This window comes from Flavobacteriaceae bacterium GSB9 (assembly GCA_022749295.1).
Taxonomy (GTDB): Bacteria; Bacteroidota; Bacteroidia; order Flavobacteriales; family Flavobacteriaceae; genus Flavisericum.
The window spans coordinates 2,537,546-2,595,216 of sequence record CP062007.1 but is presented as its reverse complement, the minus strand read 5'-3'; the positions used below and the strand labels follow the sequence as shown (position 1 = coordinate 2,595,216).

The 57,671-nt window shown below is 36.9% G+C and carries 54 protein-coding genes and 1 pseudogene (2 of these 55 running past the window's edge); 24 read left to right on the top strand and 31 right to left on the bottom strand.

The window, feature by feature from the left end; all coding sequences use genetic code 11:
• The 10 genes from GSB9_02283 to GSB9_02274 form a co-directional block, all read right to left on the bottom strand.
• Positions 1–95: the 5' portion of a hypothetical protein gene (locus GSB9_02283; protein ID UKM65712.1), read on the bottom strand. The gene continues 208 nt to the left of window position 1, outside the view; 95 of the gene's 303 nt are visible here — the first part of the coding sequence; its start codon is at positions 93–95; its stop codon lies beyond the left edge, outside the window.
• Between the two features lie 48 nt (positions 96–143).
• Positions 144–902 (bottom strand): tetratricopeptide repeat protein, encoded by a 759-nt coding sequence (locus GSB9_02282; protein UKM65711.1) that lies wholly within the window; start codon positions 900–902, stop codon positions 144–146.
• Position 903: 1 nt separating this feature from the next.
• The gene (locus tag GSB9_02281; protein ID UKM65710.1) at positions 904–2,673 is read right to left on the bottom strand and encodes a BatD family protein; all 1,770 of its coding nucleotides are present in this window, start codon (positions 2,671–2,673) and stop codon (positions 904–906) included.
• 16 nt (positions 2,674–2,689) lie between these two features.
• Positions 2,690–3,553: a tetratricopeptide repeat protein gene (locus GSB9_02280; GenBank protein ID UKM65709.1), complete on the bottom strand. Its 864-nt coding sequence runs from the start codon at positions 3,551–3,553 to the stop codon at positions 2,690–2,692.
• Between the two features lie 76 nt (positions 3,554–3,629).
• Positions 3,630–4,667 carry a VWA domain-containing protein gene (locus GSB9_02279; protein UKM65708.1) on the bottom strand — a complete coding sequence of 346 codons (1,038 nt, stop codon included), beginning with the start codon at positions 4,665–4,667 and terminating at the stop codon, positions 3,630–3,632.
• Positions 4,668–4,764: 97 nt separating this feature from the next.
• A complete protein-coding gene (locus tag GSB9_02278) occupies positions 4,765–5,769 on the bottom strand; it encodes a VWA domain-containing protein (protein UKM65707.1) in 1,005 nt (334 codons plus the stop codon).
• Positions 5,769–7,436, bottom strand: coding sequence for a BatD family protein (locus tag GSB9_02277; protein UKM65706.2), 1,668 nt, complete (start codon positions 7,434–7,436; stop codon positions 5,769–5,771). The genes GSB9_02278 and GSB9_02277 overlap by 1 nt, the downstream gene beginning before the upstream one ends.
• Before the next feature lie 43 nt (positions 7,437–7,479).
• The gene (locus tag GSB9_02276; protein UKM65705.1) at positions 7,480–8,346 is read right to left on the bottom strand and encodes a DUF58 domain-containing protein; all 867 of its coding nucleotides are present in this window, start codon (positions 8,344–8,346) and stop codon (positions 7,480–7,482) included.
• Between the two features lie 119 nt (positions 8,347–8,465).
• On the bottom strand, positions 8,466–9,467 hold the full coding sequence (locus tag GSB9_02275; protein UKM65704.2) for a MoxR family ATPase: 1,002 nt from the start codon (positions 9,465–9,467) through the stop codon (positions 8,466–8,468).
• Positions 9,468–9,650: 183 nt separating this feature from the next.
• The gene (locus tag GSB9_02274) at positions 9,651–10,760 is read right to left on the bottom strand and encodes a DUF4382 domain-containing protein (GenBank protein UKM65703.1); all 1,110 of its coding nucleotides are present in this window, start codon (positions 10,758–10,760) and stop codon (positions 9,651–9,653) included.
• 190 nt (positions 10,761–10,950) lie between these two features.
• Here GSB9_02274 and GSB9_02273 point away from each other — a divergent pair, with 190 nt between their 5' ends.
• On the top strand, positions 10,951–12,084 hold the full coding sequence (locus tag GSB9_02273) for an ATP-binding protein (GenBank protein UKM65702.1): 1,134 nt from the start codon (positions 10,951–10,953) through the stop codon (positions 12,082–12,084).
• A 187-nt stretch (positions 12,085–12,271) separates the two neighbouring features.
• Here GSB9_02273 and GSB9_02272 read toward each other — a convergent pair whose 3' ends face one another.
• Positions 12,272–13,825 (bottom strand): aldehyde dehydrogenase family protein, encoded by a 1,554-nt coding sequence (locus GSB9_02272; GenBank protein ID UKM65701.1) that lies wholly within the window; start codon positions 13,823–13,825, stop codon positions 12,272–12,274.
• Between the two features lie 119 nt (positions 13,826–13,944).
• Here GSB9_02272 and GSB9_02270 point away from each other — a divergent pair.
• Positions 13,945–14,977: pseudogene (locus tag GSB9_02270) on the top strand (isoaspartyl peptidase/L-asparaginase).
• A 20-nt stretch (positions 14,978–14,997) separates the two neighbouring features.
• Here the strand turns inward: GSB9_02270 and GSB9_02269 are convergent.
• From GSB9_02269 to GSB9_02267, 3 genes are read right to left on the bottom strand one after another with little or no spacing between them, the layout of a single operon-like run.
• On the bottom strand, positions 14,998–15,870 hold the full coding sequence (locus GSB9_02269; GenBank protein UKM65698.1) for a hypothetical protein: 873 nt from the start codon (positions 15,868–15,870) through the stop codon (positions 14,998–15,000).
• Positions 15,871–16,419, bottom strand: coding sequence for a YciI family protein (locus tag GSB9_02268; protein ID UKM65697.1), 549 nt, complete (start codon positions 16,417–16,419; stop codon positions 15,871–15,873).
• Positions 16,416–16,889, bottom strand: a complete 474-nt coding sequence (locus tag GSB9_02267; protein ID UKM65696.1) for a CYTH domain-containing protein — start codon at positions 16,887–16,889, stop codon at positions 16,416–16,418. Before GSB9_02267 ends, GSB9_02268 begins: the two co-directional genes overlap by 4 nt.
• Before the next feature lie 66 nt (positions 16,890–16,955).
• Between GSB9_02267 and dinB the strand changes: the two genes are divergently transcribed.
• Entirely contained in the window at positions 16,956–18,059 is a 1,104-nt protein-coding gene (gene dinB, locus GSB9_02266) for a DNA polymerase IV (protein UKM65695.1), read from the top strand.
• A 201-nt stretch (positions 18,060–18,260) separates the two neighbouring features.
• Positions 18,261–18,692: a TerB family tellurite resistance protein gene (locus tag GSB9_02265; GenBank protein UKM65694.1), complete on the top strand. Its 432-nt coding sequence runs from the start codon at positions 18,261–18,263 to the stop codon at positions 18,690–18,692.
• 92 nt (positions 18,693–18,784) lie between these two features.
• Here the strand turns inward: GSB9_02265 and GSB9_02264 are convergent, their stop codons facing one another.
• On the bottom strand, positions 18,785–19,000 hold the full coding sequence (locus GSB9_02264) for a hypothetical protein (protein UKM65693.2): 216 nt from the start codon (positions 18,998–19,000) through the stop codon (positions 18,785–18,787).
• A 91-nt stretch (positions 19,001–19,091) separates the two neighbouring features.
• Here GSB9_02264 and GSB9_02263 point away from each other — a divergent pair, with 91 nt between their 5' ends.
• Positions 19,092–19,517 (top strand): hypothetical protein, encoded by a 426-nt coding sequence (locus tag GSB9_02263; protein UKM65692.2) that lies wholly within the window; start codon positions 19,092–19,094, stop codon positions 19,515–19,517.
• Between the two features lie 166 nt (positions 19,518–19,683).
• The gene (locus GSB9_02262; GenBank protein UKM65691.1) at positions 19,684–21,777 is read left to right on the top strand and encodes a TonB-dependent receptor; all 2,094 of its coding nucleotides are present in this window, start codon (positions 19,684–19,686) and stop codon (positions 21,775–21,777) included.
• A 236-nt stretch (positions 21,778–22,013) separates the two neighbouring features.
• Here GSB9_02262 and GSB9_02261 read toward each other — a convergent pair whose 3' ends face one another.
• The 5 genes from GSB9_02261 to metG all read right to left on the bottom strand — a co-directional run bounded on the left by GSB9_02261 (position 22,014) and on the right by metG (position 28,612).
• On the bottom strand, positions 22,014–24,131 hold the full coding sequence (locus GSB9_02261; protein ID UKM65690.1) for an RNA-binding transcriptional accessory protein: 2,118 nt from the start codon (positions 24,129–24,131) through the stop codon (positions 22,014–22,016).
• A 353-nt stretch (positions 24,132–24,484) separates the two neighbouring features.
• A complete protein-coding gene (locus GSB9_02260) occupies positions 24,485–25,003 on the bottom strand; it encodes a ferritin (protein ID UKM65689.1) in 519 nt (172 codons plus the stop codon).
• Between the two features lie 105 nt (positions 25,004–25,108).
• A complete protein-coding gene (locus GSB9_02259) occupies positions 25,109–25,813 on the bottom strand; it encodes an OmpA family protein (GenBank protein ID UKM65688.1) in 705 nt (234 codons plus the stop codon).
• Positions 25,814–25,827: 14 nt separating this feature from the next.
• Positions 25,828–26,298 carry a lipocalin family protein gene (locus GSB9_02258; protein ID UKM65687.1) on the bottom strand — a complete coding sequence of 157 codons (471 nt, stop codon included), beginning with the start codon at positions 26,296–26,298 and terminating at the stop codon, positions 25,828–25,830.
• A 247-nt stretch (positions 26,299–26,545) separates the two neighbouring features.
• The gene (gene metG, locus GSB9_02256; protein UKM65685.1) at positions 26,546–28,612 is read right to left on the bottom strand and encodes a methionine--tRNA ligase; all 2,067 of its coding nucleotides are present in this window, start codon (positions 28,610–28,612) and stop codon (positions 26,546–26,548) included.
• A gap of 171 nt (positions 28,613–28,783) precedes the next feature.
• On the opposite strand from metG, the gene GSB9_02255 reads away from it, so the two are divergent.
• Entirely contained in the window at positions 28,784–29,803 is a 1,020-nt protein-coding gene (locus GSB9_02255; GenBank protein UKM65684.1) for an LD-carboxypeptidase, read from the top strand.
• Positions 29,804–30,160: 357 nt separating this feature from the next.
• Here the strand turns inward: GSB9_02255 and GSB9_02253 are convergent, their stop codons facing one another.
• Complete coding sequence (locus GSB9_02253) at positions 30,161–30,934, bottom strand: DnaJ domain-containing protein (protein UKM65682.1); 774 nt, start codon at positions 30,932–30,934, stop codon at positions 30,161–30,163.
• A gap of 120 nt (positions 30,935–31,054) precedes the next feature.
• Here GSB9_02253 and GSB9_02252 point away from each other — a divergent pair, with 120 nt between their 5' ends.
• From GSB9_02252 to GSB9_02248, 5 genes are all read left to right on the top strand, one after another.
• Positions 31,055–31,465 carry a BrxA/BrxB family bacilliredoxin gene (locus tag GSB9_02252; protein UKM65681.1) on the top strand — a complete coding sequence of 137 codons (411 nt, stop codon included), beginning with the start codon at positions 31,055–31,057 and terminating at the stop codon, positions 31,463–31,465.
• An 89-nt stretch (positions 31,466–31,554) separates the two neighbouring features.
• A complete protein-coding gene (locus GSB9_02251) occupies positions 31,555–32,292 on the top strand; it encodes a 1-acyl-sn-glycerol-3-phosphate acyltransferase (GenBank protein ID UKM65680.1) in 738 nt (245 codons plus the stop codon).
• A gap of 13 nt (positions 32,293–32,305) precedes the next feature.
• Positions 32,306–33,307, top strand: a complete 1,002-nt coding sequence (locus GSB9_02250) for an acyl-ACP desaturase (GenBank protein UKM65679.1) — start codon at positions 32,306–32,308, stop codon at positions 33,305–33,307.
• 103 nt (positions 33,308–33,410) lie between these two features.
• Complete coding sequence (locus GSB9_02249; GenBank protein ID UKM65678.1) at positions 33,411–33,638, top strand: hypothetical protein; 228 nt, start codon at positions 33,411–33,413, stop codon at positions 33,636–33,638.
• Between the two features lie 9 nt (positions 33,639–33,647).
• On the top strand, positions 33,648–34,337 hold the full coding sequence (locus GSB9_02248) for an HD domain-containing protein (GenBank protein ID UKM65677.1): 690 nt from the start codon (positions 33,648–33,650) through the stop codon (positions 34,335–34,337).
• A gap of 8 nt (positions 34,338–34,345) precedes the next feature.
• Here GSB9_02248 and GSB9_02247 read toward each other — a convergent pair whose 3' ends face one another.
• Positions 34,346–35,224: an AraC family transcriptional regulator gene (locus GSB9_02247; protein ID UKM65676.1), complete on the bottom strand. Its 879-nt coding sequence runs from the start codon at positions 35,222–35,224 to the stop codon at positions 34,346–34,348.
• A 686-nt stretch (positions 35,225–35,910) separates the two neighbouring features.
• On the opposite strand from GSB9_02247, the gene GSB9_02246 reads away from it, so the two are divergent.
• Together GSB9_02246 and GSB9_02245 are read left to right on the top strand one after the other, a co-directional pair.
• A complete protein-coding gene (locus tag GSB9_02246; GenBank protein UKM65675.1) occupies positions 35,911–36,510 on the top strand; it encodes a hypothetical protein in 600 nt (199 codons plus the stop codon).
• 423 nt (positions 36,511–36,933) lie between these two features.
• Positions 36,934–37,542, top strand: a complete 609-nt coding sequence (locus tag GSB9_02245) for a hypothetical protein (GenBank protein ID UKM65674.1) — start codon at positions 36,934–36,936, stop codon at positions 37,540–37,542.
• Between the two features lie 62 nt (positions 37,543–37,604).
• Here the strand turns inward: GSB9_02245 and GSB9_02244 are convergent, their stop codons facing one another.
• Complete coding sequence (locus GSB9_02244) at positions 37,605–38,678, bottom strand: PA0069 family radical SAM protein (GenBank protein ID UKM65673.1); 1,074 nt, start codon at positions 38,676–38,678, stop codon at positions 37,605–37,607.
• A gap of 311 nt (positions 38,679–38,989) precedes the next feature.
• Here GSB9_02244 and GSB9_02243 point away from each other — a divergent pair, with 311 nt between their 5' ends.
• Genes GSB9_02243 through GSB9_02241 form a run of 3 tightly spaced genes read left to right on the top strand, consistent with a single transcriptional unit; the run spans position 38,990 to position 40,471 of the window.
• A complete protein-coding gene (locus GSB9_02243) occupies positions 38,990–39,559 on the top strand; it encodes a hypothetical protein (GenBank protein UKM65672.1) in 570 nt (189 codons plus the stop codon).
• 1 nt (position 39,560) lies between these two features.
• On the top strand, positions 39,561–40,028 hold the full coding sequence (locus GSB9_02242; protein UKM65671.1) for a helix-turn-helix transcriptional regulator: 468 nt from the start codon (positions 39,561–39,563) through the stop codon (positions 40,026–40,028).
• Between the two features lie 8 nt (positions 40,029–40,036).
• Positions 40,037–40,471: a hypothetical protein gene (locus GSB9_02241; protein UKM65670.1), complete on the top strand. Its 435-nt coding sequence runs from the start codon at positions 40,037–40,039 to the stop codon at positions 40,469–40,471.
• 171 nt (positions 40,472–40,642) lie between these two features.
• Here GSB9_02241 and GSB9_02240 read toward each other — a convergent pair whose 3' ends face one another.
• From GSB9_02240 to hemH, 5 genes are all read right to left on the bottom strand, one after another.
• Positions 40,643–41,425, bottom strand: a complete 783-nt coding sequence (locus tag GSB9_02240) for an enoyl-CoA hydratase-related protein (protein ID UKM65669.1) — start codon at positions 41,423–41,425, stop codon at positions 40,643–40,645.
• 137 nt (positions 41,426–41,562) lie between these two features.
• The gene (locus GSB9_02239; GenBank protein ID UKM65668.1) at positions 41,563–43,047 is read right to left on the bottom strand and encodes an ATP-binding protein; all 1,485 of its coding nucleotides are present in this window, start codon (positions 43,045–43,047) and stop codon (positions 41,563–41,565) included.
• Positions 43,048–43,178: 131 nt separating this feature from the next.
• Positions 43,179–43,727 carry a CopD family protein gene (locus GSB9_02238; protein ID UKM65667.1) on the bottom strand — a complete coding sequence of 183 codons (549 nt, stop codon included), beginning with the start codon at positions 43,725–43,727 and terminating at the stop codon, positions 43,179–43,181.
• Between the two features lie 2 nt (positions 43,728–43,729).
• Positions 43,730–45,100, bottom strand: a complete 1,371-nt coding sequence (locus GSB9_02237; GenBank protein ID UKM65666.1) for an MATE family efflux transporter — start codon at positions 45,098–45,100, stop codon at positions 43,730–43,732.
• Positions 45,100–46,134, bottom strand: coding sequence for a ferrochelatase (hemH, locus tag GSB9_02236; GenBank protein ID UKM65665.1), 1,035 nt, complete (start codon positions 46,132–46,134; stop codon positions 45,100–45,102). The genes GSB9_02237 and hemH overlap by 1 nt, the downstream gene beginning before the upstream one ends.
• A 168-nt stretch (positions 46,135–46,302) precedes the next feature.
• Here hemH and GSB9_02235 point away from each other — a divergent pair, with 168 nt between their 5' ends.
• Positions 46,303–49,788, top strand: a complete 3,486-nt coding sequence (locus GSB9_02235; GenBank protein ID UKM65664.1) for a TraB/GumN family protein — start codon at positions 46,303–46,305, stop codon at positions 49,786–49,788.
• A 36-nt stretch (positions 49,789–49,824) separates the two neighbouring features.
• Here GSB9_02235 and GSB9_02234 read toward each other — a convergent pair whose 3' ends face one another.
• Genes GSB9_02234 through GSB9_02232 form a run of 3 tightly spaced genes read right to left on the bottom strand, consistent with a single transcriptional unit; the run spans position 49,825 to position 51,613 of the window.
• Positions 49,825–50,529, bottom strand: coding sequence for a ThuA domain-containing protein (locus tag GSB9_02234; GenBank protein ID UKM65663.1), 705 nt, complete (start codon positions 50,527–50,529; stop codon positions 49,825–49,827).
• 4 nt (positions 50,530–50,533) lie between these two features.
• Entirely contained in the window at positions 50,534–50,698 is a 165-nt protein-coding gene (locus GSB9_02233; GenBank protein ID UKM65662.1) for a hypothetical protein, read from the bottom strand.
• Positions 50,699–50,713: 15 nt separating this feature from the next.
• Positions 50,714–51,613: an AraC family transcriptional regulator gene (locus GSB9_02232; GenBank protein ID UKM65661.1), complete on the bottom strand. Its 900-nt coding sequence runs from the start codon at positions 51,611–51,613 to the stop codon at positions 50,714–50,716.
• Between the two features lie 188 nt (positions 51,614–51,801).
• On the opposite strand from GSB9_02232, the gene hemA reads away from it, so the two are divergent.
• The 6 genes from hemA to hemF all read left to right on the top strand — a co-directional run.
• Positions 51,802–53,067, top strand: coding sequence for a glutamyl-tRNA reductase (gene hemA / locus GSB9_02231; protein UKM65660.1), 1,266 nt, complete (start codon positions 51,802–51,804; stop codon positions 53,065–53,067).
• Positions 53,060–54,637: a hydroxymethylbilane synthase gene (gene hemC / locus GSB9_02230; GenBank protein UKM65659.1), complete on the top strand. Its 1,578-nt coding sequence runs from the start codon at positions 53,060–53,062 to the stop codon at positions 54,635–54,637. Before hemA ends, hemC begins: the two co-directional genes overlap by 8 nt.
• Positions 54,638–54,707: 70 nt before the next feature.
• Positions 54,708–55,733: a uroporphyrinogen decarboxylase gene (gene hemE, locus GSB9_02229; GenBank protein ID UKM65658.1), complete on the top strand. Its 1,026-nt coding sequence runs from the start codon at positions 54,708–54,710 to the stop codon at positions 55,731–55,733.
• Complete coding sequence (locus tag GSB9_02228; GenBank protein ID UKM65657.1) at positions 55,726–56,481, top strand: EI24 domain-containing protein; 756 nt, start codon at positions 55,726–55,728, stop codon at positions 56,479–56,481. Before hemE ends, GSB9_02228 begins: the two co-directional genes overlap by 8 nt.
• Positions 56,474–57,013 (top strand): GNAT family N-acetyltransferase, encoded by a 540-nt coding sequence (locus GSB9_02227; protein ID UKM65656.1) that lies wholly within the window; start codon positions 56,474–56,476, stop codon positions 57,011–57,013. The genes GSB9_02228 and GSB9_02227 overlap by 8 nt, the downstream gene beginning before the upstream one ends.
• 2 nt (positions 57,014–57,015) lie before the next feature.
• Positions 57,016–57,671, top strand: partial view of an oxygen-dependent coproporphyrinogen oxidase gene (hemF, locus tag GSB9_02226; GenBank protein ID UKM65655.1) — the 5' portion only. It continues 253 nt past the right edge of the window; only the first 656 of its 909 coding nucleotides appear in the window; its start codon is at positions 57,016–57,018; its stop codon lies beyond the right edge, outside the window.

The following is a 57,671-nucleotide window of genomic DNA, read 5'->3' as shown; positions in this document are numbered from 1 at the left end:
TCAACAGAATCGTCCAAAAAAGCAACAGCTGTTGGTGCCATTAAGAATAGCACGAACACACTTGTAAAGAATATTGAAACGATATGTTTTAACATAATTTTTTACTGAAAAAACAAATATACAATTCTAAATGTTAATTTTTACTAAAAGTAATTTAACATTTTAATGTCCTTTTCGTTTACCCAGCCTGTTTTACCGTCGGCCAGCTTTATTTTTTTCCAATTATTGTAGGTTTCTTCCACTTGCACCTTTGTGCCTTCGTGAAGCCTAAAAGCTTCCTCTCCCCTAGCATTAGGGGTGTTCTTCACCTTGCTTTCTTGAGCAAAAACAATAGCGGGGTTATCATTTTTATCTAAATTATATTTATGGAATGCAAAAGCTAAGGTTACAAAAACAAAAGCCAAACACACAAAACTCCCTATAAAAGTCAAGCGCTTTCTAATAGTAGAATAGGCAAAATAGTATATTAAAAACAACATCACGAAACAAAAAACCAAAGCCACGGCCGTTTTGGCCCAACCATCAAAAGACAGGCTATTAGTAACCTTGTTTAATAATTTTGCCAAACCTCCTTGTGGCACTGTTTCTATGGCATCAATCGTCATATTTTTGGCAAATGCCAAGTTGTTTTTAATATCAACATCGTTGGGTGCAAGTTGCAGTGCTTTTTCGTAATAATAAATACTTGGTGCTATATTATTGAGCCTGTAGTGCGCATTGGCCAAATTATAATATAACCCGGCAGAGTGTGTTCCGCTATCTAAAATAGCCTTGTAATTATCTATGGCTTCAGCATACTTACCTTCATTATACAATGTATTTGCCTTATTGAACAAGTCTTGGTTTTGTGAAAAAACCATGGTTCCAAAGAAAAACAAAAAAAAGTAAATTAAATGCTTCATTTTAACGTGCCTGTTTATCAATTAAAGAAATGGTTTTGGCAGCCCTATCGTAATCCTCTTGCATAGTAACATTGTCTATTGGTGTATATCGGGCCAATTCACAGTTTTCTATAATTCCTATAAAATCGTTCACCACAGCAGGCTCAACTTGCTTCTGTTTTAGCAAAGTTTCAATTTTATCTTTACTGAAATCACTCGTCTCAATGTGCAACTTTGCTTTTAAGTAGTTGTGTAAGGCTTTCTCTAATGCAATGTAAAACCCTTCTTTATCTCCTAACGATTTTTTAGCACTGCTTAGATACTTTCTAGCTAATTTATCGGCTTTTCTAATTTTGTTACCGTACACATCGGCGGCTCTGCTAGCTTTTTTCTTTCGTACCACGATGGCCAACGGAATAGCCAAAAAGGGCAGAAGCAGCAAACTCCAAAACAAATTGGTCTTAAAGAAATAGTTACGTTCAATGGGTTGAAAATCTGTTTTGGTTTTAATGAACGCAAATTGGTCGCTATTAAGTACCACAGCCTGCTTGTTGTTGCCTGCTGCTGTAACATTGGCGTTAGATTCGTTGTTTGCTGGTCCGCTTAAAACATTTATTACAATTTCATCGGATGTTAAACGTTTGTAACTTTCTGTTTTTAAGTCGAAGTAAGAAAACGAAATACTTGGTATGGGATACTTACCTTTATATTGTGGTACAACCGTATAACTGTCGGTAATGCTACCTTGCATTCCTGAAAGGTTTGTACGAACATTTTCTTTATGTTCAGGCTCGTAGACTTCAAGTGAGCTCGGCAACGATATTTTAGGGAGCTTAAACAACTTTAAATTACCGTTTCCATTCACCTCAACCTTCACTTGAAGCGATTCGGTAGCATCCAATTCGGTTTTTGAAGCCGTAACGCCCAAATTAAAGTCGCCAACCGCACCGGTGAAATCAACAGGTTTTCCTGATTCGGGCAATGGCTTTACATTAATCGTTTTATTTCCTGCCGAAACGGTTCTATTAGTTCGTGTCATATAAACACTACCAAAAATATCGCGACGGTTTGTTGGCACCCGTAAAGCGATATCGAGTGTTAGAGGCTCTATATTTAATTTTCCTGTTTTCTGAGGATATAACACGGTTTTCCGAAGCACTAAAAACCTGTAGTCTTCGCCATTATATTTTCCGTTTTGCACCTTTTGGCCTTGGGTATCGATATTCTGGCTCCAAAAATCGTTGTATCTGGGTGTGTCTACTTCATTCCAATTGTCTACAGCTATTTTTGGCGAAACATACAATTTGTAAACTACGGTAATAGCTTCGTTTAGATACGGATTAGTTTTAGAAACCTCAGCCACAAGGTGAATATTCTCTGAAGCTAAATATTGGGGATCATTCGGGTCTTTTGGGATATCTACCGCAGCAGTAACTTCAACCTTAATTGGTGTTGTTTTATAAATGGTACCATCAATAACAATTGTGGCCTGCGAAATAGTAAAGTTTCCTCGCTTTTGGGGTGCTAAAAAGTAACTGTATGTTTTTTTGAAAGTACGCTTACCATTAATCCAAGAATTACTAACAGATTGATTTGGCCCACCAACCACCGTAAAATTTGTAAAATCTGGTGGATTAAAGTTATCGCCGTCTTGGTTCATTTCAAAATCGATACGCAGGCGCTCGTTAACACCTAATTTATTTTTGCTCACTTTCGCGTTAAACTGTACTTGAGCAGTAGCTAAGCTTGTAGCCAATAAAAATAATATGAATATGTATTTTGTGATTTTCATAAATTAACGAAAACGATTACCAATCTTTATCAGATTGGATGATAACACCTTTTTGCTTTTCGGCGTTCATTTTTTCTTGTACTTTTTGCTCTTGATTATTCATGGCCTCTAGCAAATTTTTAATTTGTTGTGGCGATAACTGTCCAGGTTGAGGCTTAGGTTGAGGCTGTTCTTTTTTTTCGTCACCATTTTCACCTTGGTCTTTATTTTTGTCTTGGGGTTTATCTTGGTTTTCTTTTTCTTCTTCGCCTTTGTTTTCATCCTGTTTATCTTGATCCCCTTCGTCTTTTTTATCTTCGTTATTATCGCCTTCTTTATTCTTGTCGTCCTTGTTATCTTGATTTTGTTTATTCTCGTCTTGTTTTTCGTCGTTGTTGTCTTTGTCCTCTTGATTTTTATCCTGATCCTGATTTTGGTCTTGTTGCTGCTTAGCACAATCTTTAGCCAACGCTAGGTTATAACGGGTCTCATTATCGGTTGGATCATTTCTAAGGGCGTTCTTATAAGCCTCTACAGCTTCTTTACATTTTTTACCCTGCATTAATACGTTACCAATATTATGGTATGCTTTGTGCTTTTCTTTTTTTGATGTGGCCACTTTTGCAGCTGCCTCTAATCGATAAACAGCTTCATCAAGATTTCCATTTTTTATGTACGATGTACCTAAGTTATAACTACCAACAACCGAATTTGGCTGTTCTGAAATAGCTTTTCGGTACTCCATTTCTGCTGAAATAGCATTGTCTTCTTCCAGAAAATTATTGCCTTCGTAAACAAAATTATTCGCTTTTTTTAAGGCCAGCAACTGCGCTTTGTCTTCTTCTTGCGAAAAAGACAAAAACGTTGTAAACATTAATAAAATGGCCAGTAATTGTTTCATTTTTATTTCTAAATTAGAAAATATTGCGTGTTTTGTTCGTTAAAGATTTTATAAAAAATATCTTTTTTGTACTTGTTTATAAATTTTCATTGAACAGGTTCAATTTTTTAAGCCAGGCCGTTTTGCGTTCCAAAAGGAAAACATCGAGTAATAAAAAGAAAATTCCGAAACCTAAAAACCATTGAAACTGATCTTTAAAATCGGCAAATTGCTTGGCTTCAAACTCGGTTTTGTCCATAGCATTTAAAATATCCCTTATATTATCAACGACGTTATTGGTGTTTCTTCCATTTATATAAGCTCCATTGGCCTCTTCGGCTATATTTTTTAAGGTTTCTTCGTTCAGTTTGGTAATAACCGTCTCACCTTCATTATCCTTTTTATAGTTTAAAACAACCCCATCTCGCTTAATAGGGATAGGCCCTCCCTTTACATCGCCCACACCAATTGTAAAAATACGAATACCCTCTTCACTGGCCTCTTCGGCAACGGCTGCTGCTTGTTCGCTGTGGTCTTCTCCATCTGAAATAATGATGAGTACGCGGTTGGTTTGCTCTTCGTCGTCAAAATAGGTTTTAGCTAGATTAATGGCTTCGTTAATGGCCGTACCTTGCGATGACAACATATCGGTATTCATGCTTTGCAGAAACATTTTTGCTGAAGCATAATCGGTGGTTATGGGCAGCTGCGGAAAAGCCTTGCCAGCATAGGCGATAATGCCAATACGGTCGCTCGCTAAATTATTGATGATTTGCGTTACCAGTTGTTTCGATTTTTCCAAGCGGTTGGGCGCTATGTCTTCGGCAAGCATACTTTTTGATACGTCTATAGCAAACACAATATCAACACCTTCCCGTTTAACGGTTTCCAATTTTGTCCCTATTTTGGGGTTCACTAAGGCTATAGCTAAACATGCAAAAGCTAAGCAGAGTAGAATTACTTTTAAAATGCTTTTAAAAAGCGAGGTATTTGGGCTCAATTTTTTAAGCAAGATTTTATCGGCAAACTTGCGTTGTGCTCGGTATTTCCAGAGTTGAAGCACCAAAAAGAGCAGTACAATTACCGGGATAATTGCCAATGTCCAAAACCATATTTTTTCGTCTAATTGATACATGTATTCGTTTATTTGTTTTCCGTGGATTTATTTAATCTTTTACCACGAATACTACTGATATTTTATTTAATCAACGTCAATTACCATCTAAAAAAGATTAAACAAAACTTCTAAAAACGGTGAATCGCAATAACAATTCCAACAACAAAAGTAATCCTGCTAATATCACTAACAGACGGTACTTTTCGTCGTAGTTGTAAAATTTAAATTCTTCTATTTCCGTTTTTTCGAGTTTGTTTATTTCATTATAAATCTCTTCTAGTTTTTTATTGTTGGTTGCCCTAAAATATTTGCCTCCCGTTACTTGAGCTATTTCTTTTAGCAAGGCCTCATCGATTTCAACTTGAATACGACCATATTGAAAATTTCCATTAGGCAGAATAGCAACGGGCGATAACGCCATACCATTGGTACCCAAACCTATGGTATAAACCTTTATGCCAAATTCAACGGCCAATTCGCTCGCAATTTTAGGATCAATAAACCCTGAATTGTTAACACCATCAGTAAGCAGAATAATGACTTTACTTTTTGCTTTACTGTCTTTAAGTCGGTTTACCGAAGTGGCTAATCCCATACCAATAGCCGTCCCGCCTTCAATTATAGTGTTGTATTTTATACTTTTTAACGAACGCAAAACTATAGCTTTATCGCTGGTAATTGGCGTTTTAGTGTAGCTTTCGCCGGCGTATTCTACCAAACCAATGCGGTCGTTGGGGCGTCCTTTAATAAATTCTGCTGCAACATTTTTTAGAGCTTCCAAACGATTGGGTGATAAATCTTTAGCCAGCATACTAGCCGAAACGTCAATAGACATGACAATATCAATACCCCGGGTAGTTTTTGTTTTTGTAGAGACATCAACAGATTGAGGTCGAGCCAAAGCGGTAATTAGCAAAGCCAATGCCAACAGTCGCAGCACAAATAAGGCATGCCTAAACTTTGGCAACCACGAGTTAGTAATTTTAAACCCTTTCAAGCTGGACATTCTAAGCTCGGCCGTTTGTCTTTTATTTTTAAATAGATACCAAAGCACAGCCAATGGAAGCGCCAGCAGCAACCAGAAAAATTCTTTATTTGCAAATTCTATGCCTTCAAACATCAATTTTCTGCTTTTTTAAGTTCCACTGAATTTAAGATACGTTCTACCATTTGCTCTGCATAAACATCTTGCTCTTTATAAAAAAGTAGCACTTGTTGGATTACATTTTCGGCTGTAAAACCAAGAATTACATAGTTTCCTTTTTCGAGTTTGTCTGTACCCAATACAGGCGAATCCATTGAACCGAACACCTTTAAACCTTCTGCCCCGTTTGGGGTTTCAAACTTTTCGCTTTTGGTAATTATATTTTGGGCACCAGCACTTTCAAAAAGTTTCAAACTACCATCAATGGCTTTTTGTAGGTCTATTTTATTTTCACCTAAATTCCTAATTTTTGTCGTGGCCACCTGTATTTGAAATCTGTCAATTAAGCTACCATAGCTAAATTGGGTTAATTCCATTTGTTGGGCCATTTGCTCGGGCAACTGAGGAGTTGTACGCTTTAAAACTTTGGGTGTGCTTATCGTTATTGGTGGAAAACCATATTCACTTGTTATCCACTCGCCTTCCAAAAGTTCTTTACTATCGTGACCAATGATGGTATCCTTCACGTAATCGAAACCAAACTTTATCGAAAGCCCGGTTATAGTCACCAAAAGCAAAAACACGCTAATTCCAACCGTTAACCATACTTTTTTGCGTTTCTTTTTTTGCTCTTGTTCTTCGCGATATTTCTCATCCAACAACTTTTCTTCTTCTGTTGGTTCTGGCAATGCTTCTTTAACATGGTCTATTTCGACATCAATCGTATCGCGGTCAATTTTAGCCAACTCAATATCTGGAGCAGATTTAGCAAATTTCACCAAATCTGCACGTTTTAAAATCCTTTCCAAGTTTTTAATATCTTCTTGACTTAAATCAACTTGATTTCCCTCCTTTAAAAGTTTAAGCCTTGTTATAAGCTCGTCAGTTGTGCTTTCTAGCGCACGGTCGTAAACTTTTTCGTCAAGATATTTACGGATAATAAAGGTTAACTCAGAGTAGTAATCCTTAAGGTTTTCTTGTTCTAAATACTGGCTTTCATCTAACTTTTTCAAAGCTAATTTAGCTTGGTCGTAAGGAGGTAATAAGGCTATTTGTTCTTCTTCCGTTAATGGTTTTTTCCGCCAAATAAACCAATACAACAAAAAGGCTAAAACTCCTAAAATCAATAATGTGAGCAAAACATACTTCCACCAATTACTACCCTGCTTTTTTACGGCCATTATAGGTTTTATGTCGTAGAGCCCTTTGGTAGTATCAATTTCTATATTTCGAACTTCCACTTGAAGCGAATCGGTAAAAAACGTTTTGTCACCAACAATAATTTTCTGTTTTGGAATGGTATATTTTCCCGAATCGAACTGGGTGAGTCCATACTTTTTTATGAGATTAACTTTAGCCTTGTTTTTTAAGGTATCTACATCATAAGATTCAATCATCTCCAAAGGCGAAAAGGTTTGCCCCTCAGGGAATACCACCAATGTTGTTGAGTCTGTTTCAACTTGAATATGATACGTAATCTGTTCTCCAATTTTTATTGACGTGGAATCGACAGCTGATTTAACTTGGGAAAAAGAAAACAAAGAAAGCAGCATAAAGGCAGAAGACAGAAGTAATCTTTTTTTGATGCTTCTTTGTTCTTTATTCTTGTTTCTTTGTTCTTTGATGTTCAAATTATTCTTCATTTTTAAGTAGGTTTCGACTACGCTCAACCTGGCAACTTCTCGTTTATCCTCTTCTTTTAAAATACCCCAACAGCTTTTTTACGTAGCTTTCGTCAACACGACAATCTATGGCGCCAGCGCCAGATTTGGCAAAACTATTCTTGTAATAGTTTACTTTTTCGTTATGAAATTTACTGTAGTTGAGGCGTACTTTTTTTGATGACGTGTTAACTAACATCCACTCACCTGTTTCTTCATCTTGCATTTGTACCATACCCAAATTGGGGATTTCTTCTTCGCGCTTATCGTAAATTCGAATACCTGTTACATCATGTTTTCCCGAAACTATTTTCATGGTTTGGTGGTAATCGTCTGCGATAAAATCAGATAACACAAAAACAATGGCTTTTTTCTTCATGACATTTTGCATGAATTTTAAAGCCTCGACAATGTTGGTCTGCCTGCTTTCTGGTTCGAATTCAATTAATTCCCTAATAATGCGAAGCACATGCGAACGGCCCTTTTTCGGAGGAATATAAAGCTCAATTTTATCGGAAAATAAAATAAGGCCGATTTTATCGTTGTTTTGTGTTGCTGAAAATGCAAGAGTTGCTGCTATTTCAGTAACCACTTCGTTTTTAAACTGTTGCTCTGTTCCGAATAGCTCAGAACCCGAAACATCAACCATGAGCATCATGGTAAGTTCGCGTTCTTCTTCAAAAACCTTAACATAAGGCTCGTTGTAACGCGCTGTAACATTCCAATCGATATTCCTTACATCGTCTCCAAATTGATACTGGCGCACTTCACTAAAAGTCATACCGCGTCCTTTGAAGGTCGAGTGGTATTCACCTCCAAAAATATGATCAGACAACCGGCGTGTCTTGATCTCTATTTTCCGTACTTTTTTTAGTAAATCTTTAGTATCCATTGTCTCAGTGTGCAGTGTTCAGTATGCGGTAAGCAGTTCTAAATTTAGTATCCGGTTTGAGTTTTCAGCTTTACTTTTTACCTAAGACTAAAAATCAACAACCAAATACCACTAACTAATTATGGTACTTCTATTTCGTTTACTATTTTGTTGATAATATCTACCGAGGTTACGTTTTCGGCTTCGGCTTCGTAAGTAATACCTATTCTGTGCCTTAAAACATCGTAAACCACAGCACGTACGTCTTCTGGAATTACATATCCACGGCGTTTGATAAAGGCATAGCATTTTGCAGCAGCAGCCAAATTGATACTACCACGAGGCGATGCCCCAAAAGATATTAATGGTTTTAAACTGGTAAGTCTATATTTTTCTGGGTAACGCGTGGCAAAAATGATATCGAGAATGTACTTTTCTATCTTTTCGTCCATGTAAACTTCGCGCACCGCCTTTTGAGCATTTAAAATTTGATCTAAAGACACTACGGGATTTACTTTATCCCAAGCCCCGCTGAGATTAGCTCGCATAATGAGTTGCTCCTCGTTAATTTTTGGATAATCTATAACCGTTTTTAACATAAAACGGTCTACCTGCGCTTCCGGCAACGGATAGGTTCCTTCCTGCTCCACAGGGTTCTGTGTAGCCATTACCAAAAACGGTTTATCTAGCTTGAAGGTATCGTCGCCAATAGTAACTTGTTTTTCCTGCATGGCTTCGAGTAAGGCCGATTGCACTTTAGCTGGCGCTCGGTTAATCTCGTCTGCCAACACGAAATTGGCAAAGATAGGCCCCTTTTTTATGGAAAAATCGTTAACCTTCATATTATAGATTAGGGTTCCCGTAACATCTGCCGGCAACAGGTCTGGGGTAAACTGAATCCTGCTAAACGTACCATGTACCGCCTGAGACAGCGTATTAATGGCTAAAGTTTTTGCTAACCCAGGAACACCTTCAAGCAGTATGTGCCCCTGCCCCAATAATCCAATTAATAATCTTTCAACCATATGCTTTTGTCCCACGATGACTTTATTCATCTCTAACATCAGTAAATCAACAAAAGCACTTTCCTTTTCAATTTTCTCGTTAATCGACTTAATATCAATTGTACCTGTTTCTTCCATCATTTTATTTTTTTAAAAGCCCGAATATACTGCCCTTAATTGAGCAATGCAAATTGTTAAAATTTTTATTGCCTTGGTGTTAAAAATTGGTTAAAACTAAACAGGTGAAGCCGTTAATTATTGGTTAAAAAATAAAAGCAGTGTCGAATGACACTGCTTTTAATATGAAATATTTATATTCGTTTATTCCGCAACTAGTGTAATATCGTCTACTGTTTTTGTATCATTAGCAACTACGGACACATTAATTTCTTGAGACACATAACCCTCTGCGCTTACTAAAAGCGTGTAATCTCCTTCAGGAATTCCTTCAATTAGAAAAACACCGGTTTCATCGGTTTCATCGGAAACAGCTACACCTTCAACCATAACAGATGCCGTGGCAACGACCCCTTCGGGCAGTTCAAGAACAGTTCCTGTGATATTTCCTGGTTTAAGCATTAAAATAATGGGTTCGGCTATTGTTGTTGTTTCACCATTTACAACATCAACACCTGTAGCCATTCCACTAGCATAGTCAGACGCTTCATCAACTGGCGAGATGATAACATCATAAGTTCCGCCGGGAACACCCCACAAAGCAAAAGCTCCTGTTTCGTCGGTATAAGCTGAGATTACATCATCGTCTTCTGGGTTGTCGTTACCCTTATCATCAACAATAACTGACGCCATTGCAGGCACATCGCTTGGAGAAACACTTCCTTCGATAATACCAGAATTAACCTCAGTACTTAAATTAAGTACTGGTTTTAATATAATATTATCAGAGTTTCCGGCCATCACGATAGATTTTTCTACATCGAAATCTAGAATAAAATCATAGGTGTAGCCTTCTTCTATAACCGAGTTTACTTTTAATTTTAAACCCGATTGTTGGGCACTTGGGGTTTTTAAATCGTATTCAACATCTTCCTCTGCATCGTTTTCCATAACAATGGTATTGCCATCACCTAAGACCAATCGCATTTGGGATAACGTTCCCGCTGGAATGGGAAATTTATCAACAAGCACTTTACTGATACCTCCTGTAAAATCCAGAAGGTTTACGGTTTCATTTTGGGCATCTAACGACATCCATCCATTTTCATCTTCGCTATCATCATCCATTTTTATCATGACGTCAACAACTTCAACATTAACGGCCTTATAATCACCAGGGGCGTCTACAAGTCTTACACTAATGGTTGGTTGAACGCCAGTAGCGCCACCACTATTGGCCTTGTCCTCACATCCAAAAAAGGATACAAGCAACATTGATAAAAAAGTTAATTTAAGCTTTTTAATTGCATTCATAGTTATTCATTTTAAGATTTGTATTAGTATTTACGGTTACTTTGGGCATTTTGGATTATATAAAAACAAGTTGCCCTATAAACAACTGTATTCCAAATAGCTAACAATTTTATTATTTTCAATCTGTTTTAAGTACTTTTATGGTTGAACAACGTACCTATTCGACGGATTACAGATTTCCGCCCAAATTATGATTAACAAACGCCTACTTATAAAACACCTTTTGGCTCATAACGACGAAAACAGCTTTTATGATAAAAAACGAAAAGTCGATATTTCGCAAAAGGAAGGCAAGGGCAAGTTTTTAAAACACATATGTGCACTTTCCAATAGTAATCCTAAAAACAACTCTTACATTGTAATAGGTGTTGAAGATGAGGACAACAAAATAATTGGTGTCGATTTTTTTGACGACAGTAAAATTCAAAACCTTATTAATGCCTATTTAACCAATCCGCCAATTGTTCAATATGAAAATATACCTTTTCCGCATTTACCTGAAGACAAGGTTGTTGGTTTAGTTACCATACGGCCCACGGGAAAAATAACCTCATTAAGAAAAAACATCTGGAAATATTATGGCGGCTCTGTTTTTTTTAGAGACGGCAGCATGAGTATGCCCAAAGTGTTCGATATTGAAATTAAAGATGTAAACTCTAAAATTGTAGAGGCCATTGAAAAAAATGCACAAAACAACATTGAGCACACCCTTGATGGCGTATTTCATTTTATGGAGGCCAGAAAAGACTACAATCCAGAATATAAAGTGTTTAAAGAATACTTTGTTGTGTGTTGGGCCGGCCAAAAAAAGATGGTAAAAGACGAAGTATTTTATTCAAGAGTTGATATTGAACTTGTAAACGAACAGGTTCGATTATTCTTTTCTGCGCTTGATGAAGTTGCTATCAATATTAACGATTCGCTTTTTAAAATAATAGAATATGTAAATTTAGGGTTGCAAGATGCCAAAAAATATTATCCGTTAGAAGAAACGCTTATTAAGTTTGAAGATAATGCACAGTACCATATAGAAACCAAACTCTTGTTCGAACCTCCGCAATACGACAAAAAAGTACTGCACCATATTTACAACACCAACAATGTTATTTTAGATAAGCTAAAAAAAGGGATAACGCTTACCGAAAGGGAAACTATAGACCTAAGGACCCTACCTTCAACTTACCTTATTTGTTATTTAAACTTGTTTCATGAGGCCATAGATAAGCTAAACGAAGCAAAACCTTATTTAAAAGCCTACAGCGAAGACGTTTACCAACTTTACAAAGAGGCCTTACGGATACTTAGAAAGGTAAAATACAATTAACATTTGTTAATAAATTTAACCTTCGCTTAACGTTAAGCGTTGTTATGTTTAAAGAAAAGTTGTATTTTTGTTGTGCTATTAATCTTTTTAATTAAACCTTGTGCTCCAAATCAAAAATTGAGTCAAGGTTTTTTTATGCTTAAAGGGGACTGTTCCTAACCCTTTTTGATTTAAAAGTATCTGCAATCTATAAATCAAACCTTATGCCCTGTGCCAAAGGCAACTCAGTAGTATAATTTATAGTATTTGTTTGTCGGCGCATATAAATTTTCCAGGCATCACTTCCGCTCTCACGACCGCCACCTGTTTCTTTTTCGCCACCAAAAGCACCACCTATTTCTGCTCCCGAGGTACCAATATTTACATTAGCGATACCACAATCGGAACCTTGAACAGACAAGAATCGTTCAGCCTCTCGCAAATTGTTGGTCATAATAGCTGAAGACAACCCTTGTACCACATTGTTTTGAATGTCGATGGCATTTTCAACATTTCCAGAATATTTCAATACGTATAAAATTGGCGCAAAGGTTTCTTGCTGAACAACCTCAAAATCTGGCTTAGCCTCTGCAATGGCTGGTTTTACATAACAACCACTTTCAAAACCTTTACCGTTTAAAACACCGCCTTCAACTACAATCTCACCACCTTCTTGAACTACTTTTTCTAAAGCATTTTGATACATTTTAACAGCATCTTTATCTATTAATGGGCCAACATGGTTGTGCTCATCCAACGGATTACCAATACGTAATTGTTTATAAGCATCAACAACCGCACCTTTAACTTTATCGTATATGCTTTCGTGAACAATTAACCGTCGTGTTGAAGTACAGCGTTGCCCACAAGTACCAACGGCTCCAAAAACAGCACCAATAACCGTCATTTTTATATCGGCATCGGGCGTAACAATAATGGCATTGTTACCGCCAAGCTCTAAAAGACTTTTACCGAGGCGTGCAGCCACTTCTTGAGCCACAATTTTGCCCATTCGTATGGATCCAGTTGCTGAAATTAGTGGAATCCTATTGTCTTGTGTCATAAATTCACCTACCCTGTAATCTCCATTAATTAATGAAGAAATACCTTCAGGCAAATTATTTTTGGCAAAAATCTCTGCTGCAATATTTTGGCATGCAATACCACAAAGAGGCACCTTTTCGCTGGGCTTCCAAACGGTAACATCTCCACAAACCCACGCCAAGGCCGTATTCCATGACCAAACTGCTACCGGAAAATTAAACGCCGAAATTATACCAACAACACCAAGCGGATGGTACTGTTCATACATACGGTGTCCTGGGCGTTCACTGTGCATTGTAAAGCCATGAAGCTGTCGTGACAACCCTACGGCGAAATCGCAGATATCTATCATTTCCTGCACTTCGCCCAAACCTTCTTGGTAGCTCTTTCCCATTTCGTATGACACCAACTTTCCTAAGGCTTCTTTTTTTTCTCGCAACTTTTCACCAAACTGACGCACAATTTCGCCGCGTTGTGGTGCCGGCATGGTTCGCCAAACCTTGAAAGCTTCTGTCGCTGTTTGCATAACCTTTTCAAAATCTTCTTTTGTAGTCGTTTTTACTTTTGCAATAAGCTGCCCATCTACTGGCGAAACACTTTCAATTATTTCGCCGTTCGAAAAGTGATTTAAACCCGTTGATGTGCCTTCATTTACAGTTTTTATGCCTAAAGTTTCCAAAGCTTTATCGATACCAAAATCAGTTACTAACGCTTTCATGTATTATTGATTTGTCATTAATTTTTAAATTATTTACGAATATAACAATAAAAAGTTTGTTTTATTGAAATTCACAAATAAATCAATTAGTTTTATGCTTGTTAAATTTCAACTTAATAATGAAAAAAATCTTCACCCTTTTCCTGATTATATGCATTGCTATATCCTGCAAGAAGGATATAGAACAGACAGTTAAAAGAGCCGTCTGAGAAAGCCAAATTCTGTATTGTAATTCATGGTGGTGCCGGGACAATTTTAAAAGAAAATATACCTTCTGAAAAGGAAGCAGTTTACCGCAATACATTAGAAGAAGCCATAAGAATTGGGCATAACATATTAAAAAATGGCGGAAGCAGTTTAGATGCTGTTGAAAAAACCATTAATATATTAGAAAATCCCCCACTATTCAATGCTGGAAGGGGCGCTGTTTTTACTCACGACGGTTTCAATGAACATGATGCTTCCATTATGGATGGCAGGACTTTAAACGCTGGAGCCTCCACTTGCACCAAAACAGTTAAAAACCCCATTAGTTTAGCCCGTAAAGTTATGGAGCAGTCTCCCCATGTTATGCTATCTGGAAAAGGAGCTGAACAATTTGCTGAAGAAGAAGGTTTGGAAATTGTTGATTCTAACTATTTTTTTACCAAAAAGAGTTTTGATGCACTACAACGTGTAAAGAACGCCCAAAAGACAGCGTTTTACAATGCACAAATAAACGATAGTAAATTTGGAACCGTGGGTTGCGTGGCTTTAGACAAAAATGGGAATCTTGCTGCAGGAACTTCAACTGGAGGCATGACGAACAAACGCTGGGGGCGTATTGGTGATTCGCCCATAATTGGCGCGGGCACTTATGCCAATAACAAAACCTGTGCTGTGTCTTCAACAGGATGGGGAGAATATTTTATTCGAGGTATGGTAGCCTACGATATTTCGGCTTTAATGGAATACAAAAACTGGTCTTTGGAAAAAGCTGCTAAAGAAGTCATTCAAAGAAAATTACCAAGCATAGGCGATGGCCGTGGCGATGGCGGCATTATTGCCATCGATAAAAACGGTAATATGATCATGGAATTCAATACAGCGGGTATGTTTAGGGCAATGATGAATGATAGTGACCAACTTTACATCGGTATGTTCGAAGACTGAGCACGTGGTTCTGCCTGTAATTATCTAATAAAGGTTTTTATCATATTATGATCACTTTTAAAAGTATGGATTTTTTCTGTTTTGAGAATTTTTAAATCCTTTGAAACCCAGATATGGTCCAACGAAAGCAAAGGAAACACCCAAAACCAAGTTTCTTTAAAACCATTTCCTTTTTTTGAAAAGGCATGATTGAAATCTTGTTTTAAACCATCCAAATATTTAGATTCGAATGGCACGTTAAAATCACCTAAAATTACTGTATTGGGGTTATTCTCAATGCGGTTATTTACAAAACCGAATTCCCACGACCTTGGTACATCGGTACTGCCCTGAACATCTATAGCACAAAAATTAATTGACTTGCTTTTAAAAAATAATAGATGTGAATGGTATTTTGAAATGTCTTCCTTCTGAACATGAATTGGGGTTTTGGAAAACACAACCATATCGGTGGCCGATTTATAGAAGTGATATTCTGGGTAATGCGTTTTCAAAACCGTGGTGTCTAAACTTGTGGCTTCGGTCAACACCATAATATCCGGTATGCCATCGTTCAATGTAAAAGCTTCAGCAAACCCTTTATCTCTGGAGGCATTCCAAAAAACAATTTCAGTATCTGTTTCCTTTATACTTTCCGGGAAATGTAACTTAAAACTTCTTCCAAACCATAAAATTGACAAAACAACAGCTAACCCAAGATTGATTTTACTAAACCTTCCCAAAAAAATAGAGAGAAAAACGATGATAAAAATAATTATTGGCAACGGATAGCTGTAGAAAAGCAACGAACTGGCATAGCTATTTTCTTTTAAAACAAAGTGAATAGCCAGCAGTGCCAGTATAACCAATATATTGAAGAACAGATAAATGCTCTTTATTATTTTAAATAGCATTTATCGTAATGAATAGCCTTTGGCTGCCCACCATGGCCGGATTTCAATTTCCAAACGCCCCGCTTTCACCATAGGATCAGCATTAGCTAAACTGTCAGCCATTTTTAGGGTTGGCACATTATAAATGGTTATTCCCCTGATGCTACCGTTATCGCCAAACGGGCCAGAAATATCGGCATATCCCAAATCGTACATTTTCTTTAAGTGTGCTAAATGTTCCTTTTGCAAATCGGCCGTTTCCTCTTCATTCTGTCCCCTAATAGGACCTGTTTTCAAAAAAGCCATAAAGTATTGCTGCATTAAAATAGTATCATGGGTTTCTTCATCAATAAAATCAAAGGTTTTGAATCCTTTTTCGGTTAGTTCTTGCTTAATTGCGCTTATTGATTTTTCAATGGGTTCTTCCAAAGTCGTTTCAGCAAAAGCCGTAGAATCTTCATTTTTTTCGACCGTTTCTAAAATTCCATTATCCGAGGTTTCAGTTTTTGGTTGGTCTTTGCAGCTAAATATAAATGTTACAACTGTAAAAGCAATTAGTATTCTATTCATAATTTCCATTTTTTGTAGGGGTGTTTGCTAAGTTGGGCGTTATAATATTTAGGATTTCCTGTTACCTCATCTCCCAACCAATCTGGTTTTTCGAAAGTTTCGTTTTCGCTTTTCAGTTCAAGTTCGGCAATCACTAAACCTTCGTTATCTCCAAAAAACTCGTCTATCTCAAAAATATGGTTTTTAAGCTTTACTTCATAACGTATTTTATCGATAATGCCCGATTCGCAAAGATTTAACAATGCTTTAGCATCCTGCAAAGCAATTTCTTTTTCCCACTCAAAACGAGACAGTCCATTTTTGGACGAGGCCCCTTTTACCGTTAAAAAACCTTTTTCACCTTTAATTCTTACGCGAACAGCCCTTTCTTTATGTGAGTTTAAATAGCCCTGAACCAATTTGGTTTTTTTGAAGGCTGCAGTTTTAAAATCGTTTGAAAGCACTAAGAATTTGCGTTCAATTTCTATCATAAATTCATATTTTATTTGACTTTGTAAATCTAAGCCATCAAAACAATTAATGCCTAAATTTACACCATGTATGCCGATTTACCAATACGAAAAATCATCCATGTTGATATGGATGCCTTTTATGCCTCGGTGGAGCAAATGGACAACCCCGAACTTAAAGGCAAGCCCATTGCTGTTGGTGGCGGAGGCAAGCGCGGTGTTGTTAGCGCCGCCAGTTACGAGGCTAGGACCTTTGGTGTGAAAAGTGCCATGGCCGGAAGCCTCGCAAGCAAGCTTTGCCCCAATTTAATTTTTGTGCGGCCTCGTTTTGAACGGTATTCTGAGATCTCTAAAAAAATTAAAACCATTTTTTACGATTATACAGATTTGGTTGAACCGCTTTCGTTGGATGAAGCCTACTTAGATGTGACAGAAAACAAAAAAGGAAACCCAAGTGCCACAATTATTGCTCAAGAAATAAGAGAACGCATACAAAATGAGGTTGGTTTAACAGCATCGGCAGGAATTTCCATCAATAAATTTATCGCGAAAGTAGCCAGCGACTATAACAAACCCAACGGACAAAAAACCGTAAACCCCGAGGATGTACTTCCGTTTTTAGAGCAATTGGACATTAGAAAATTTTATGGCGTAGGTAAAGTAACGGCAGAAAAAATGTACCAAAAAGGCATTTTTACCGGATTGGATCTAAAGCAAAAATCTTTGGGGTTTTTAAATGAGAACTTCGGTAAATCGGGTAAATACTTTTATTACGTTGTTAGAGGGATTCACACCAGCGAAGTTAAACCAAACCGCATTCGTAAAAGCTTGGCTGCGGAACGTACCTTTTCAGAAAACCTATCTTCTGAAGTATTTATGCTCGAAAAATTAACACATATTGCTGAAGAAGTCTCTAAAAGACTCAAAAAAAGCAAAGTGGCCGGAAAAACGGTAACGCTCAAAATAAAATACAGCGACTTTACATTACAAACACGAAGCAAAACATTACCCTATTTTATTAGCGACAAGAGCATTATTTTAGAAACCGCGAAAGATTTACTTTACCAAGAAAACCTTCAAAATTCGGTAAGGCTATTGGGTATTTCACTATCAAATCTCAACACCGAAAAAAGACCAGAGCGTCAAAAGGAAAAAAATGCGGTGAGTGTGCAACTGCAATTTGACTTTTAAAAAATGTTTTAAAATTAAAAAATCCTTTGCCTTTACATAAAAGAATACATCTTTTTTCAATTTCCACATCTCGCTAAAGCATGTGTTTTAGAAAGATACAGTAAAAATATACCTAACTCGACCAGTTCCAAAAAAATAAAATTTTCAATTTATATCTTAAAAAAAATATGTACGTTTGCAGCACTATAAAAACAAAATAAGATGTCGTTTTCAGATTTATTTGATAGTGGGTTTAAAAAACGTAACGAAAGCCACTTTGCTGCTATTGTTCGTGTAGCGATGGATGATGGAATAATTACTCCTGATGAGCAAGCGTTTTTAGATAGATTGGCACGTCACCTAGACATAAGTCAAGAGGACTACGATTCTATTTTAAAGAATTACAAATCGCACCCTATTAATCCACCTGTGTCTTACGACAGGCGTTTAGAGCGTCTATACGACTTAGTGCGCATGGTACACGTTGACCAAATTAAAGGTGACCCAGAGCACAAACTTTTAAATAAAATTGGTGTAGGTCTTGGGTTTCATGCCGTAAACGTAAAATATATTGCAGATAAGGCCTTAACATTGGTACAAAACGGTGCAGACTTAGATACGTTTATAGACCAAATAAAGAATATGAATAAATAAATCATATCAAAAAGATTATAAATGAAAGCGCCCATTATTTTGGCGCTTTTTTTATATAAAATCACTGTGTTAGTCCACACCTTTGGTTATTCCTATAGGTTATCTAAAAATATGTAAATATCTCTAGCCAGTTTTTCTTCTTCCAACATAAATAATAATACAGCTTTATCGGCATCTGATAGCCTTTTGGTGTTCGGTTCACTGCCAAAATCTTCATTGTTGTTGTCATCATTACAAGCTTGTAAAAACGATAGCGAAAAAGCGAATACAACAACGGTAAATACAGTGTTTAAATGTTTTGTTTTCATCTTCATATGGCGTTTTAATTTTATTCAAAACTAACAAATAAAAAAACTGTAGTTCGCCACAAAAGTTTCATACAAAACGCACATCAGTATTATGATAAAAATCAGTTACTTTTCAATGGCAAACAATTATATTTGCCGTGTGAAAAATAGCTTAACGCTTACTGTTTTTTTTCTAACCACCCTTATCCTGTACAACAGTTTTAGGGTGTCTGCCACATATACCTATTATAAATTAGACCCTATTGGTTTTATTGAAGCTTTATGTGTTAATAAAGACAAACCTGAAATGGAATGTAATGGTCAGTGCCATTTAAAAAAAGTGGCGCAATCATCAACCGATGATAATAACCAACCCAACCAACTTCTTAACTTCGATGAACTTTTGCTTTTTAATGAAGGCTTTTTTGCATACGAGCTGAATCCTATTTTTTTGAGCGCGAACAAACTACAGGCCTATTATCTAAACCTTTATAATTTTAAGTTTAGACCCTCTTATTTTCATCCACCGCAGGTTTAAGTTTTACATATGGACCCTTGCCGTCTTTAATGCATAACTCATTTTAAAGACGCAATTTGACTTATCATAAATTTTGACAAGTACCAAACGGAACATCTATGTCTATTATGAAGGCATGCATACATGATTGTTAGGCATTACTTGCAACTTTTAAAAAATCACGAATATGAAAAAATTATATAGCGTAATTTTCGCAACGCTAACCTGCCTTATTTCTGTTGGGCAAACAACTAAAGAGATTAAACAGGATACTACGAAACAAAAAATCAATAAGTTAAGTGAAGTTATCGTTACTGGAAACCATAAAACAGACCCCGTTTTAACAACGGTAAGTAACGATTATGAAAAAAACGTTGTTCAGCCCAAAAATGTAGCCGATTTATTTAATGGTATTAACGGGTTTTCAGTAATAAAACGAGGCAATTATGCTATCGACCCCAGCTTTAGGGCAAGCCAATACGAACAGCTAAACATACAATACGATGGCGGAACCAAAGCCATGCACGCCTGCCCAAACCGTATGGATCCCATTACAACCCACGTTACTCCTGAAGAAATTTCAAAAATTGAAATTATAAAAGGCCCATTTACCGTACGTTATGGCGCCACTTTTGGAGGCATTGTAAATATGGTTTCACAAAAACCCGATTATTTAGACCGTGGCCTTCATGGTACTGTTTCTGCGGGTTACGAAACCAACGGGAATGCTCTGGTAAATATGTTTCAATTGCACTACATTCAAAACAAATATGATATGGTTGGAAATTTTGGGTATCGCAATTTTGGAAATTACCAAGATGGTAATGGTATCGAAATCCCATCCTCTTTTAAAAGCACAGACTACGGCTTAAAATTTGGTTATAATATCACGAAAAACCAACGCTTACAGGCCCATTGGCGTCAATCTTTTGGTCGTGATATCCTGCACGCTGCACTCCCCATGGACAGTGATTATGATAACAGCAGCATCATGTCTTTAGATTATAACCTATCGGAAATTAGCGAAAGCGTTAAAAGCTTTTCGGCAAAAGCCTATTACAGTTTTGTAGACCACTTTATGAATAATTTCGACAGACCGTCTTTCATGATGATGGAAGCCACCTCTGCTGTTGAAGCCACAACTATTGGCGGTAAAATGGAAATCAACTGGAAACCAACAAACGCCATTAATGTTTTTAGTGGTATTGACGTCATGCACATAGCCAGAACCGGTGGTCGAACTCGAATGGTAAAGCGAAACATGATGGGCGCACCGTTAGAAAACCCAATGGTTTTTAACGATAACGTTTGGCAAGACGCTTTTATAAACGATTTTGGAGCCTTTACCGAAGCCAAATGGACCTTAACCCCTACAGCTCTTTTAACAACAGGGTTGCGCTACGATATGGTTAAGAGCAACGCTAACGACCCAGCAGATGATTTCGCCACAAGATACCACCTTGAAGAAAAGACAGACAACAATTTTAGCGGAACAGTGTCCATTAAAAAATTAGTTTCAGATTATTTTACCATTGAGGCAGCTTATGGACGTGGTGTTCGTTCTGCAAACATGGTTGAACGTTACATAAATCATTTTACGGTAGGTCAAGACCCTTATGAATATTTGGGAAACCCCAACCTAAAACCAGAAGCCAACAATCAATTTGAAATTGGTTTTAAAGGCAAAACAGCGCATAGCGTATTTAAGTACTCGGCTAATTTTTATTATTCGAAATTCGAAAATTATATCGTTGCGGTAATCGACCCTAACATTTCGCGCAAATATATGCCCATGGCCGAACCTAGACATGTAAAAGTATTCAGGAATTTGAGCGACACCTACAAAACTGGGTTTGAAACCATGGCACAAATCCGTTTCTTAAACGGCTTTAATTTTAAGACCGAATTGGCCTACGTTTATGCAAAAAACAACGATTTGAAAGAGTCGTTACCGCTAACACCGCCTTTTATAACTAACTTTTCTTTAGGCTTAAAAAAAGAAAGCTATTGGGCCACTATAAATTACAATGTTACCAGTCGCCAAGAGCATATCGCACCAAGCTTTGGTGAAACCGTTACTGACGGTTATGAAACTTTAGATTTACGTCTTGGTTTCAAGCCTATAAAAAAACTTTCGGTTGGTTTAGCGGCCTTGAATATTTTTGACGAAAACTACAATAACCATTTAAATTTTAGTTTTACCAATCAAGAAGACTTTGGCAGAACGCCCATTACAGAGCCTGGACGAAATTTTAGTGCGTTTGTTAAATATAAATTTTAGAAATAGATAAAAAAATTGTCTTAGAAGTAATAAATTGACGTCAGTTCGAATGATTTTGAGATTATCGAAATCTAAATGTATTTTGATTGAAGATACCTAAGCGGAGCTTAAAAAATTCTATAGAGAACATGTTGCAACCAAAATCTTAATTCTCGATATAAATTTTTCTCATCCCAATCGAAAAATCCACTCGAACTGACGATTATTTTTTAAAAATGCACAGCGGTTTATAAAAGTTATTTGTGCAATTTTAACTGAATGCGCTTTCGCGGAACATCAACAGCTAACACCTTAACAATAACCTGTTGGTGTAAATGCACGTGCTCGTTAACGTCTTTCACGAAACTATCGGAAAGGTTGGACACATGAATCAAGCCGCTTTCTTTGATTCCAACATCGACAAAACAGCCAAAATTTGTGATGTTATTGACAATGCCCGGTAATAATTGCCCTTCGCGCAAGTCGTCAATCGTTTTTATATTTTGATTGAATGTAAACACTTTGGCCTGCTCACGGATATCCAATCCAGGTTTTTCAAGTTCCTTAACAATATCCTGAAGTGTTGGCAAACCTACCGATGCATCACAATACAACTTTAAATCAATACTTTGAAGTAATGTTTTATTACCAATTAAATCCTGAACCGACTTACCCAAATCTTTAGCCATTTGCTTTACAATGCCATAGCTTTCGGGGTGAACAGCCGAATCATCCAATGGGTTTTCAGCTTCCTTTATTCTTAAGAACGCTGCCGCTTGCTCGAAGGCTTTTTCTCCCAATCGCGGTACATTTTTAATAGCTTTTCTAGAAGTAAATGCGCCATTGCTATTTCTGTACTTAAAAATATTTTCGGCTAGTTTTGGTCCAATGCCCGACACGTAACTCAACAAACTATAGCTAGCGGTATTGATGTTTACCCCAACGGCATTTACGCAGTTTTCAACCACGGTCTCCAACGATTTTTGCAACTTTGTTTGATCCACATCGTGTTGGTATTGGCCAACACCAATAGATTTGGCATCTATTTTCACCAATTCGGCCAAGGGGTCTTGCAAGCGCCTGCCAATTGAAACTGCGCCACGAACGGTAACATCGTAATCCGGAAATTCTTCACGGGCAATTTTTGATGCTGAATAAATACTAGCCCCGGCTTCGCTAACCACGAAAACCTGAATATTGTTTTTAAAACGAATTTTCCTAATTAAAGCCTCAGTTTCTCTTGAAGCTGTGCCATTTCCTATGGCAATAGCTTCAACTTTATAGGCATCGCAAAGCGAATTTATTTTTTTCATCGCACCAAGACTATCATTTTTTGGCGGATGTGGGTAAATGGTTTCATTATATTTTAACTGGCCTTGTTCGTCTAGGCACACTACTTTACAGCCCGTTCTAAACCCAGGATCAATGGCCAAAACCCGTTTTTCTCCCAATGGAGAACCCAATAACAATTGTTTAAGGTTTTTGGCAAATACCGATATGGCCGATTCATCTGCTTTTTCTTTGGCTACCTGCAACGCTTCGTTGCTTAATGACGGTAATAGTAATCGTTTGTATGCATCTTGAATGGCCAAATGAATTTGCTCGCCACAAGCATTGTTGCTTTTAATCGTTCGATTTTGAATGTAATTTAAGGCACGCTCGTCATCAATTTGAATTTTCATCCGAACAAAACCTTCCTTTTCGGCTCTCAAAATAGCCAATAAGCGGTGTGATGGAATTCGGCTTAACGATTCTTCCCAATCAAAATAATCTCTAAATTTTTGTGCTGTTTCCTCTTCAGACTTTGTTTTAACAACCTTTGTTGAAATTGTTGCAAAACGCTCCAACAGCCGTCTGATGTTGTTTCTTATATCGGTACGCTCGTTAATCCACTCCGCAATAATATGCCGTGCCCCCTCTAATGCATCAGATTCAGATTCGACCTCACCGTTTATGTACTTTAATGCGATAGATTCAATATCATTTGCATTTTGCGCCATTATGATTTTTGCCAAAGGCTCCAATCCTTTTTGGCGTGCTTTCTCGGCTTTAGTTTTCCTGCTTTTTTTGTATGGCAAATAGAGATCTTCTAACGTCGTTATATCTTGGGCAGAATCAATTTTTTTCTTTAACTCTGACGACAATACCTCTTGCTCTTCCAAGGCCTTTAAAATGGTGGCCTTGCGTTTTTCAAGGGCTTCAAATTGTTCTTTATACTTAACAATCTCTCCAATTTGAACCTCATCGAGGTTACCGGTACGTTCTTTTCGGTAACGTGAAATAAACGGCACAGTACAATCTTCATTTAGAAGCTGAATAGTATTTTTTATTGATTTTTCTGGAAGTTGCGTATGTTGAACTAAAAAGTCTATCATGCTATTTTTGGTAGTCTAAATTCTTAGGCAAATGTAAACAAAAAGACCTGTTGGGTTTATTAAACTCCACAGGTCTTTTTACGTGATAAAACATACCCTATTTAGCGGTATATTACGCCACTTTTTTAATCAAATCGAAACAAGGGCATTTTTTACAGCGCTTGTTTTCGCTTTTCTTGTATTTTTTGCAGCAACTACTTTTTACGTTTTCAGGAAGTTCAATTCCTAATTTCCGTAGTTTCTTTATGGCCTTTTTTTTCTTCTTTTTGCCCAAAATAAAATAATCTATTTCAAAAATATTGGCGCAAAAATAATCTATTTTTATTAAATCTAAATAAGTTTAAATGTTAAAATTATTCCGCACTATCCTGAGCCGCAGTACTTACTGTTAAATTCTGTATATCTCTATCAAATAAATACAAACCTCCTTTATCATCACCTATCAAGTTTATTTTGTCTAAAATAGTGCGTGCCATGGCTTCTTCTTCAATTTGTTCGGAAACGTACCATTGTAAAAAATTATGGGTTGAATAGTCTTTTTCCTGAAGTGAAATATGCACCAGCTCGTTAATGCTTTCAGACACAAAAATTTCGTGATTGTAAAGTTCTTCAAACATTTCCTTAAAGGAATTAAAGGTTACGTTGGGCGCTGCTAATTCTGATATTTTTGCATGGCCACCGCGTTCATTAACGTACTTTACTAATTTTAACATATGCTCGCGCTCTTCGTCAGATTGGGCATACATAAAACCGGAAATACCTTCCAAACCTTTTACCTCGGCCCAACAGGCCATGGCCAGATATATTTGTGACGATTCAGCTTCAATCTTTATTTGCTTATTAAGCGCTTTTTCTATGGTTTTTGATAACATAATTATGGTTTTTACGTAAAGTTACTTAATTCGTGGGATTATTTGAAATAAAAAAAGGGTTGCTCACTGAAGAACACCCCTTTTCAATCAATTTATTTTGAAACTTTACTGGCCTGCTTGCGATTTTGCTTCCTCAATCATTTTTTCATTTGGAAGTATCGCAACATTTACCCTACGGTTTTTGGCGCGGCCTTCGGCTGTAGCGTTGTCGTGCTTAGGTTGTGTTTCACCAAACCAATTGGTTGTTAACCTTCCGCTGCTTATACCGTTGTTAGACAAATAATTTGTTACGGCATAAGCTCTATTTTTAGACAAAGTCATGTTGTAGTCGGCTGGACCAGCACTATCGGTATGCCCCACCACCAAAATATTGGTGTCTGGATATTCTTTAAAAACACCTATTAGCTTGTTTAAGGTTGCCTGTGATGCCGAGTTGATGTTATATTTTTCGGTATCAAAATACACACCACTGCTTTCATCAAAGGTTACTACAATACCATCATCAACACGCTCTACTTCGGCTCCCGGTATTTCTTCTTCAATTTTTTGGGCTTGCTTGTCCATTTTGTTTCCAATAAGCACACCCGCGGTGCCGCCAACAACGCCGCCAATAACGGCTCCTAGCTCGCCATTACCGCCTTTTCCAACATTATTACCAATTATGGCACCTAAAATAGCACCACCAGTAGCACCTATAACGCCTCCTTTTTGTTTGTTATTGGCATTTTGCACGGCCTTACAATTAGTAAAAGTCACTACGGTTACAAACGCAAGTAATAAAATTCCAGTCTTTTTAATATATGTTTTCATAATGCTTTGTTCTTTTATTGCTTAGTAAAATTCATGGTTATAGTAAATGGTTCGCCTTCAACAGTCAATGTTTGTTGCCATTGCATCATAGCATCAGACAATGCCGTTAAACTCAACCTAAACCCTTGATTGGTTTCAGATTTATACTTTTCGTTAGTGGGTTTTAATAGGAAATCGTAAAGGCCTGTTTCGGCATTAACCTCGTCAATAGTAAAGACAAAATAACGCTCACCTCCCGAGCAACTAATGTCGTTTATGCTATACACACCTGTATTATTATTTGGCACAAATTGCCAACTACTGCCTTCAAAACAATCTTTAGAGACATCGTTTAAAAGCGTGACGTTATATGTACCCGCCTTACTGTAACTAATATCGTTTAGCAACCAATTGCCCTTTATGACCTTTTTTGATACACGTACCGTTTTTGAGGCTCCGCAAGACAAAACACTAACCGAAACAAGTAATAAAAGTAATTTTTTCATTGTGTTAGTTTTTAATTAATATGCTTATTACAATATACGAATTAGATGGTATTAAAAGATGTTTGAATTTTAAGCTTAACGGATTTTGGATATGTAGTAATATGACTCGAAAAAATCACAAAAAACTGATTTATAACACATTAAAAAACACACTGCAAAAGAATAAAGTAAAGAAAATTAACACAGAATTAACAAAAAAACACCTCAAAAAAGGTGTTCTTCTTGAATATTTAAGCTTTTTTGAAAACTAACTTACCTGTAAACCATTAGCAACATTTGCATCGTCTGGATTTACAAACACTAATTTCCCATCGGTGCTTTCGGTCATTAAAATCATGCCTTCACTTTCTACACCGCGTAATTTTCTTGGTGCCAAATTGACTAAAACCGTTACTTTCTTACCAATGACTTCATCTGCTGTAAAACTTTCGGCAATACCCGAAACAATAGTTCGGACATCAATACCAGTATCGACTTTTAAAACCAATAATTTTTTGGTTTTAGGCATCTTTTCGGCTTCTAAAATGGTGCCGACGCGAATGTCCAGTTTAGTAAAGTCTTCAAAAGTTATGGTGTCTTTTTGAGGCTCTGCTTTTTTGTTGGCTGCCTCGTTTGCTTTTTTACTGGTTTCTAATTTATCCAACTGCTTTTGAATGGTTTCGTCTTCAATTTTAGAAAACAGCAATTCGGCTTTATTGATTTGATGACCAGCAGGAAGTAATACTTCTTTGGTGCTGATGTCGTTCCATGACATCGCAACTTCACCGGACTTTACATTAAGTATTTTTTTTAACTTTTCTGAGGTGAACGGCAAAAACGGCTCGCTTAATGTGGCTAGAGCAGAGGCTATTTGAAGGGCCACATACATAATGGTTTTGGTGCGTGCCTCGTTTTCTTTTATCACCTTCCACGGCTCGGCATCGGCGAGATATTTGTTACCTAAACGCGCTAAATTCATAAGTTCCTGTCCTGCTTCCCTAAAACGATAACGCTCGATAGAACTCGAAATAACATCAGGATAAGCTTTAACCGTTGCCAGTGTTTCCTCGTCAACTTCTGTTAATTCTGAAGGCTCGGGAACAATACCGTTGTAGTATTTGTTAGTTAATACCACCACACGGTTAATAAAATTACCGAAAATGGCTACCAACTCGTTATTGTTTCTGGCTTGGAAATCCTTCCAAGTAAAGTCGTTATCCTTGGTTTCTGGAGCATTAGCATTTAACACATAGCGTAACACATCTTGTTGGCCCGGGAACTCCTTTAAGTACTCGGGCAACCAAACCGCCCAATTTTTAGATGTTGACAGCTTGTTGCCTTCTAAATTTAAAAACTCGTTTGCTGGTACGTTATCGGGTAAAATGTAACTGCCTTCGGACTTTAGCATAGTTGGGAAAATAATACAGTGAAAAACGATATTATCTTTCCCAATAAAATGCACCAATTTGGTGTCTTCATCCTTCCAATAAGGTTCCCAATCTTTTCCTTCGCGTTCAGCCCATTCTTTGGTTGACGAAATATAACCTATAGGGGCATCAAACCAAACATATAGCACCTTGCCTTCCCCTCCTTCAACGGGAACGGGAATACCCCAATCTAAATCGCGGGTTACAGCTCGCGGCCGCAACCCGTCGTCAATCCACGATTTTACTTGCCCGTAAACATTGGGTTTCCAATCTTTTTTATGACCTTTTAAAATCCATTCTTTTAAGAAATCTTCATACTTATCGAGGGGCAAAAACCAGTGTTTAGTTTCTTTCAAAGTCGGCACATTTCCTGTTAAGGCTGATTTTGGGTTGATTAAATCAGTAGCATTTAAACTGGTTCCACAGCTTTCACATTGGTCGCCGTAAGCTTCCTCGTTGCCACATTTTGGGCACGTTCCCGTCACAAAACGATCGGCCAAAAACTGGTTGGCTTTTTCATCGTACAACTGCTCGGTAGTTTCTTCAATAAACTCACCTTTGTCATAAAGGGTTTTAAAGAATTCGGAAGCCGTTTCATGATGAATTGGTGCCGAGGTACGCGAATAATTATCGTAAGTAATACCAAAATCTTCAAACGATTTTTTAATAATGGCATGATATTTATCTACAACATCCTGCGGCGACACACCTTCGTTTTTTGCTTTAATAGTAATAGGCACGCCATGCTCGTCACTTCCACCAATAAAAGCCACATCATTACCTGTTAATCGTAAATAACGCACATAAATATCGGCAGGCACATAAACACCAGCCAAATGCCCAATATGTATGGGACCGTTTGTGTAAGGTAATGCGGTTGTTACGGTATATCGTTTTGGTTTGTTCATTATAAAACTTTAATTTTTATCGTCATTGCAAGGAGGAACAACTGTATCAATCTCACGAAATGGGATAAATTTAACAGTTTCCAACGCTTGGCACGGAATGACAAATCGTTTTTAAAGCCACAAAAGTACATAATTTAAGAGCGTTTCTGAAAAAAAATGTACATTTACATTATGACGAAAAACCTACTGACAACTTGCCTGTTTTGTGCGTTTTTTTTCTTCGGAATAAAACCGTTTTCAGCCCAAAATAGGTCTGTTGAAAAACACAATACCACTTTGAAACAACCACCATATTTAAAAGCAGGCGATACCGTAGCTATTGTTGCCCCTTCGGGAATTTTAAAAAACAGAACTAGTGAAATACGACAAGCCCAGGCTCTTTTAAAGGATTGGGGATTACATTCGATTTTGGGAGAACATGTGTTCACACAAGCTCATCATTTTGCAGGCACAGACGATGAGCGTTGTGAAGATTTCCAACAAGCCCTGGACGACCCTAAAATAAAAGCTATTTGGTGCGCTCGTGGTGGCTATGGTTCGGTTAGAATTCTAGATAAATTAAACTGGTCGACATTTAAACAGCAGCCCAAATGGATTATTGGTTATTCTGATATTACGGGCTTTCACAGCCAGGTTCACAATGAAGGCATTGAAAGCATTCATGCCATGATGTGTACCAGTTTACAGGACAACACTTCTGAAATTGAAGCAACCATTTCAACCTTTAAAGATGCCATTTTTGGAAACCATTTAAGCTATACTTTAAAAGGCTCAAAATACAACAAAACAGGAAAAACATCGGGGCAGTTGGTTGGCGGCAATTTAACCATGTTACATACCATGCTGGGATCGCCGAGCAGTATCAATACTGCTGGAAAAATTTTGTTTATTGAAGAAATTGGAGAATACAAATACCATATAGACCGTATGCTACAAAGCCTAAAGCGTGCTGGTTATTTTGATAATTGTAATGGCGTAATTGTAGGCGATATGACCAAACTACGAAAAAACACGACGCTTTGGGGTACTTCAATTGAGCATTTGATTTTGGATGCTTTGGCAGAATACGATTTCCCGATAGCTTTTAACATGCCTGCTGGGCATGAAAAGGACAATAGGGCGATGATTTTAGGAAGAACTGTTGAATTGACAGTAGGTAGTGGGCAGTCTATTGTGGTCTTTCAAAATTAAACTCCAAATTGTTTTAAATTGTGGTGCTGTTCTGCTATTCTTTTTATATGGCTTATCACTAACTACAGCATTTTTAACAAATAACCTTAACATAAACCGCGTAAATATATTGGGTTTAGGATGATTGTTTTCATAAACCATTTCATAAATCACATTACAATGTGCCATCATCTGGTCAACGCTCATTTTCCCCCAAATCGGTTAAGAATAAGCATCTAGCTTATTAATCCTTCCGATTAAAGCATTGGCTACTTCTTTGTCGAAGATGTTTTTCATGAATTCTAGTTTTTTGAAAAATTTTTAAAAATAGAGTATAATTTAAAGTGGATTCCTGCATTCGCAGGAATGACAAAAATCTTAAAACCCACGTTCTTTTTGCAGCTGCTCGTATGCTTTTTGCACGTGTCTAAACTTTTCTTCGGCACCTTCTTGGTGTTCTTTTCCTAAGTGTCGCACTCTATCGGGGTGGTATTTTTTGGCCATGGCTCGGTAGGCTTTTTTAATCTCATCAACAGTAGCAGTTTTATCAATCTCTAAAACTTTATATGCATTATCGCTACTGTTGTAAAACATGGCTTTTATACTAGCATAATCTTTCGAACTAATACCCAAATAACCTGCCATAGTGTAGATTTGGCGTTCTTCAGCTTCAGTTACAAACTCATCAGCCTTGGCAATTCCAAATAGAAAATGTACCAATTGTAAACGTGATGGGTGATCCATCATTTGTTTTATCTGTAAACAAACCGGACGTATTGAAACATTTTGTTTACTAATATTCTTGAAGAGCTGAAAAGCATGGTTGGCTCGTTCTTTACCGTACATATTTAAAAACTGTTGGCGCACAAAATCCAACTCACGCTTATCTTGTTTCCCATCGGCTTTTATGATGACCGATGCCAAAATTAGCAAGCTCACCTCAAAATCACCTGATTGTGTTTCTGGACGCTGTCTTGGCTGAGTACGGTAGGTGGCCCTTCCCCCTCGCGGCCTTCCCTGACCTATAAGCGGCTCGCCACTGCCATCGGCCACCGAATCAATTAAACTGCCAATAGCCAAACCTATAATAGCACCTATAGGCCCTCCAAAGGACCACCCTAAAGCACCACCTATCCATTTCGAAAAACTCATGTAAGTATAAATTTTGTTTATCGTCAAATATAATATTTGTTAGTTGATTGCCTTAGCAATTTGTTACACAATTGGTATCTTTGCACCCTGAAAAAGTGTTAATTATTAAAATTTAAAAATATGTATCCAGCAGAATTAGTAAAACCTATGCGCGAAGACCTAACAAGCGTTGGTTTTGAAGAATTACATACCGCTGAAGCCGTTGAGGCCGCTTTAGCAAAAGAAGGAACAACATTGGTTGTTGTAAACTCGGTTTGTGGCTGTGCCGCGGCCAATGCACGTCCAGGTGCTAAAATGAGTTTACAGAATGCTAAAAAACCAGACCACATCGTTACGGTTTTTGCCGGTGTAGATAAAGAAGCCGTTGATACGGCTCGTGGCCACATGGTTCCGTTTCCTCCAAGTTCACCTAGTATGGCTTTGTTTAAAAATGGTGAGTTGGTGCACATGCTTGAACGTCACCATATTGAGGGTCGCCCAGCAGAATTGATTGCAGAAAACCTAGTTGATGCCTATAACGAGCACTGCTAAGGACTTATTTCAGATAAAAAAACCAAACCATGATTATTTTATCATGGTTTTTTTTATGCCATGTATTGGTATTCCTTTAATTTTACAGCATGCAAAAACTATTGTCATATCCATTATCTGTATTGTACTATTTGTGCTTCGGACTAACTTTGGTTATTTTTCACCCCATCCAATGGGTTTGTTTTAACCTATTTGGTTATTTTACCCACAAAAAAAGTGTTGATGCCTTACAATGGTCTTTAATGCGATGTGGTAACATTTTAGGAACAAGATATTCTTTCAAAAACAATTTTGAAATCCCAACAAACAAACCGTTAATTATAGTGGCCAACCATCAAAGTTTTCACGATATCTATCCACTAACATGGTTTATGCGTAAGCACCATCCTAAATTTATAAGTAAAATTGAATTAGGGAAAGGGATTCCAAGTGTGTCGTACAACCTGCGCCATGGTGGAGCCGCACTTATAGACCGTAAAAACCCAAGACAATCTTTACCTGCTTTGATGAAATTTGGCGAATATATTGAAACCAATAAACGCGCTGCCGTAATTTTCCCTGAAGGCACGCGAAGTAAAACTGGAAAACCAAAGCCTTTTCAAACTCGAGGTTTAGATATTTTGTTTAAAAAAATACCTTCGGCTATTGTGGTCCCCGTAACAATTAACAATTCCTGGAAAATGTTCCGATATGGAAGCTTCCCACTAGGGCTGGGTAATCATTTAACATTTACTGTGCATAAACCCATAGAATTGGCTACCTTTGTTAATAAGGCAGATTTAATAAAGGATATTGAATCTGCCATAACAAAACACATAAAATTTTAAAAATTATTAATAAATGTCTTTAAAGAATAAGAGGTTAGAAGTGATGCAGTTTTTGGAAAAAGACGTTGATGCTTTAATGCAAAAATATCTAATACCTATTGATACCATTTGGCAACCCACTGATTTTTTGCCAGATTCTGAAGGTACGGACGAAAACTTTTTTGAAGAAGTAAAAGAAATAAGAGAACTGGCCAAAGAACTCCCATACGACTTTTGGGTGGTTTTAGTTGGCGATATGATTACCGAGGAAGCCCTGCCAACCTACGAATCGTGGCTTATGGATGTTGAGGGTGTTAATCAGGTTGATGATGGTGGCAACGGCTGGTCTAAATGGGTAAAACAATGGACGGCTGAGGAAAATCGCCATGGCGATGTCCTCAACAAATATTTATACCTATCTGGAAGGGTTAACATGAAGGAAATTGAAAAAACCACGCAGCATCTCATCGCCGATGGTTTTGATATTGGCACAGACCGTGACCCCTACAAAAACTTCGTTTATACGAGTTTCCAAGAGTTGGCCACCTATGTATCGCACAACCGCGTGGCTAAAATTGCCCGTAAAAAAGGCAATAAACGTTTGGCCAAAATGTGTCAGATTATTTCGGGCGACGAAATGCGCCACCACCACGCCTATTCCGATTTTGTAGACCGTATTTTTAAAGTGGACCCCAGCCAAATGATGATGGCCTTTCACTACATGATGAAACAAAAAATTACTATGCCGGCCCATTTTTTAAGAGAGTCGGGTGGCAAAATAGGTACAGCTTTTGAAGAGTTCTCGAATACAGCCCAACGCATTGGAGTTTATACCTCAACCGATTATGTTGATATTCTTCAAAAATTAATAGAACGCTGGAAAATTGATAAAATTACTGGCTTAAATGACGAGGCCGAAAAAGCCAGAGACTATCTCATGAAACTTCCTGCAAGGATGTATCGCATATCGGAACGCATGAAAATCCCAGAGAATTCATTTCAATTTAAATGGGTAGAACCTGCTGTGAATAAATAAAATCAAACAATTATTAATTCCTTTCTTTACCGAAAGGAATTTTTGTTTTAATTTTAAATACACTTTACAAAAAACTATTTATTCATAATTGGTACATCGAAAGATGAAAATAAAATTGTCCGTAGGTATTTTTTCAACTCTAATTTTTTCTTCTTTAATTTTTAGCTGTTCAAAGAACAACGATTGTAGATGCAATGGCGCCTTTAAAGGTATAAATGATGTTATTATTACTGTACCTGAAGTTGATTGCAAAACAGGTGAACCAGGCTTTACATACCCACTAGGCACAGGAAGAAAAAAAGCAGAATATTTGGGCTGTCAACCAAATTAATTTTATATCATGTTAAAGCAGCAAGAAATAATAGTAAGTAAAACTAAAGCATTCGTAAAAAATACCTTAACCAATGCCGAAGGTGGTCACGACTGGTTCCATACACAACGTGTGCTTAACAATGCATTACTCATAGCTAACAATGAACACGCAGATAAATTTGTGGTTTCGTTAGGCGCACTACTTCATGATATTGCTGACAGCAAATTCTATAGCGGCGATGAAACTATTGGTCCCAAAATAGCCCATAAATTTTTATCCAACCTAAATGTTGACCCAGAAGTTACTGAGCACGTTGTAAAAATTATTGAAAACATTTCGTTTAAGGGCGGTAATGAGGTTCAAAAATTTAAATCGCCTGAGTTGGAGGTTATTCAGGATGCCGACCGACTCGATGCTATTGGCGCCATGGGCATTGCACGCTGCTTCAGCTACGGTGGTTTTAAAAACAGGGCGCTTTACGACCCAGAAATTAAGCCTAACCTAAATATGAGCAAGGCTGAGTATAAAAACTCTAATGCACCCACCATAAATCATTTTTACGAAAAGTTGTTACTGCTAAAAGATAGAATGAATACCAAAACCGGTAAAAATATAGCTATTGAGAGGCATAATTACATGCTTCAGTTTTTAGACCAATTTTTTAGAGAATGGAATGGCGTTTCGTATTTGCAACAATCTTTTAAATCGCCATCATAAACCAAAACCTATTTGGTTTGTATCATCAGTTTTATTTCCTTTCTATAGTTTGAGGCACTTTTACCTGTTATTTCATTAAACTGCTTATTGAAATGTGAAAAATTGTTGAAACCGCATTCGTAACAAATATCGGCAATACTCATTTGGCTTTCGTTCAGCAGCTTAGTAGCGTGCACTACACGGTATTCGTTTACCAACTGTGTAAATGTTTTACCCGTAGATTTTTTAAAATACCTACAAAATGCAGGGACAGTCATGCTTACCTCATCTGCTATTTCATCTAAAGAAATGTGATTTTGGAAGTTTTTGTTTACATATTTAAATATGATATCGATTTTAGAGCTGTCTTGAGCTTCGGTCTCAAAAGCAAAACCATCTGCATTAAGCAAGCTATAATCATCGGTTTTTGCCAAATAGTTCAATATTTCCAAAAACTTTAAAACGCGCTTCAACCCATCTTGTTGTTTAAGTTTTTCAATTTTTGGCCCTATTTTCTTTTTGGTTTCCACTTTGAAGCGGATGCCTTTTTTGGCACGTTCAAACAATGCTACAATTCCTGCCATTTCGGGCACGGTTAAAAAATCGTCACCCAAAAAGTTGGACTTAAATTGTATGGTTGTCTCGGTTCCGTTTGCCGTTAAGCGATCAGTAAAACCATTGTGTGGTAAATTAGAACCAATTAATATTAACTGACTGTTGTTAAAATAGGATAAATGGTTGCCTATATGCGTTTTACCTTGACCTTTGTTAATATAGATTAACTCTAATTCTGGGTGGAAATGCCAATACGCACTGTTTCGATCAACCGACTCTATATGTTGTTTTACAAATAAAGAACTCCCGAAACTTGGACTTATCTTTTTTAATGTTGGTTTCTTATTCATCATAACAAGGGGTCTTTTATGCAAATTTACTACATATTATGCATACACTGTATATTTAATTACCCCAAATGTATGTTATTTTAACATTAAGAATAATTAACATTCATTTAACAGTTAAAATAGCATACAAATAAGTCAATATTGATGTTTTCCTAGGTATATATCTCACGTATCTTTGTATCGTTGAACGTTATGAAAAACCCCAAGTCGTAAAAAACGTTTTAAAAGATAGTTTTTTCTTCTTTTAGTTTAACAAACAGGTTTTTATTACGTCATTACAAAAGTAAAAATACACTCATAAAAAAGTATAACAATATTCATTAATAATTAGTTTAATGTCTTATTTAGTTTAGTTTAGTTGGTAAAGCGGGCTGTGGTGGCCCGCTTTTTTTTTGCTTCGTATCCAAACATAAAAAGTTAAACCCTATTGGTTCTCTAAATATTAAACCAAATTAGTCCTAAAACTTTTCATTAGTCTACGTTAATATTGAGCATAATTAATGACCCAACTTTCACAAAATGAGCTCTAAATATATTCTTTTAACCCAAGTATATACTATTTTACCCTAACATTTTCTTAACATTAAAATAACAGATAATATAGCATACAAATTCATCAATTTAAGTGTTTTACAGACTCTATTCCTACCATAACTTTGCAGTGTTGAACGTTATTAAAAAAATGAATTATGAAAAACGTAATGAAAAACACCAAAAAAGGAATCTTGATGGTAACCATGATGGCTACCTTGGCAAGTTTCGCAAACGAAAATTTTAACGCAGAACTAATAGGCAACGTTAACAAAACGGCACTTGTATTAAATAATGTAAAAGTTGGAGATTTATTAACTATAAAAGATTATAACGGCGTTATTCTTTATAAAGAGACTATTGAATCTGAAGGAGTTTACAAAAAAGGGTTTAACCTTACAGCTCTTCCGGATGGTGATTATTTCTTTGAAGTTGATAAGTTTATAGAAATCAAGATTATTCCGTTTACCGTTAAGTCGAAAAAGGTGCTCTTCCATAAAGAAGGTAAAACTTCGGTTTTTAAGCCTTACATCAGACAAAAAGATGGCACGGTACTTATAACAAAGCTTGCTCCAAACTTAGAGCCTTTAAAAATTAAAATTTACGCCGACTATAATAGCGAGTATAGCTTAATGTATTCTGATGTTGTTGAAAACACCAGATCCATTGAAAAAGCGTACAAACTTGAAAAAGGCGGTAATTATAAAATAGAAATAAGTTCTGATAACAGAACGTACACGAAATTCATTAATAATTAGTTTAATGTCTTATTTAGTTTAGTTTAGTTGGTAAAGCGGGCTGTGGTGGCCCGCTTTTTCTTTGCCCAAACTTTCTTCATTTTTCTTATTGAGCGCTTTGGTTCAAAAACACTATAAATTGAAAGTCGTTTTAACTAAACGCCTTCTTTTCTTTCATTTTGTTTTCCTTGTTTACAATACAACTGTTGTACTTATCCATTCCAGGTAGAACACAAAAAATAAAACCTAAAGCTCTCACTTAAAATTTCAATTGGCAAACCTCTAAATTACACATAATTAACACACTAATATTCTATATTGATTTAACATAAAATTGATGTAAAAACAACGGGTAAAATAACACATAAATACATCAATTTCAATGTTTTACAAACTCTTTTTATCCTATACCTTTGAAGTGTTGAACGTTAAAAACCTCAAATTATGAAAAACGTAATCAGAAACACCAAAAAAGGAATCTTGATGGTAACCATGATGGCTACCTTGGCAAGTTTCGCAAATGACAAAGCATCATTTTTCAGTATTGTAAATGGTGCAGAACGAACGTCGGTAACCTTAGTTAATGTTAACGAGGGCGACCTGCTATCTATCAAAGATGAAAATGGTATGATATTATATAAAGAAGCTATCCAAACCACAGGTGTATTTACCAAAGGTTTCGATTTAACATCGCTTCCTAATGGAGCTTATCTTTTTGAGTTAAACAAAGACGTAGAGATTTCTACCATACCGTTTACCGTTAAAGCGAGCGAAGTATCGTTTAAAAAGGAACTTGAAAAAACATTTTTTAAACCTGTAACCCGAGTAAAAGGTGATTTAGTATTCGTTACAAAATTATCGCTTGAAAAGGCACCGATGGATATTGAAGTTTATTCAGGAACCGACGGAAACTATGAGCTTATGTACTCTGAAACCATTAAAAACACCGAGAACATAGAACGTCTGTTTAAATTAACCGGGATTAATAAAGTAGATTATAAATTAGTTTACAAAACCGAAGGTAGAGTATTTACCAAAATTATTAGAAGTTAAACCAAATCCTAACTAACTCAAATTTAACTTGATGAGCGGGCCAAATGGCCCGCTTTTTTTATTTAAAACAATTTAAGTTGACCATCTTTGTACTGCTCGTGCAAATCGGTATTTAGTTTTGGAAAACCCTTATCTCTAAAATATTTTTGCTTGGCCAATTTTATCAAGTTGTTTATTTGTTCTGCTATTTTGCCCTCGCCACGCATTCGGGTATCGTAACGTGAGTCGTTTAGGCTTCCACCATGACAACTTTCTATTTGGTGTAACACTTTATCGGCTCTATCGGGCATCGTTTTATAAATCCAATCTGTAAATATTTCGCCAATGGCACCGTTTAAACGCACAATGGTATGTCCGATTGATAAAGCCCCATGTTCGGCGACAATTTTAGCCAATGGCAGTATTTCGTGACTGTTAATCGATGGAATAATGGGTGCCAACATTACATTAACTGGAATACCATGTTCGCTCAAGGTTTTTAAGGTTTCCAAGCGTTTTTTTATAGTAGCCGTTCGCGGTTCTAAAATACGGCGCGTATCCTCAGAAAGCGATGTAATGGAAATATTAACTCCAACCAGATTATCTTTTGCCAAGGCCTTTAAAAGTTCTAAATCGCGTAAAATCAAAGCGTTTTTGGTGATAATACCCACTGGATGCTTATACTTTAAAAACACTTCCAGACATTTACGGGTAATTTCAAAGTGCTTTTCGGCAGGCTGGTAGCAATCGGTGTTGCCAGACATCACAATGGGTTGAGCTTTCCAGTTTTTCTTCTTCAGTTGGGTTTCCAATAATTTTGGGGCATCTTTTTTTACCAAAATACGGCGTTCAAAATCCAAACCTGCTCCATAACCCCAATATTCATGCGTGTTTCGGGCATAGCAATAAATACAGCCATGCTCGCAACCTTGATAGACATTCATGGAATACATCATGCCCACATCGGGGCTTTCTACCTTATTGACAATGGTTTTTGGAAAAGTTTCTAAATACAATGTTTTATTACTATTGGCCGCTTCGCCTTCCTTTTGGCAATATTCCAAAAAATCGTCGCGAGTTACATGGCTATGCTCAAAAAAACGATTGGGCACATTTCGTTGTGCTCCTCGACCTCTTATAATAGATTTGGAGTTCATTTTTAATGAATATTTGGGTTTTTATGTGTGGTATAGTTCTTTAAAATTACATATAATTCAAACCAAAAACTGTTAAAACGCGAATGGGTTATTAACAACTTGATTTTGTAGAAATTTTCAACTATCTTCGTTTAACGACGGATATCCTTAAAGTTGTACACAAGCTAAAAAACTAACTATATTGATTCTAAAGTCATTTTTTTTTGCTTAAAAAGCATAAAATGTTATGTTGATAATTTTTAATAATCCATAGGTCAAATGTCCTTTAAAATGTTAATTTTGCTACAAAAATAAACCTACAGGTTGATTTTATGAAAATATTCCGTACATTTGACAAACAATATCAAGGTGTGTATCTAGCAAACTTTGTTAATTGTCCTTTTTATCAAACACCCGAGGAGTATGAAACAGAATTGGATAAAATACAAGATCAACTTCAAGATCCATTATTTGTACGGAATTTCATCAAATCTACCAAGTCAGGATGGAAGAAAGGTGCATTTAAACATCATAACTTAACATTTTTAGCAACCGATGTACTTCAAGAAGCTGCAGATTTGTTTGACAAATTAGATGAAATATGCGAAGATTCACAGAATGGTGATTGTTTCGAGCTTTTATTTGATGAATTTAAAGAACTATCAAAAACTGAAAAATACGATGACCCTGGAAGACGAAAAATGTATACTTATGAAAAAGGTTCCTTATTGCGACTATATGGAGTTCTTGTTGGTAATAATGCAATTATCATAACAGGAGCAGGTATCAAATTAGTTGACAAAATGCATGACACTAAAGTCTTAGAATTAGAATTAGATAAAATGAATTATTTGAAAGACTGGTTAAAACAAGAAAATATAACTGACGCTACAGAACTATAAAATGGGAGAAAACCTAAATAAAATAATTACCAAAACTGCTACGCAGTGGAAAACTAGAGCTAAACAAGACCGTAATAATAGAAGAAATATTACAAGAGCACAGGCATTTGCTTTAGAGCTAATGGATTATATGGATTTGCATAATATTAAACAAACAGATTTAGCAAATAAAATGGGAGTAAGTGCTCAACAGGTGAATAAAATATTACGAGCAAAAGCTAATCTAACTTTTGAAACATTAGATAAAATTGCTGATGCATTAGAAGTTAATATTCCGGCCCCAAAAATAAGAGAAATCAAAAGTTCTCATTCCTCAATCGTACATTATTCAATGCAAATTGTACATAAACGTAAACATAAAGTTATAGAAGAAAATATAACATCAAAAATAATAAATAAACAGAATGCAGTTTTGAATACTAGTATGGAAAACTTGGATTTATATACCTATACAGCTAATCAAATATAACGAAAACAATGACTTACAATAAACTAGGTTTTGCTTTCACAGGTCTTCGAACTTTATCTTTCGCAATAATAGACAAAGCGTATAAAAAAACTGGGGAAACAAATCTAATGACAGGACTGGGATTTGGTTTGGACATTGACGACCATGTAGTGACTTGCAATACTCGTTTTTCGTTTGAAAAAAAGAAAGATCAACCTTTTTTAATACTTGAAGTACAGGCATTATTTGAGATTGAGAAAGATGATTTTTTAAATAAAGTGAAACAAGATGATGATACATATTTAGTAGCAAAAGGTCTTGCTGTTCATTTCGCAGTTTTGACAATTGGTTCTGCAAGGGGGATTTTACATTCAAAAACAGAAGGAACACCATTTAACGAATTTCTTCTACCTACTATTGATGTAAATAACATGCTTGAAGAAGACGTAATTTTCAAATTCTAAAATTTTAAAAGCCAGTGTACAACAAAGATGGCTATAATTCATTGCGGTTGAATTCCTAAACGGAATTCACCGCATTTTGCTATCTTTCTGCTACGGCGGAAAAAGATCCTCGCAGATTTTTCTCAATGAAACCATAGCCCAACCTGTTAAACGAACATTCCACAAAAAGACCTACTTCCCAGGAAAATCGGCCTTTCGTTTTTCTAAAAACGCGGTAGTACCCTCGGTAAAATCTTCAGTACCAAAACAACTGCCAAAGGCATTAATTTCTTCATCAAAACCGTTTACACCATCTTTATAATTGGCATTTATGGCGTTAATAGCGGCTCTAATGGCCACTGAAGAATTATTTAAAATTTTACCTGCTATTTTTTGGCAAAGCGGCAGTAACTCCTCTTGTGTCGTTACATGGTTTACCAAACCGTAGTTTAGTGCTTTATGGGCATCTATCATACCAGCCGTCATAATGAGTTCCATAGCACGGCCCTTACCAATAAGTTGTGGCAAACGTTGCGTGCCACCATACCCAGGGATAACGCCCAACGATACTTCGGGCAACCCCATTTTGGCATTATCGCTGGCCACCCTAAAATGGCAGGCCATAGCCAACTCCAGTCCGCCGCCCAATGCAAAACCGTTTACGGCCGCAATAACAGGTGTGGATAGATTTTCTACAAAATCGAATAATATGTTTTGGCCATTGGCCGCCAATTTTTTTCCTTGGCTAACATTATAATTGGCAAATTCGCTGATATCGGCGCCAGCTACAAATGCTTTTTCACCGCTTCCGGTGACCAGTATAACGTTTGTGGTTTTGTCTTCATCAGCCGCTTTAAATGCCTCATGAAGCTCTTTAATAGTTTCTTGATTAAGTGCATTTAGTTTTTTTGGCCGATTTATGGTAATGGTTGATATACCATTGTTTTGTTCGGATAAAATATTATTGTAACTCATGGTTTGATTTTTTAAGATTCAAATTAAGTGGTTTCCCTAAAATCGCCGTCATGCTGAACTTGTTTCAGCATCCCATAATGCTTTTTATAATCAACTCCTTTTAAAGTGACATTGAAAACAGTTCAGGGTAGCATTATTTATGCTCTTGGAAATTTTACCGTAAAAGTGGTGCCTTTTCCTTTTTCCGTTTCAAACGAAATGCTTCCGTTATAAGTTTCTACAATGTTTTTTACCATAGCCAGACCTAAGCCCATTCCGCTACTTTTTGTGGTAAACTTAGGTTCGAAAACCTTGTCTTTGTTTTCCTCAGAAACGCCCATGCCGTTATCGCTAACAGTAATTATGGCATGGTTTTCAGTTGCTCCCACATGGACTTCTATTTTTGGGTCTTTCGTATCAGGAATGGCCTGAATGGCATTTTTCACCAGATTGGTTACCACACGAATGAGTTGTGACCGATCTAGTTTTGCAATGATTTCTTCGGCATCGGCACTAAAAACAATATAGCCTTCATTGAAAATATCCAAAGCCAATTTAACGATTTTCACCACGTTTAGCGTTTCGCTTTGCTGAGCCGGCATTTTGGCAAAATTTGAAAACGCCGATGCAATGGCGCTCATCGTATCAATTTGCTGAATGAGCGTTTTACTGTATTCGTCTAATTTGGTATGGATATTTTCATTATTGGGATCAAATTTCCGTTGGAAATTCTGAACGGTCAACCGCATGGGCGTTAAGGGGTTTTTAATTTCGTGGGCTACCTGTTTGGCCATTTCGCGCCATGCCTGTTCACGCTCACTGCGTGCCAATTGTATTGCACTTTCCTCTAACTCATCAATCATACTATTGTACGAGTTTACTAAAGTTGTAATCTCTTCACTAGTATCATTTACTTCAATTTTTTCGTTCCGCTTTTCAAGTCGGGTGGTGTTAATCTTATCGCTTATCGCCTTTAACGATTTGGTTATGTATTTAGACAATAAAAAAGCAATGGCAATAGCCATGAGCAGCACCAAGGCAAAAGCATAACCAATTCGGGTTAAAAACTCTTCAAGCTCTTTATCCAAAAAATCGTCTTTTTCTAAATACGGAATGTTTAAAATGGCTAGTGGTTTCGACTTTTGATCTAAAATAAAGGTGTACGACGACTGAAAAATTTCACCATTTTCCTTGCGTTTGTCCACATAACGGTGTCGGGCTATTTCAACGTCATTATTAAACTCTACGGTATTATTTATAGCGTTTAAAATATTGGTATCTATACATTTATCTACGGCATTGATTTGCAAACCGGCTTTTGATGTTATTAGCAAGCTGCCTTCTAAATCGTAAATATTGATTTGTAGTTTATGAATATCTGCAATATTATAAACCTCTTCCTTAAAGATGTATGGAATGTTTTCTGTTTTTACTTCCCAGGTGTTCTGCCTGCCCGTCAAAACGCGTTTTATATGGGCCTGAACACTGCCTTCTTTACGCTCTAAACGGCCTTTATGATAATCTTGACTCTGTTCGCGATATTGATAAATGGAAACCACCGAAATAAGAATGGAGGCCAACAACACCAAAAGAATCATGGCCAAAAATATACGGGTGCGTAAGGACAGTTTTTTTAGTTTCATTTGGAAATATGATGCTTTAAAGATAGCAATAATCAAACCAAACGGCCTAAGACCTATTTAAAATTAATTCTCCTTTTTAAACCTTCACTTGAATTTGTTTAAGCAGTTGATTTCGCAACACCCAAGTAACTTTAGGCATCGGGGTTTTTCTCCCGAATATTTTTGTAAATTTTAAACCCGAGCATAATAAGAATTCCCAAAACAAAAATACCTATAACGCCCCAAACCCAATTTATGGCACTTTTTAAAACTACCAAGAAAACTACAGCAAACAGTATAAATGTAGCGCCCTCGTTCCAGATACGCATAAAACTGGAAGATTTTTTTACAACATCATTTTGTAACTGTTTAAAGTATTGATGCGTTTTTAAGTGGTAAATAAAAAGTAAGACCACGAAAGTTAGTTTTACATGCATCCAAGGTTGTTGCAGCCAATAAGGCTGTAAAATCAGCAACCAAATAGCAAAAACAGTAGCGAGTATAGCCGATGGCCAGGTAATAATATACCATAAGCGTTTGGCCATAAGTTTAAGCTGCTTACCTAAAATTTCTTTTTCGGGCGATGGTTTATGAAAGGCTTCAATTTGATAAACAAACAATCGCGGAATATAGAACAAACCTGCAAACCACGTAATAACAAATATGAGGTGAAAAGATTTAATATAAGCGTAATATTCCATGTTTAGCTATTTGTGGATAAGGTATTGTTTTCTGTTTTCAAGTTCTTAATAATTTCTCTATTTAAAAAATAGCCCGTTACGATAGTGGCCAAAACATCAGAAATAGGAAAGGACACCCACACACCTAGTTCGCCCCAAAACAACGGTAATATTAAAATAAGCGGAATAAAGAAAAACCCCTGCCGGCACAAGGTTAGCAAAAGGGCCTGCCTAGCCTTGCCAATCGCTTGAAAATAAGCCGCCCCAATAAGTTGAAGAGCAATTATAGGTGTAGCGGCAAAAACCCAACGCATAGCAGATGGTGTTTCTTTTATTACCTCAGTATCATGGGTAAACAGTTTGGTTATGGCTTCTGGAAAAACCATGAGCAATATGAACACCAGTGTAGCCAGACCTGCTGCATATTTTATGGCTGTATTTATGGTTTGTTTCACGCGATCGTATTTTAGTGCGCCATAATTAAACCCGGCAATAGGCAAAAACCCTTGCGTGATGCCATAAACCGGAAACAAAGCAAACATGAGCATACGCCCAACAATGGCATAGGCCGTTACCGAGGTTTCGCCTCCCAAATCAAACAAAATATTGTTCATAAACAAATAGGTAATACTTACAATAGCTTGCCTAGATAGCGTTACAAAACCCAATGAGCTTATTTCTGAAACAATGGACTTTTCCAATCCGAAATGCGAAAACCCAATTTTTAATTCGGAATTTTGAGATAAAAAGAACCATAAAATAAAAACAAAACACAACAGATAAGACCCCGTGGTCGCCCAAGCTGCACCTTCCATGCCTAAATCCATAACATTGATTAACAAGTAATCCAATACCAAATTTGTCACCGACGGAATCATCATAGCATACATGGCAAATTTAGGCTTGCCCTCTGCCCTAATAACCGTATTTCCCATCATACATAGTGCTAAAAACGGCACGCCGTAAAGCACAATAGTATAATATATTTTGGCAGGCTCTAAAATGGCGCCCTTACCTCCAAAAGCAGGGACAATACCTTCAATAAACCAAAGCCCTACAATGACCATAACTATGGTTAGCAGTAAGGTTAATGTAATTTGGTTCCCAAAGGTTTTAAGCGCTTTGTTTTTATTATCGGCACCAAGTGCCCGCGAGATTATGGACGACCCGCCCACACCTATTGACATACCTAAAGCCGCAATGAAGAACGACACTGGCAATACCACGTTTATAGCAGCAATAGCAATAGAGCCTATCCAATTGCCCACAAAAATAGTATCGACAAGAATATTAAGCGACATCACCAAAATACCAATTGATGCCGGCACGGCTTGTTTTATAAGCAACTTGCCAATGGGTTCTGTACCTAATTCTTGCGACGAAATTTTTGCCATTAGCCTACCTCAACATTAGAAGTTGCCCATTGGTTGATCCACTTTGACAGTAAATCTACAAACTCCTTATCGTCATTTAAGCAAGGTATGGTAATGAATTCTTCACCACCCATTTCATGGAAAATTTCTTGGCCTTCCATGGCTATTTCTTCTAAAGTTTCCAAACAATCGCTAACAAATGCCGGCGTTACAATGGCCATGTTTTTTATGCCCTGTTTGCCAAGGCGCTCAATGGTACGGTCTGTGTAAGGCTGCAACCAAGGGTCGAAACCTAAACGCGATTGAAACGAGGTAGAATACGTGCTTTCTTTAAGCTGAAGTTTTTCGGCCACCAATCGGGTAACTTCCAAACACTGGTGGCGGTAACAATACTCGTGTGCCTTAGATGGGGTAATACAACAACTTCCATCTATTTTACAATGCGACTTGGTTACATCGCTTTTACGAATATGACGCTCTGGAACGCCGTGGTAAGAAAAAAGCAAATGTTCATAATTTTTGCCTTCTAAATGGGTTTTTATAGAGTTTGAAAGCACTTCAATATAGTCTGGTTTGTTATAAAAAGCAGGAACAGATTCTATTTTTAACTGCGGAAAATGTTCTTGGCGCAATGCTTCGGCCAAAACCGTAATGGTTTCGGTAGTTGCCATGGCAAACTGCGGATAAAGCGGAAAGAGCAATACCTCCTCAACGCCTTGATCGACCAATGCCTGAAGACCTTTTTTAATAGTCATGCTCCCGTAACGCATAGCCAATCCTACAGGAACATCAACCTGTTTTTGAATTTTGTTCTGTAGCCTTTCGGAAATCACAATTAAAGGCGAGCCTTCATCCCACCATATTTTCTTGTAGGCAGCCGCCGATTGTTTGGGGCGTGTTTTTAATATAATCCCTTTAACCAAAGCTGTTCTGGCCAAAAGTGGAATATCAATAACACGCTCGTCCATTAAAAATTCGCCCAAATACTTTTTTACGTCCTTGGGTGTTGGGCTATCGGGCGAACCCAAATTAACCAATAAAATTCCTTTTTTCATATTGCAAAAATACAATAGAAATTAATATCCCTAACCAAAATAGGGCTTTCTCTCTGTTAAACTTATATTTTACGCATTTGTATTCCTTACTGTACGTTTAAAATAAATATATTTATGCAATCGTTCTAAACTATACATTATAATTTCCAATTTAGGAATTCCTATTTCATGAAAAAATTACTGCTTTTAATTACCTGCTTTAGTTCACTATATTTTTACCCTCAACAGAAATACCAAAGTTTACTTTGGGAAATTTCAGGAAACGGCTTGGAAAAGCCTTCTTACCTTTACGGTACCATGCACGTTAGTAAAAAAGTAGCCTTTAGGCTAGATGATGTGTTCTTTAAAGCTTTGAATAACAGTGAAAGTGTGGCTTTAGAATCCGACCCTTCAACATGGTTATCTTACAACTACGAAAACACACCAACACAAGATCACTACGACTTTTACAGGGGCGACTTTTACTCAAAGCTATTTAATCTAAGACTCCCCGATCAGTTAGAAATAAGAAGCAGTATTAGGATTGACAACCGACTAATAAGCAACTACCTGTACCGAAAAGATTATGGCTACGATAATTTTGAAGAGGAAACCTATCTGGATATGTTTATCTACCAAGCAGGAAAAAAAAACCACAAACCCATTATCGGACTTGAGGACATTGCAGAATCGCGATATTTAACCACTAAAGCCCAATATAACGCCAATAAGAAAAAACCCGACCCATGGGTTATTAAACTTTTTGAAAAAGAAGGCGCTTTTTTTATTCAAGAAAACACTTATAGGGAACGTAATTTAGATTTACTCGATTCTATTAGTTCGGCCACCAATACACCATACTTTAGAGAGCACATGCTTTTTAAACGCAATGAAAATATGGTAGAAGTTCTTGATTCGTTAATGCAAAAACAATCTGTTTTTTCGGGTGTTGGGGCTGCCCATTTGCCCGGAGAACAAGGCATGATTAATATGCTGGTTGAAAAGGGCTACACCGTTAAACCACTAACCTCAAAACAAACAGCCTACGCGAAACAAGAGAAAGAAAAACTTGAAAACTTATTATTGGAACCCAAGCTATCTATGCAATCTACCCCTGATGGCTTTTTATCCCTTAAAAGTTTTGACACTTTGCGTGAGTTTTCAGCAAACGGACAAAAATATTATTTAGCCCCAGACATGACCAATGGTGCTTTTTTAGCCATTAGCCGCATTAACACTTACAGCTATTTGCCAAAAGAAACAACTATCTCGCTTGATAAAATTGACCATTTACTGTACGAAGATATTCCGGGTACCATTCTTAAAAAAGACCACTTAAAATCACCCTTTCCAGGTATTAGTATTTTAAATAAAACCAAAAAAGGCGATTACCAAAAATATCATATTTACGAAACGCCTTTAGAAATTATCATTATAAAATTTGGAGGCAAACAAGACTTTGTAAAGCGCTACGAAGCCGATGTTTTCAATTCCATTTCGTTTAAGCCAGACAACAATACATTTAGTCTTTACAGCGACCCCTCTAAAAAGTATGAGATTTTACTACCCGAAAACCGCATTACCCAAAACATTGACCGTGCTGGAAAAAAGTTAATCCAGGCCAAAGACAACAACGACTACTATTTCTTTCAAGAATCGCCTCATAACGACACCGAGTATATCGAGGATGATGCTTTTGAAGCCCAATACATTCATACCAGTTTTTATAAAACCTTGGATCTAAAAGAATCGGATGGCCAGTTTGAAAATGGCAATTACAAAAGTTATGTGTCTTGGGCCATCGACACTGTAAACAACAAAAAATTACACCTAAAATCGGTAGTTAAAGATGGCAGCTACTACCTTATGGGGTATTCCGGAAACAACGCGGAAAAAGCCAACAAATTCTTCAATTCCATCCGTTTCAACACGCCTGTTTACGAACATTTTAAAACCGAAATCGACACAGCTTTGCATTTTACCACCAACTCTGCTATAAAACCTCCATTTGGTTTTAATAATTATGGATTTATTGGTTTTAATAAAAGCAAAAAGCCTTACGAAGAACACCAAAAAACCACCACCTATACATCAAATTACAATGAAGAAATAACGGTGACCAGAACAAAATTCCACGACCTAAAAATGTATGCCAATACCGATAGTTTGTGGAACAACATCAATAGTGAAAAAAACAGAATAAAACCGAATTTTTTAGAGCATGAAAAATTAGAAGTATTTGACGAAAAACGCTTTAGCAAAAATGGCATAAACTATTACACCCATAAACTAAAAGACTCAACGAGCACTAAAATTGTTTTGGTAAAATATGTCCAAAAGCAAGGGGTGCTCTACAAACTAGCCAGTTTGCAAGACTCCATAAGCCAACCTTCTCGTTTTATTACTAATTTTTACGAATCTTTCAAACCTATCGACACGCTTATGGGCGTTGATATTTTTCAAGATAAAACGCCGCAATTTTTTAAAGCACTCAAAGAAAACGATAGCATCGTTTTAAACGGCTATACCGAACTCGAATTTTCAAAAAAGCACTCCCCACTTATTATCGACATTTTAAAAAACCATGAGTTCCCAGAGGACAAGCTCCATATTAAACACCACCTAATAAAAGAACTCATTAAAAACGATAAAAGTGACAAGGTAATGCAGTATCTTGAAAATTTATATCTAAATTCATATTCGAACCCGAGCACACAAAGCACCATTCTTAACGGCCTATTTAAAAGAAACGATAAAGAATCGCTTGATTTGCTGCTAAACTTTATGGATCGCGACTTGCCTTTAGGCTATAAAACCCCAAGTCTATCGGTTTCACGCTTAAAGTCCGATTCGCTTCAGCAAGTAAAAATACTGTTTCCCGAGTTATTAAAATTCACATCGGTTAAAGAATATAAATCGCCCGTTTACGCCTTGTTATCGAAACTGGTTGATAGCAATATTGTTAAACCTAAACTGTACAAACCATTTAAAGAACAGATAATTAACGATGCCAAGGTAGAGTTAAAGCGAAGTTTGGGCAACAATCCTAGGTTTAATTACAAAAACCTTAGCAACTTTTCATTGAGCTATTACACTAAACTCCTATTTCCGTACAGAAGCAATAAAGCGGTAGGCGAGTTCTATTCCCGATTACTTGAAAGTGAAAATTGGCAAGCGCTCAGCACTTACTATGTGTTATTAAAGCAGAAAAGTGAGCCTATTCCTGAAAAACTAAAAGCCAATACCCTTTATAAAGAAGAAGCCCAACATCTGCTTTATGCCAAACTGAAAAAACAAAACCTTTTAACTGCTGAAGAAACAAACGTTATCGACTTAAAAACCTTGGCTAAATCGCAGTTGTTAGGTGATTTAAACAATAGGATAAAGAAAGATTCTATCAATTTAGTTTCAGAAAAAAATCTTATAGCCGATAACGGGAAACACATTACCGTTTTTATTTTCAAAAGGCATCACAAAGAAGAAAAGACTGAAAACGAATTTCTGCACTTTATAGCTTTTGAAAACGAAAAAACCGAAAAACCCTATTACACCGGAAAAACATCGGGCATTCCAATATATGGACTAAAAACCGAAAACGAAATTATTGAGGAAACTATGCTTTTGATAAAGCACAAAGACCGAAAGCGCATTAAGATAAACCAGAATTATTACTAGGGAACAAGCCCACAAGCACCAATTAAAAATTAGAAATTAACGTCCTAAACAGTAAAAAATACCGCCCAACAAGTGCTCTCTAAAGTCGGGCTCGTCATAAGATGCATTGGTATGCCCCAAACCCGTATAAAATGAGCGGCCGCCATCATATTCATGGTACCATGCTATGGGGTGATAGTCGCCATTTTTACCGCCTTCATAGGTCGATTCGTCTAGATTAAGCAATACATTAATAGTCTTGTTTTCCCATTTAAAATTATACCACTCATCATATCTCACCCATTCTTGCTCCAGGTGTTTTGTAGATAAATGGTTGCTGTTTACAACATCAATTGTGGCATGGCTCTTTGCGGGGTGACTTACAAAATAGGCACCTACCAAATTTCCAAGCCAAGGCCATTCGAACTCGGTATCGCTAGCAGCATGAATCCCCATAAAACTACCTCCGTTATTGATGAAAGTTTTAAACGCCTGCTCTTGCTCATTACCCAGAACATCACCTGTGGTGTTAAGAAAAATAACCAAATTGAATTTGCGTAAACTATCGCTAGAAAAGAACTGGGCATCTTCGGTGTGTATAACATTAAAACGGTTTTCTTCGCCAAGTGCCTTTAGGGCCTCTACACCTTTTTCGATGGATTTATGCCTAAACCCTTCCGTTTTTGTAAACACCAAAACTTTGTCTGTCGATTTGCATGCACACAGCAGTAAGGCAACCAACATGACCATTACAATTCTCATCTGCCTAGGATTTTTTCTGCTCTGCACTTTGTTGTTGGTACAATTTAGGGCGTTCCTCACTGTAATCGCAATCTTGGAAAATACCACAAGACACATTACTTCGTGCTAGAGATTTGGTCTCATCAAATTGCCTTGAAAGCGCTTCAATTTCTGGGGTTAAGTATTTCATGGGCATAATTTTAAATCAATTCAACGACATAATATATTTTTTAGGCGTAGTGCCATACTTCTTTTTAAAAGCCGAAATAAAGTGACTGGATGTGCTGTAACCAACCTTATGGCCCACTTCGTTAACGTTATTCTCGCCAGATTCCAAAAGTTTGCGTGCCACTTCCATTTTGTAATCAAACAAAAAACTAAATACCGAATCGCCATAAATTTGCTTAAAGCCTTCTTTCAGTTTTTTTAGACTCAAGCCTATTTCATCGGCCAGTTCCTGTAAAGTGGGCGGTTCGGCCATCCGCGACACAATGATATCTTTGGCTTTTCTAATTTTAATTACATTGGTTTCATCAACCAAAAACGGACATTGCTCAACATCAGCATCCTCACTTTTATTAAAGTACAGACTTAGTAATTCGTAGGCCTTCCCCTTAAAATACAAAGGTTTTATGGAGCTATTAAGGTTATAATTTATCAATTGGTTGAGTACAATGGCCATAGAAGGCGAAATAACCCCGTCTTTGTAATACTTTTTGTCACGATTATCTTCGCTTAAAAAGGTAATATAATCGGCCTCTTGCGAAAACAAGCCGTGAAACTTTTTAATGGAAATCAAAATAGAAACCATCCAAGAATGCGGATTCGTTTCCAAATTTATGGGAAGCTCTCGCTGCGGATTATAGAGCAACAATGAATTTTCTTCCAGTATATTTAATCGGTACCGTCCTTCGTTGAATACAAACTGACTAGACCCCTTAACACAAAAATGGAATTGGATGTAATCGCTATCTATTTCTTTAACAACAGATTGCACTTCGTTCTCTTCATTTTTAAATGTTAAAACCAAAAGCCCATCTTCTATATTTGTCTCTTCAAACGAACTTTTAGCGATACTTTTTTCTTTGTGAAATTCTGTATTCATACTTTTTTATTTAGATTAATTCTAATTAAGTTAACTAAAACCACCCCAATACCATACAAAAATATGATATTTATCATGTTTTACGAAAAATTGGGGTTAAAAAACCACAAACGATATTAAAAGTTCTTTGAGCGTTATTTTTTTTAACACCATCCCCATACTTTTGCTTCACATTTTCAGGTATAAGCATGCAGAAGTACAACATTTCGCGTAGTAACTACTTTTACGCCATCGGTTTAAGCTACAAAAAAGCCGATGCTAACATCCGTGGTCGTTTCAGTTTGGACGAAGAGTCTAAACTAGCGTTGCTTGCCCAAGCCAAAGAGAACGACATTGAAAGTTTAGTAGTTACTTCTACATGCAACCGTACCGAAATTTACGGATTTGCACAACATCCATTTCAACTTATACAATTACTTTGCGAAAATACGAGAGGCACTGTTGAAGAGTTTCAAAAAGTAGCCTATGTATACAAAAACAAAGAAGCCATAGCCCATATGTTTCGTGTTGGCTCTGGATTGGACAGCCAAATTTTAGGTGATTTTGAAATTATTAGCCAACTAAAAGCAAGCGCCAAACTTTCACGCAAACTAGGACTGCTCAACCATTTTACCGAAAGACTTACCAATGCCGTTATACAAGCCAGTAAACGCATTAAGACCGAAACCGAAATATCATCGGGTGCTACATCAGTATCGTTTGCTTCGGTTCAGTATATTATGAATTCGGTTGACGATGTAGCGAGCAAAAACATTTTGCTTTTTGGTACTGGAAAAATTGGCCGTAACACCTGCGAGAACTTGGTTAAACACACCAAAAACGAGCATATCACCCTGATTAACAGAACAAAGGACAAGGCAGAAAGAATTGGTGGAAAATTTAATTTGGTGGTTAAAGATTATGCCAATTTACAGGAAGAAATCAATCAATCGGATATTTTAATTGTTGCCACAGGTGCCCAACGACCCACTATCGACAAACAAATTGTTCAATCTAAAAGACCGCTTCTTATTTTAGATTTATCCATTCCTAAAAATGTTGATGCTAATGTTGAAGAACTGAGCCATGTTCAATTGGTACATTTAGATCACCTCTCAAAAATTACAGACGAAACTTTAGAAGCCAGAAAGCAATATATTCCCTCAGCAGAAACCATAATCGAAGAAGTAAAAGCCGAGTTTAACAGTTGGCTTGAAACCCGAAAGTTTGCACCAACAATAAAAGCCCTTAAGCTCAAACTTGCCGATTTTGCTGCTGCCGAACTGGACACACAACGCAGAAAAAATGCCGATTTCAATGAAGCGCAAGCCGAATTGATAAGCAACAATATCATTCAAAAAATCACTAACCACTTTGCTCATCACCTTAAAGAAGATGATGTTTCTACAGACGACAGTTTGGAACTTATAAAAAAAGTGTTTCAGTTAGAAGAACCTCAAAAAACGAATGTCTAAAACCATTAGAATTGGCACCCGCGATAGTGAATTGGCACTATGGCAAGCCAACATAGTTAAACAACAACTTGAAAATTTAGGCCACAAAACAGAACTTGTTCCCGTAAAATCTACTGGCGATTTGGTTCTGGACAAACCCCTTTACGAACTCGGCATAACCGGTATTTTTACACGTACGCTAGATATCGCTATGTTGAATCACGATATCGATATTGCCGTACATTCATTAAAAGATGTGCCTACCATTTTGCCTAAAGGTATTGTTCAAGCAGCCGTTTTAAAGCGAGGCAACGTTAACGATACGCTTGTTTTTAAAAACAACGAGGAGTTCTTAGGCGCCAAAGAAGCTACCATAGCAACAGGCAGCTTAAGGAGGCGCGCACAATGGCTAAATCGCTTCCCAACACATACCATTGTCGATTTGCGTGGCAATGTAAATTCAAGACTTCAAAAACTACAAGATAACGAACACTGGAACGGTGCCATTTTTGCCGCTGCCGGTATTGGAAGAATAGGCATAAGGCCAGAAGAATCTATTAACTTAGACTGGATGATTCCCGCACCGGCACAAGGTGCTATTATGGTTACCGCTTTAGATGAAGATGAATTTGCAAAACAAGCCTGCAGCGAACTCAACCATGAAGAGACAGAAATTTGCACAACCATCGAGCGCCAATTTTTAAATAAACTCGAAGGTGGTTGTACCGCGCCTATTGGAGCTTTGGCCTTCATAAAAAATGAAGAGGTGCACTTTAAAGGCGTTTTGCTTAGTGAAGATGGCTCTAAACGAATTGATGTTGCCAAAACCGAAAAACTGGGCAATCACCAAGACATGGCGCAATATTGTGCCGATTTTGTTATCGAGCGTGGCGGCAAACGCCTCATGGATACCATTAAAAATTCGGCAAAGAAAACAAATATATGTTCTACCAAAGCATTAACTGAAGACCAACGATTATTGTTTAACGAAAAGGTGTCAGCCGAAAGCACTGATTTTATTAAAATTAGTTTAAATCGCATTCCGCCTCGAATTTTAAGCAAACCCATTGAAAATGTGATTATCACCAGTAAAAATGCGGTAGAATCATTAACTACAAATTATTCCGCTACCGAACTACAGTTCAAAAATATTTACTGTGTAGGCCGACGAACCAAGCGTTTAATTGAGAGAAAAATAGGCAAAGTAACACACACCGAAAAAAATGCCGAAAGCCTAGCCAAATATTTAATTGAATTTATAGAAGGTACCGAAACCACTTACTTTTGTAGCGATTTAAGATTAGACACTTTACCTAACACCCTTAAAGAAAACCAAATAAAAGTTAATGAGATTGAAGCCTATCAAACTAAATACGATGGTTTGAAAATTGACGATTCCGTTGAAGGCGTTATGTTTTACAGCCCATCAACTGTTGAAAGTTTTATCCAAAAAAATAATAGAGATGTTATTGCTTTTTGTATTGGAGAAACCACGGCTAAAGAAGCCCGAAAACATTTTAGCGATGTAAGAGTGGCGAGAGTACCAACTGTTGAGAGCGTGATTGAGTTGGTTAACGCACATTATGTATAAATGGTTAATGGTTTTTAGTTGGCAGCTATTAGACTAACGACTATAAACCAGAAACTAACAACTAACAACTATGATTAAGAACGATTTATTTTTAAGAGCATTAAAAGGAGAAACTGTTAGCCGTCCGCCAGTATGGATGATGCGTCAAGCAGGGCGATACCTTCCAGAATTCATGGAAATTAAGGCAAAATACGACTTCTTTACACGTTGCCAAACACCAGAATTGGCCAGTGAAATTACCGTACAACCTATCCGTAGATATGGTATGGATGCCGCCATTCTTTTTAGCGACATTTTGGTGATACCTCAAGCCATGAACATCGAGGTGCAGATGAAACCCAATTTTGGCCCCTACTTACCAAACCCCGTTCGCTCGCAAAAAGATTTAGATAATGTAATAGTTCCAGATGTTTCTGTAGAACTCGATTACGTTTACCAAGCTATAAAAGCAACAAAAGAAAAGCTTAACAATGAAATTCCTTTGATAGGATTTGCTGGGTCACCATGGACCATTTTATGTTACTGCGTACAAGGGCAAGGCAGCAAAAATTTTGATAAAGCCAAAGCATTCTGTTTTACCAATCCTGTGGCGGCTCATGAATTGCTTCAAAAAATTACAGACACCACAATAGCCTACCTAAAGGAAAAAGTAAAAGCGGGTTGTAATGCGGTTCAGGTTTTCGACTCTTGGGGCGGTATGCTTTCACCAACCGATTATCAAGAGTTTTCTTGGCAGTATATCAATCAAATTATTGAAGCGCTAAAAGACGATGCTCCAGTTATTGCCTTCGGAAAAGGCTGTTGGTTTGCTCTTCATGACATGGCGCAAAGTAACGCATCGGCTTTAGGGGTTGATTGGACGTGTTCTGCAAGAAATGCTCGGTATTTAACTGGCGGCAATATTACATTGCAAGGTAATTTTGACCCATCGCGCTTGTTATCACCGCCTTCTGAAATCAAAAAAATGGTACACCAAATGATTGATGAATTTGGCAAAGACAAATACATTGTTAATCTAGGGCATGGTATTTTACCCAATATTCCGGTAGAAAATGCCAAGGCCTTTATTGATGCCGTAAAAGAATACAATGCTTAAAAATGTACTATCGGGAATAAAAGCGTATTTCGGAGCCTTTGGTTTAATATCGAAACTAAAGCTCTGGAAATTTTTTGCTGTTCCTATGCTCATTAGCTTTGTAACCGCTATCGTTATTTTTGGTTCTGCCTACGGCTTATCTGATAATGTTGGTGACTTTATCTCCAAATTGTGGATTTGGGATTGGGGAAAGGAAACCTTCTCAACCATCAGTAATTTTATTGGTGGACTTATCATTATTGTTATCGGCCTTATCCTTTTCAAACATATTATAATGGCGCTTTCGGCACCGTTTATGAGCCCTGTTTCTGAAAAGATTGAAGCACATTTTACGGGTCGTGTGGCAAATTCGCATAGAAATACCACTTTCATGCAACAATTATGGCGTGGTATAAAAATTAATGGTCGGAATTTATTTATGGAATTATTTTACACAATCCCTATTTTACTATTAAAATTCATTCCCGTAATTAATATATTTTCAACCATATTGCTGTTTTTGGTTCAAGCCTACTATGCTGGCTTCGGTAATATGGACTATACTCTAGAGCGTCATTTTCAGTACAAAGAAAGTATTCGGTTTGTTCGCAAAAACCGAGGTTTGGCCATTGGCAATGGTATTGTTTTTATTTTATGCCTTTTAGTACCAGTCATTGGAGTTATTTTGGTACTGCCACTTTCGGTTACCGCTGCATCTCTAAAAACGGTGGAAGCCTTGAACCTAAAACCAACAACGGCGAATGCTTAGTTTTGGCAACTTTAATATTCAACCTATTAAATCTGAAGACTACTGGAATATATGCAATTTTGTTAATGCTAATGAAGACAGATTAAAACGTTATTTTCCAGAGACTCTTCAGCAAAACACAACACCAGATTTAGCAAAAATCTTTGTTGAAAAAAAAGTAAAGGCGTTTGGATTAAAAGAAGAGTTCCTTTTCACTTTAAAGCAAAATCACTTAAAGCAGATATCTGGATTAATCTACCTGAAAGACATCAATTGGAACAAAAAACATGGAGAATTTGCTTATTGCATCGACTACAATCTCGAAGGCCAAGGCACTACCACAAAAGCGATTAAATTATTATCTGATTACGCTTTTGAAAATTTGAACTTAAAAACATTACAGATTATAGCCCATAAAACGAACCTAGCGAGTATAAAAGTGGCAGAAAGTTGTAATTTTACCTGGATTAAAACCCTTGAAAAAGAACACACGCCACCCGGCGAAAACGCACTCGATATGGAACTCTATGAACTTTACGACGAAATTGAATAATAATGAAAGATAAATTCTATCAATACATACAAGAATTACAAGACACTATAACTAAAAAACTGGAAGCTATTGATGGTAAAGCCAAATTTCAGCAAGATATTTGGGAACGTCCCGAAGGCGGCGGCGGCCGGACCCGAGTTATTGAAAACGGTAGGGTTTTTGAAAAAGGCGGCGTTAACATTTCGGGGGTTCATGGTAAGTTGCCCAAGTCTATGCAAGCCTATTTTAAAGTGGGTGATGTCGATTTTTTTGCATGCGGTCTTAGTTTAGTCATCCATCCCAAAAACCCTATGGTTCCTACCGTTCACGCTAATTGGCGATACTTTGAAATGTATGACCAAAACGGGAAAATTGTGGACCAATGGTTTGGTGGCGGGCAAGATTTAACGCCGTATTATTTATTTGAAGAGGACGCCAAACATTTTCATCAAATCTGTAAAACTGCTTGTGATAAGCACAACACAGAGTTCTATGCTACTTACAAAAAACGTTGTGACGAGTACTTTTTCAACGCCCATAGAAATGAAGCCCGAGGCATTGGCGGTTTGTTTTTCGACTATTGCAAAGCTTCCGAAAATATGAACATGAAACAATGGTATGACTTTGTAACCGAAGTAGGCGATAGCTTTTTAGAAGCTTACGTGCCTATTGTTGAAAA

What these genes read in the sequence shown, in the direction of transcription:
- GSB9_02274 (UKM65703.1), bottom strand. Translation starts at nt 10,760, where the DNA reads ATGAATGCAATTAAAAAGCTTAAATTAACTTTTTTATCAATGTTGCTT.
- GSB9_02234 (UKM65663.1), bottom strand. Translation starts at nt 50,529, where the DNA reads ATGAGAATTGTAATGGTCATGTTGGTTGCCTTACTGCTGTGTGCATGC.
- GSB9_02258 (UKM65687.1), bottom strand. Translation starts at nt 26,298, where the DNA reads ATGAAAAAATTACTTTTATTACTTGTTTCGGTTAGTGTTTTGTCTTGC.
- GSB9_02282 (UKM65711.1), bottom strand. Translation starts at nt 902, where the DNA reads ATGAAGCATTTAATTTACTTTTTTTTGTTTTTCTTTGGAACCATGGTT.
- GSB9_02267 (UKM65696.1), bottom strand. Translation starts at nt 16,889, where the DNA reads ATGATAGAAATTGAACGCAAATTCTTAGTGCTTTCAAACGATTTTAAA.
- GSB9_02237 (UKM65666.1), bottom strand. Translation starts at nt 45,100, where the DNA reads ATGGCAAAAATTTCGTCGCAAGAATTAGGTACAGAACCCATTGGCAAG.
- GSB9_02235 (UKM65664.1), top strand. Translation starts at nt 46,303, where the DNA reads ATGAAAAAATTACTGCTTTTAATTACCTGCTTTAGTTCACTATATTTT.
- GSB9_02264 (UKM65693.2), bottom strand. Translation starts at nt 19,000, where the DNA reads ATGAAAACAAAACATTTAAACACTGTATTTACCGTTGTTGTATTCGCT.
- GSB9_02238 (UKM65667.1), bottom strand. Translation starts at nt 43,727, where the DNA reads ATGGAATATTACGCTTATATTAAATCTTTTCACCTCATATTTGTTATT.
- GSB9_02277 (UKM65706.2), bottom strand. Translation starts at nt 7,436, where the DNA reads ATGAAGAATAATTTGAACATCAAAGAACAAAGAAACAAGAATAAAGAA.
- GSB9_02245 (UKM65674.1), top strand. Translation starts at nt 36,934, where the DNA reads ATGAAAAACGTAATCAGAAACACCAAAAAAGGAATCTTGATGGTAACC.
- GSB9_02249 (UKM65678.1), top strand. Translation starts at nt 33,411, where the DNA reads ATGAAAATAAAATTGTCCGTAGGTATTTTTTCAACTCTAATTTTTTCT.
- GSB9_02279 (UKM65708.1), bottom strand. Translation starts at nt 4,667, where the DNA reads ATGTATCAATTAGACGAAAAAATATGGTTTTGGACATTGGCAATTATC.
- GSB9_02265 (UKM65694.1), top strand. Translation starts at nt 18,261, where the DNA reads ATGTCGTTTTCAGATTTATTTGATAGTGGGTTTAAAAAACGTAACGAA.
- hemA (UKM65660.1), top strand. Translation starts at nt 51,802, where the DNA reads ATGCAGAAGTACAACATTTCGCGTAGTAACTACTTTTACGCCATCGGT.
- GSB9_02239 (UKM65668.1), bottom strand. Translation starts at nt 43,047, where the DNA reads ATGAAACTAAAAAAACTGTCCTTACGCACCCGTATATTTTTGGCCATG.
- GSB9_02272 (UKM65701.1), bottom strand. Translation starts at nt 13,825, where the DNA reads ATGAAAGCGTTAGTAACTGATTTTGGTATCGATAAAGCTTTGGAAACT.
- GSB9_02260 (UKM65689.1), bottom strand. Translation starts at nt 25,003, where the DNA reads ATGTTATCAAAAACCATAGAAAAAGCGCTTAATAAGCAAATAAAGATT.
- GSB9_02263 (UKM65692.2), top strand. Translation starts at nt 19,092, where the DNA reads ATGATAAAAATCAGTTACTTTTCAATGGCAAACAATTATATTTGCCGT.
- GSB9_02273 (UKM65702.1), top strand. Translation starts at nt 10,951, where the DNA reads ATGATTAACAAACGCCTACTTATAAAACACCTTTTGGCTCATAACGAC.
- GSB9_02232 (UKM65661.1), bottom strand. Translation starts at nt 51,613, where the DNA reads ATGAATACAGAATTTCACAAAGAAAAAAGTATCGCTAAAAGTTCGTTT.
- dinB (UKM65695.1), top strand. Translation starts at nt 16,956, where the DNA reads ATGTATGCCGATTTACCAATACGAAAAATCATCCATGTTGATATGGAT.
- GSB9_02244 (UKM65673.1), bottom strand. Translation starts at nt 38,678, where the DNA reads ATGAACTCCAAATCTATTATAAGAGGTCGAGGAGCACAACGAAATGTG.
- hemH (UKM65665.1), bottom strand. Translation starts at nt 46,134, where the DNA reads ATGAAAAAAGGAATTTTATTGGTTAATTTGGGTTCGCCCGATAGCCCA.
- GSB9_02247 (UKM65676.1), bottom strand. Translation starts at nt 35,224, where the DNA reads ATGATGAATAAGAAACCAACATTAAAAAAGATAAGTCCAAGTTTCGGG.
- GSB9_02250 (UKM65679.1), top strand. Translation starts at nt 32,306, where the DNA reads ATGTCTTTAAAGAATAAGAGGTTAGAAGTGATGCAGTTTTTGGAAAAA.
- hemC (UKM65659.1), top strand. Translation starts at nt 53,060, where the DNA reads ATGTCTAAAACCATTAGAATTGGCACCCGCGATAGTGAATTGGCACTA.
- GSB9_02240 (UKM65669.1), bottom strand. Translation starts at nt 41,425, where the DNA reads ATGAGTTACAATAATATTTTATCCGAACAAAACAATGGTATATCAACC.
- GSB9_02268 (UKM65697.1), bottom strand. Translation starts at nt 16,419, where the DNA reads ATGAATAGAATACTAATTGCTTTTACAGTTGTAACATTTATATTTAGC.
- metG (UKM65685.1), bottom strand. Translation starts at nt 28,612, where the DNA reads ATGAACAAACCAAAACGATATACCGTAACAACCGCATTACCTTACACA.
- GSB9_02246 (UKM65675.1), top strand. Translation starts at nt 35,911, where the DNA reads ATGAAAAACGTAATGAAAAACACCAAAAAAGGAATCTTGATGGTAACC.
- GSB9_02262 (UKM65691.1), top strand. Translation starts at nt 19,684, where the DNA reads ATGAAAAAATTATATAGCGTAATTTTCGCAACGCTAACCTGCCTTATT.
- GSB9_02269 (UKM65698.1), bottom strand. Translation starts at nt 15,870, where the DNA reads ATGCTATTTAAAATAATAAAGAGCATTTATCTGTTCTTCAATATATTG.
- GSB9_02251 (UKM65680.1), top strand. Translation starts at nt 31,555, where the DNA reads ATGCAAAAACTATTGTCATATCCATTATCTGTATTGTACTATTTGTGC.
- GSB9_02242 (UKM65671.1), top strand. Translation starts at nt 39,561, where the DNA reads ATGGGAGAAAACCTAAATAAAATAATTACCAAAACTGCTACGCAGTGG.
- hemE (UKM65658.1), top strand. Translation starts at nt 54,708, where the DNA reads ATGATTAAGAACGATTTATTTTTAAGAGCATTAAAAGGAGAAACTGTT.
- GSB9_02253 (UKM65682.1), bottom strand. Translation starts at nt 30,934, where the DNA reads ATGAGTTTTTCGAAATGGATAGGTGGTGCTTTAGGGTGGTCCTTTGGA.
- GSB9_02261 (UKM65690.1), bottom strand. Translation starts at nt 24,131, where the DNA reads ATGATAGACTTTTTAGTTCAACATACGCAACTTCCAGAAAAATCAATA.
- GSB9_02278 (UKM65707.1), bottom strand. Translation starts at nt 5,769, where the DNA reads ATGTTTGAAGGCATAGAATTTGCAAATAAAGAATTTTTCTGGTTGCTG.
- GSB9_02241 (UKM65670.1), top strand. Translation starts at nt 40,037, where the DNA reads ATGACTTACAATAAACTAGGTTTTGCTTTCACAGGTCTTCGAACTTTA.
- GSB9_02281 (UKM65710.1), bottom strand. Translation starts at nt 2,673, where the DNA reads ATGAAAATCACAAAATACATATTCATATTATTTTTATTGGCTACAAGC.
- GSB9_02275 (UKM65704.2), bottom strand. Translation starts at nt 9,467, where the DNA reads ATGGAAGAAACAGGTACAATTGATATTAAGTCGATTAACGAGAAAATT.
- GSB9_02259 (UKM65688.1), bottom strand. Translation starts at nt 25,813, where the DNA reads ATGAAAACATATATTAAAAAGACTGGAATTTTATTACTTGCGTTTGTA.
- GSB9_02255 (UKM65684.1), top strand. Translation starts at nt 28,784, where the DNA reads ATGACGAAAAACCTACTGACAACTTGCCTGTTTTGTGCGTTTTTTTTC.
- GSB9_02243 (UKM65672.1), top strand. Translation starts at nt 38,990, where the DNA reads ATGAAAATATTCCGTACATTTGACAAACAATATCAAGGTGTGTATCTA.
- GSB9_02233 (UKM65662.1), bottom strand. Translation starts at nt 50,698, where the DNA reads ATGAAATACTTAACCCCAGAAATTGAAGCGCTTTCAAGGCAATTTGAT.
- GSB9_02280 (UKM65709.1), bottom strand. Translation starts at nt 3,553, where the DNA reads ATGAAACAATTACTGGCCATTTTATTAATGTTTACAACGTTTTTGTCT.
- GSB9_02252 (UKM65681.1), top strand. Translation starts at nt 31,055, where the DNA reads ATGTATCCAGCAGAATTAGTAAAACCTATGCGCGAAGACCTAACAAGC.
- GSB9_02227 (UKM65656.1), top strand. Translation starts at nt 56,474, where the DNA reads ATGCTTAGTTTTGGCAACTTTAATATTCAACCTATTAAATCTGAAGAC.
- GSB9_02276 (UKM65705.1), bottom strand. Translation starts at nt 8,346, where the DNA reads ATGGATACTAAAGATTTACTAAAAAAAGTACGGAAAATAGAGATCAAG.
- GSB9_02248 (UKM65677.1), top strand. Translation starts at nt 33,648, where the DNA reads ATGTTAAAGCAGCAAGAAATAATAGTAAGTAAAACTAAAGCATTCGTA.
- GSB9_02228 (UKM65657.1), top strand. Translation starts at nt 55,726, where the DNA reads ATGCTTAAAAATGTACTATCGGGAATAAAAGCGTATTTCGGAGCCTTT.